Source organism: Streptomyces sp. R818 (assembly GCF_056172735.1).
On record NZ_JAOCNE010000014.1, the window covers coordinates 672,388 to 727,020 of the forward strand.

The following is a 54,633-nucleotide window of genomic DNA, read 5'->3' on the forward strand; positions in this document are numbered from 1 at the left end:
CGCGCAGCGGGTCGGGGTGGACCGGCTCGTGGATCGTCCACCGCTTGGACCCGGCGATCTGGACGACGAACACGTCATGGACGTCGTAGTGCGCGTCGAACCCGCGGTTCTGCGGAGGCGTGACATAGGCGTTGGCCTGCACCGGATGGCCCAGCTCCGTGCCGAGCCGGGAGGCGAGGTCCGCGACCGGCTCCCAGGTGCGGTGCAGCGCCTGGAGAACGAGGGTCGCTCCGTCGGCGAAGTGGCGCCACAGCGCCGTGTCGTCGAGCTGGTCCCCGATCGTCGCGCCGACGCCGGCGGACGAGGTGAACGACGCCTCGGGCAGCGTGACGCCGTCCTTGGCGACGCGGAGGAAGGGCGTCCGCAGTCCGCGCCGCGAGATCAGCTCGTCGACGGCCGCCGCGGAGAACAAGTCCGAGAAGTCGCTCGCGGCGCGGTGCAGCAGGGGCGCGCGCCCCCACACGTCGCGCGCGAACTCCGCCCGGCCCAGACCGGTCAGACGCGCTTCGAGGAGGCCGGTGCCCGTGTCGGCGCCGGCCTCCCGGAGTGCGATGGGGGGCGTGCTCAAATGGAGCCGCCCTACTTGTCGGCGCTGCCGTCGGCGCCACCGTCATGGACGCCCGGCGTACCGGCGGCGCCGCCGTCCGCAGGACCTTCGGCACCGCCGTCGGCCCCGCCGTCGTGGACGCCCGGGGTGCCCGCCGCGCCGCCGTCCGCGGGGCCCTCGGCGCCTCCGTCCGCACCGCCGTCGTGGACGCCCGGCGTACCGGCGGCGCCGCCGTCCGCGGGGCCCTCGTTCGGGTTCGGGTCCTGCTCGGGGTTGCTCATGGTTCCTCCTGGGAAGCGAACGGCTGGGAGCGAGCGGGCGACACCTGCATTCCGACCCCCTCGGTGCTTTACAAACTCGCTCACCCCGCCCGCACCGGCAACCGGAGACGATCAGGCATGACAGACATGGGATGCTGCCGGACGACCGGAAGGCGGAAAGGAGCGGCACATGGCGAACCCGGGGACGACGGCGGTCCTGGCCCTGGTGCCGGAGGCCCGGCCACTCCTCGAACTGGCCGCCGACATGGACCCGCGAGCGGTACGGCCGGGCATCCCCGCCCACGCCGCGCTGCTCTACCCGTGGCTGCCCGCCGACCGCGTCGGCGCCCAGGAGCTCGACCGGTTGCGGGCGGCGCTCCCGCCAGGACCGGTCCGGACTCGCCTGACCACGGTCGAGCGCACCGGCGGCTTCGTCGGTGTCCCCGTGCCCGGGCTACGAGGCGCGGCGACGGCCGTACGCACCGCGTTCCCGGCGCATGTGCCCTACGGGGGCCGGTTCGGTGCGGACCCGCCCGTGCACGTCACCGTGGCCCTGGACGCGGAGCCGGGCACCGCCGCGGAGATCGCCCGCCGGGCCGGTGACCGGCTGCCCCTCGACGTCGAGATCACCGCTCTGCACGTGGTCGCGCTCACGCCCGACGGCTGGCGGGCGGTGACGGAACTGCCGCTGACGCCCTGACGCGTGCTGTCCCCTTGCTCGCCACTGGAACTCGGTGGCGCTCATCGAGAAGATCGGGAAAGCTCCCGCCATGGTCACAGCACCGCAGGAACAGGCAGCCGTACGGATCGGCGCCCTGGCACCGCTCACCCGCCCCGGCTGGACCGAGGCGGGCGCCCACCTGCTGGCAGGTCTCGAACTGGGGGTGCGCGAGGCCAACGAGAGCGGCGGCATCCACGGCCGCCCGCTCGAACTGCTCGTCAGGGACACCGCCGCCGACCCCGGGAAAGCTGTGGCGGCGATCGACGAACTGGCGGCGTCGGGCGTGGCCGCCGTGGTGGGGGAGTACCACAGCGTCGTCGCACGCGCCGCTGCCACCAGGGCCGACGCGCTCGGGCTGCCGTTCCTGTGCTCCTCGGCGGTGCTCGACACCCTCACCGACCGGCCGACCCCGTGGGTCGCCCGGCTGTGCCCGCCGCAGTCACGGGGCTGGGGGCTCTACGCCGACTTCCTGCGCGGCGCGGGCCACACCCGTGTCGCCGTGGCGACGCAGCCGAGCGTCTACTGGGCCGCGGGCACCGGCATCCTGCGCGACCGTCTCGCGCCGCACGGCGCCACCGTCGTCGAGCTCGATGCGCGGGCGCTCACCCCGGCGGAGATCGGCGACGCGCTCCTCGCCCAGGGCGCGACCGCCCTCCTCCTGCTCGTCGGCCACCCGGAACCGGCGGTGCCGATCGTCCGGTCCGTCCGCCGCGACCCGCGCCTCTCCGACCTCCTGATCGGCGCGCCCGCCGGACAGCCGGAGTTCGCCGGATGGGCGTCGGCGCTGGACGAGGACGGCGCCGCGATCCCGTTCCTGCGCTATCTGCCCGAGCGCCTCGGCCCTCTCGGCACGCGCGTCGCCGCGGCCCTGCGCCACCGTTTGACCGGCCCGCCGTCGTTCGTCGCCTTCGAGGGCCACGACGCGATCACGGTCCTGGCCGAAGTGCTGCGCTCGCACGGTACGGAGCGGGAGCGGATCGCCGAGGCGTGGCCCCGCGTCGCGGTCGAGGGCACCCGGGGCCGGATCGCGTTCACCCGGACTCCGGGCGGCCATGTACGACAGTGGGACGGGGCGCCGATCCAGATAGTGGAGCGCGATCCGGCGGAGATGGAGCACTTCCGCGTCCTGCGCTCTTCCACGTGATCCGGCGGAGCCGGACCGCTTCCGGGCCCTCCGCTCTTCCACGTGATCCGGGCAGAACCGGACCGCTCCCGGATCCTGGCTCTTCCAGGTGATCCGGTGGCGCCGGATGTGGCGGGGCAGGCGGTCGCTGGACCACCGGACAGGGACCGCCCGCCCAGGCCACCGGCAGACCCGCGGACGGGGGGCGTGACGCGAGCCTGCGCCCCGGCCGAGTGCCCGGGGCCCGCACACACAAACGCCCCCGGCGCCCCGGTGGCCACACACGCACACGTGTGAGGGGGCGGCTCCCTCGCGGGAAAGCCGCCCCCTCACACGGTCGGGGTCGTGCCGACAGGCCCTCGGGCCGTCAGTGCTTGCCGATGTCCTTGGTCTTCTCCTTGGCCTGACGGGCGTCGCCCTTCATCTGCTGCGCGCGGCCCTCGGCGGTGAGGCGCTCATTGCCCACGGCCCGCCCCGCGGCGGCCTTCGCGGCGCCCGTGGCCTGCTCGGTCTTCGCCTTGGCCTTCTCGTTGGCGGTCATGTCCGCTCACGCTCCCTTGGCATCGACATCATGTGCTCGACATCCGCCTGGCCGGGAAATGGGCCGTCAAACATGTGCGCGGCTACCCATCTCGTCCACATGTCGTCCATGAGCAGGCCGAAACGCCGTCGGATGCCCGGCAAGTCGTGAAAGAAACGCGGGTTTTGTGTGTTTGTAGGGGAGGGCTAAGAGCAAACGATGGCCAGGAGGTAATAACAATGGTTCCCCTGCTTCTGGTTCTTCTTCTGGCTCTGATCCTTTTCGGCGCGGGCTTCGCCCTCAAGGCGCTGTGGTGGATCGCGATCATCGTGCTCGTGGTGTGGCTGCTCGGCTTCGTGATCCGGCCCGCGGCGAGTGGCGGCCGCAAGGGCCGCTGGTACCGATGGTGACGATGACCACGCAGGAACGAAGGAACGCATAGACGTTCCGTGGACCGGCGCGACGCCACGGGCGGTGGTGTGTGCGCGCCGAGGGGTGGGCCCGGCCTGGGACGGCCGGGCCCACCCGCTTTTGTTCGCGGGGCCGAGTGTGTGCGAGGGTGCTCCACATGACGTCCGGCAGCGGGAAAGTACGCTTTGACCAGCAAGAACGTGTGGCAGTTGTCACCGTCAGCGGAGAGATGGACCTGCATGACCTGACCGAGATCGTCGACGGTTTCGCGCAGGCACTCTCCGACCCCGCGACGGACGCGACCCTGATCGACCTCTCGCGCGTGACCTTCGCCGACAGCGTCTTCCTCAACCAGCTCCTGGTCACCTACACGGGGCATGGTGTGCGAAGACGCCCGCTGACTGTGTGCGGACCGCTGCACGCCTCGCTTCGGCGCCTGCTCGAACTCACCGGTACGGACACGGTCCTGCCGCTCGCCACGGACCGGCAGGACGCGCTGGCGCGCCTGCGCATGGCCGACCCGTCCTGACCCCCTCTCGGCCGCCTTGGCCCGACAGGCCGGCTGAAACGGTTCCTCACCGCCTCGCGCTACGCCGCCGAGGTCCAGTCCGCCGATGCGGCCGTGTCCGTGTCGCGCTCGCGCTTCAGGTGCCGCTTCTCGTTGGCCCGGGCCACGGCCCACAGGGCGGCCGAGACGGGGAGTGCGGCCCAGAAGAGGTGGAGGGCGGTGCGGTACCGGTCGGCGTCGAGCCACGCCACGGCCGCCGCGCCCGCCATGGCGAGGGCGAGATGCCCGCACAGCAGGCGGCCGAGATTGCGGGCGAGGGCGGTGGCGGTGTGCGTGGTCACCGGGTGGACTCCTGGCGAGGTGTCGGCCCTGCGCAGGGGCCGGTGCGGCTGTGCGGAGGGCGCGCCGGGGGCGTGTGATCAGAGTGCCTTCCGAGCGGCGGAAGATGACGGCGAAATGTAGCCATTCGCCGGGTCACGGTCACCCGTTTGGCCTAATACCTGTTGTCCCGGTTGTTCTGCGCCGATCTCCGGGTTACGCCCTGCGGCAGCGGCTGTCGCCCCTGCGCCGACCCCTGTCGCCCCCGCGCTACCGTACCAATTCAGGTTGCTACGTGCTCATTTCGGGTGTTTTGGTGAGGTGGTTGGGGCACTGCGACAGTGCCGACGTCAATGCAGAGGAGCAGCGATGATGCTCACTCTCCAGTCCACGAGCCTCGTGCTCGACAAGGAAGTCGTCGAAGGGTTGATGGTTCCAGCGGAAGCGCCGGTGAGTGACGCTCCGATCCCCTCGGTGGAGGATGCCGGCGGCGGCGTCGGGGCCCTTCTGCTCGGCCTGGGCCTCCTGCTCTCGCCGAAGGAGCCGAAGGAACCGAAGGGCCGGTGATCAGCGAACGCTCACGCACCGCCCACAACGGGTCGGCTGAGCAATTGGCTCGCCGTGTGCTCGACGCCCTGCGGGACGCCGGGCACACGGCGCCTGCCGCCGCCCACCTCGAGTCCGCCGTGTCGCTCCCGCCGCAGGAGCAGGGCGTGGCCGTGGCGGCGGTGCGCATGCTGGGCGCCGACGTCCTCGCCCCGTACGCCCTGACCGGCCGCACGCCGCCGCCGGAGGAGGGCGCCGCCGTCGCGCTGGCCCTCGATGCCCTGCCCCCGGCTCAGTCCGCCCCGGCGCCGCCGCCCGACGGGCCCGAGCAAGCGTGGATCAGGGCGTGGCTCGACTGGTCCATCGTCACGGTCCTCGCCCGGCTCGACCCCGCGACGGCCGCCCCGGCCGCGCCCGTCCCGCAGGCACCGCCGCGGTGCGACCCGGGCCCGGAGCGCCGGCGTCCGCCGACCGCCGCCGCGGACGGAGCCGCCTACGAGGGCTGGGTGCCGTGGTCGGTACGGATGAGCCAGCTCTCCTCCCTCGCCCTGCCCGGCCTGGACGGGCCGGTGCACGACAGCGCACGGTCCGGGGTGACGGGCCTCGCGCGCGGTGCCACCCGCGCCGTCCTGCGCCGCGACTTCCCCACAGCGGCGCGCATCACCCGCTGGCTGGCCTGGGCCCACGCCGCAGGCGTACCCCTGCCTCTCGACCCGGCGCCGCTCACCGAGCACATCGCCCTGCTCGGCGGTGGCGGACGCCTCGCCCTGGACATCGCCATCGCCCGTCGACTGCTCGGCCTGGGGCCCGTATGAGCCACCCACCCATGAGCCACCCACCCACCGAACTCGCCCACTCCGTCAGCTCGCGGGCGCTGCACTGGCTGCACGCCAACCGCGAGTACGGCTCCCTGTCCGAGCTCCCCGACGCCGACCTCAGCTCCGACCGCGGCGCCTACAAGGCGCTCGGCGAGACCGCCCTCGCGGCCTCCCTCGTCCTGCGCAGCGGCGCCGCCGGAACGGCCGAACTCGCCCTCGCACGCGACCTGTTGGCCCACTGCTGGGAGCAGACGGCCAACGGATCGCTGCTGTACGAGCGCCTGCTGCGCAACCCCTTGAAGACCGACCCGCTGGAGACCTACGCCCACTTCACCCGCGGTGGCTACCGCCTCGCGGAGCTGGACGAACTCCTCGCGCACACCGTCGGGCTCACCTCCACACACGCCGTGGAACATGTGCCGAACCGGCGCCTGGGTGTCGCCAACGCCGTCCGCGTCACCGGCCTGGACCACGGATCCGGCACACCTCGCTGGGACGCGCTCACCCGCGCCACCTGGCTCGGCGGCACACCCGAGCCGTGGCACATCGACTGGCTGACCGCGTACGCCGTCACGCACACCGTCTACCACCTCACGGACTGGGGACGCCTGCCCGCCGGGCTGCCCGACGACCTCTCCGCCTACCTGCGCGACTGGCTCCCGGTGTGGACCGACGTGTGGGCGGAGGCCGGGCACTGGGACCTCATGGCCGAGCTGATGATCGTCGAGCTGTGCCGAGCCGATCCGCGAGTCGATCTGGAGGACTGGCGGCGCCTCGCCGAGGTCCAGCACGAGGACGGCATGGTCCCCCGCGACAACCAGCCCGTCGACGACGACCCGGCCCAACGCTTCGAGGACCACCAGCACCCCACGATCGTCGCAGCGATCGCCGGCAACCTGGCCCTGGCCAAGGCCCTGGAGAACCCGGGCCGGACCTGAGGAAGCCCGGCGCCGCGGGCCGGAGCCGCCCCCGCCGGGAAGCCCCGCCTCGACCGATGGAGTTGCTCCCGCCAATGGCGACCCACCCAGCACCCCGCCCCCCGGACACCGCACCCTGGCCCGCTGCCGCCCGGCGGCTGCCCGCGCTGTTGGCCGCCGCCCCGGCGGCCAGTGCTGTCGCGGTGGGGATGCTTCATGACAGTCGTCGTACCGTCGTCGCTCAGGGGACCTCGGCGCATCACGAAGGCCGGCAGGCGGACGCGGGGACCCGGTTCGAGGTCGGTTCCGTCACCAAGACGTTCACCGCGCTGCTCCTCGCCGAGCAGGCCGCACGCGGTGCGGTGCACCCGCACGACCCCCTCATCAGCCACCTGCCGCCCGGCACCCGCCCTCCGCCCGGCGGGTCCGGCATCCGCCTGCTGCACCTCGCCACCCACACCTCCGGCCTGCCCCGCCTGCCCCCGGGCCTGTTGCGCACGGCGCTCCCGCGCCTCTTCAGCAACCCCTACGAGGCGTTCAGCGCCGCCGACACCCTGGACGCCCTGGCCCGCACGCGCCTGAGGTCCCGCCCCGGCACCCGCACGCACTACTCGAACTTCGGCGTCGGCCTCCTGGGCCACGCCCTGGCCGGCGCGGCGGGCACCCAGGACGACTACGCCTCCCTGCTGGCCGCGCGGGTCCTGCGCCCGCTCGGCCTGCACGACACCGACTGCGTGCCCACCCCGCCGGACGACTTCGCGGCGCGCGGCGCGGGCGACGACGTCACCGGCTACTGGCACGGCCGCCCGAGGCCCCCGTTCCGCATCCCCGGGATGCCCGCGGCAGGCGCCGTCCGCTCCAGCGCGCGCGATCTGCTGACGTTCACCGAAGCGCTGCTCGACCCCGAGCGGTTCGTACGGGCGACGGTCCTGCCGGACTCCCTGCGCACGGCCCTGCACGACACGACCCGGCCCCGGATCGCCGTCCGGCAAGGCGTGCGCGCCGACACCCAGCAGATCGCGCTGGTCTGGAACATCCGCCCGCGCGCCGACGGATCCCGTATCCACCACCACTCGGGCGGCACCCGCGGCTGCACCGTCTTCGCGGGCTTCGACCCGCGACGGCGTACGGCCGTCGTCGCGCTGGCCAACTGCGCCCCCGGCAGCGGCAACCACCTCATCCAGCAGGCCTACGACACCCTGCTGAGCCTGGACGCCTGAGCACGCGTCACCGGGGCCGACCGGCCTCCCAGGCCGCCTCGATCATGCGGAAGATCTCGTCCACCGCCGCCTCCGGCTCGGGCGCCTCGCGGCCCAGCGCATACGCGTCGAGCACGAACCGCGCGATCGTCCGGCAGGCCGTCGTCGGCTCGGGCAGGGAGAGGTCGGCGGCGATGGCCGCCGCCAGCGCGTCCGCGTGGCGCAGCCGCATGGCCTCCTCGTAGTCGCGCAGGGCGGGCGACGCGTCGATCATGCGCCAGACCGGTTCCGCGCCCTCCGCCGAGCAGTGGCGGACCATCGCGTGGATCTCGCGGCGCAGCGCGGGCACGAGCGGTTCCCGCGGCCCCCGGTCGGTGACCGCTCGCGCGAGGCGTTCCCTGAAGTCGTCGTCCCGCTCGAAAACCAGCGCCTCCTTGGAGGCGAAGTGGGAGAAGAGCGTGGTCACGGCCACGTCGGCCTCGGCGGCCACGTCGCGGATGCCGACGGCGTCATATCCGCGTTCGAGGAAGAGCCGCAGGGCCGCGTCGGCGATCTTCTGGCGGGTCGCGGCCTTCTTGCGTTCACGACGTCCGGTCGGCACGGTCATGCGCCCACGCTATCAGCGCCACCGACTTCAAAAACGTAACAGCCACAAAAGGCTAACCGTTAGTGCTACGGTCGGCCGCATGAAGAAAGTGAGCTTCGCCGAGTTCGGCGGTCCGGACGTCCTTCGCCTCATCGACGCCGAGGAGCCTCACGCCGGCCCCGGCCAGATACGTGTCGCCGTACGGGCGGCAGGTGTGAACCCCGTCGACTGGCGGATCCGCGAGGGCCAGATCCTGGGAGCACACCCGACCGAACTGCCCGCGGGGGTCGGCATCGACGCCGCCGGGGTCGTGGACGAGGTGGGCGCAGGTGTGGAGGGCGTCGAGATCGGTGACCACGTGTTCGGCGAAGGCGCGGACACGTATGCCGACTTCGCCGTCCTCGGCGCCTGGGCCCGGATGCCCGAGGGCCTGTCGTTCGAGGAGGCGGCCGGGTACCCGTCCGTGGTCGAGACCGCGCTGCGCGTCATCGCCGAGGTCGGGGCGGAGCCGGGGCAGACGCTGCTGGTGAGCGGCGCGGCCGGGGGAGTCGGCTCGGCGGTGCTGCAAATCGCCCGCGACCGGGGCATCAAGGTCATCGGCACCGCCTCCGCCGCCAACCAGGACTACCTGCGCGACCTCGGCGCCCTCGCCACGACCTACGGCGACGGCTGGGCCGGGCGCGTCCGGGAACTCGGCCCCGTCGACGCGGCCCTCGACCTGTCCGGCTCCGGCGTCGTTGCCGAACTGGTCGAGCTCACCGGAGACCCCCGCAAGGTCGTCACCATCGCGGATCTCGGCGCCTCCGAGTTCGGCGTCCGCTTCTCCGGCGTGGCCGGGAGCGTGCCGGACGCGCTCGCCGAGGCGGCGGCCCTCATCGCACGCGGGAGGCTGCACATCCCCGTCGCCAAGACGTACACACTCGGCGAGGCCGCGGCGGCACACATCGACAGCAAGGCGGGTCACACGCGCGGACGCCGCGTCATCGTCGTCTGAGTCCGACCCGACCCGACCCGACCCGGCCCGCTCCGGCCGCCTCCGTTTGACCTTGACACAGTGACAAGGTCTTCACTGCGGCCGAGGAGGTGGTCTCGATGACGATCACAGGTGCCGGACAGACCGAGCAGACCGGGCAGACCGAACGGACCGAGCAGACCGAACGGACCGGGCAGACCGAACGGACCGGGCAGCCCGGACAGAGCCGGCCGCTGGAGGTAGCGCTGGAGGTAGCGCTGGAGCCGGAGCAGCAGGCGTTGCTCCTGGCGCTGGCGGACGGCCGTTCCTCGGTGCGGCTGCGGGCCGCCATGGCGGCGGGCACGGAGCCCGACCCGCGCTTCGTCGCCCCGCTCGTCGAGCGGAGCGCCGTCGAGCCGGAGTTCTTCGTCCGCGACATGCTGACCTGGGCGCTCACCCGCCATCCGGTCGCCCTGACACTCCCCGAACTGCTCCGGGAGGTCCGCTCGGAGCGTGCGCAGGCGCGCAGCCAGGCGCTGCACACCCTGTCCAAGATCGGTGACCGGCGCGCCTGGCCCGCGATCACCAAGGCGCTGCTGACCGACCCCGAGGTCGAGGTGGCCCGCAGCGCCTGGCGGACCGCGGTCGTGCTCGTACCGGAGGGGGAGGGGCCCGCGTTGGCCGCGGTGCTCGCGACCCAGCTCGGGCGCGGGGAGCGGGAGACGCAGCTCAGTCTCAGCCGGGCGCTCGTCGCGCTCGGCGACGCCGCCGAGCCCGCGCTGCACGCCGCGACCACCGGCACGGACGCGCACGTCCACGCGCACGCGCTCGCCACGCGACAACTGCTCCGCGACCCGGACACCGGGTTCGGGTTCGCGATCGAGGAGGCGAAGCGTGTCGTCGCCCTCGGCGGGCCGGGCGCGGCGGAGGAGGGACGATAAGGGCGTGTTGATCGGTGAGGTGGCGCGACGGTCCGGGGTGAGCGCCCGCATGCTGCGGCATTACGAGTCGCTCGGCCTGGTGGGTCCGTCAGGCCGGACGGGCTCCGGCTACCGGGAGTACTCCGGGGACGACGTCCGGCGGATCTTCCACATCGAGAGCCTGCGCTCGCTCGGCCTGTCCCTGCGCGAGATCAAACGGGCCCTCGACGACCCCGGGTTCACGCCCTCGGCCCTCGTCGGCGACCTCATCGAGCAGACCCGCGCACGCATCGCCGCCGAGACGGAGTTGCTGGCGCGGCTGCGTCGTATCGACGCGGCGGACCCCGCCGGCTGGGAGGACGTCCTCCACGTCGTCGCGCTGCTCCAGGCGCTGGGGTCCGCGAACCCGGACGCGCGTCAGCGGGCCGCGCTCTCCTCGGGCGACGAGGTCCCGGTGCCGGTGGAGGCGCTGGTCGAGGCGGCGCTCGGCGAGGCGGACCCGGTGGTGGCGGGAGCCCTGCGGTGGGCGCTGGCGCGCGCGGGCGACGAGGGCCCCGGGCTCCTCGCGGAGGGGCTCGGCTCGCCGGTGGCCGCCGTGCGGGAACGTGCCGCCCAGTCCCTGGCGAAGCTGCCGGGCGACGCGGCGGCCGGGGAGTTGCGGCGGGCGCTCGCTCACCCGGACGGCGTGGTCCGCGGGCACGCGGCGCTCGCGCTCGGCGCCCGCGGCGCGACCGAGGCGGTGCCGACGCTCCTGGACATGATCGTGGACGGGCGGAACGACACCGACGCGGCCGACGCGCTGAGCGTGCTCGCGGGCGACGCGGCGATGGCGGACCGGATCGCGGCAGGGCTCGTCGGCCGCCTCGCCGATCCCCGTACGAGCGCGTCGGCGCGCGGGCGTCTGACCCAGGCGCTCGCCGGGATCCCGGGCCCGAGGACAACCGAGGCGCTCGTGGAGCTGTCGCGCGACGAGGACCGTGCCGTCGCCGTGACGGCGACGTACCTGCTGCGGCTGCGCGACGAAGGGCGCTGAGCCGTTCGGCCGCCGCCGAATGCCTCCGCATCCCACCCCCTCTTCCGCACGTGCGCGCTGCGCGTATCGGCCGAAGGGAACACACGGACGGGTGGCTTCGGTCCGTGCCCGTGTGAGCCGTGGACGGACCGGTTAAAGCTTCGATTGATCTTTCCACCCCCTCGAAGCAAAGGACTGCCACATGCGCTTGCGTACAGCTGTCACCGCCACCGTTCTGGCCGCCATCGCCGTCCTCGGCGGCTCGGGCCTCGCCGCCGCCGACGACGGGTTCGGCCTCGGCCCCGGCGACGGGTTCAACGACAACGAGCAGAGCATCAGCAACAGCACCCCGGCCGTCATCCAGTTCGGTGACCTCGTCTCGGACTGACCAGCACAGCTGTCTCTGACCCCCTGGCGCCGCGCCCTCGCCCCCGGGCGCTGGCGTGGCGCCAGGGGGTCTGGTGCGCCAGGGGATATGTACTGTCGTGGAAAACCCGAAGTGAGGAACACGTATGTCCAAGCCGCCCCTGCCGCCCGAGGCCGTGGAGATGCTGCGCCGGCCGAACCCCGCCGTCATGGCCACCCTGCGCTCCGACGGCACACCTGTCTCCACCCCCACCTGGTACCTGTGGGAGGACGGCCGCGTCGTCATCAGCCTCGACGAGGGCCGGGTCCGCCTGAAGCACCTCCAGCGTGACCCGCGCGTCACCCTCACCGTCCTCGACGGTGACGACTGGTACACCCACGTCACCCTCATCGGCCGCGTCGTCGAGACCCACGACGACGAGGGCCTCACCGACATCGACCGCATCTCCACCCACTACACCGGCAGCGCCTACCCCGACCAGGTCCGCCGCCGCGTCACCGCCGTCATCGAGATCGACCGCTGGCACGGCTGGGGCGCCCACCGCGACAGCGACCAGGCCAGTACCTGACCGGCCGCCGCGCGCGACGTGGGCGTGGCACAATCGCCGCATGCCGACGACCCCGCCGACCCGAGAGGGCGATGCCGCGTAGGCGCCCGAAGGATGTGCGCGCCGAACGATGGCGCCCGCGCACACATGTGAGGGTGCGGCGCATCCCAGGTGTCTCCGCACGCACGCGGGCTGCGGTACGCCGGGTGGAGGAGGAGCGGCTGGACCGGCCGGATGTCGTCGCGGACGCGCTGGCGCGCTTCCGGTCCGCGTTCCGTCAGCCGGGGCGTTATCTGGACGCGTCGCAGGTGTGGCAGCCCGGGCTCGAGATCGAGGACGCCCGCGACGACCTGGCGGAGGTCTTGCGGTTGCTTCCGCCCGCCGGCCGCCGTGACCTGGGACGCCTTGTCGCCCGGATAGACGCCGAGTTCGAACGCCGCACTCTGCCGGACCCGGGCCCGACCAGCGAGTGGGCGTCGAGTGCGGGCCGCTGGTGGTGGCGGCGGAGCCGGGAGCGGTGAGGGCCCGTCCGGCCAACGGTCAGATCACGCGGAACAGGTCGGCCGTTGCGTGGACGTCTGTGAAGTCTTCTATCGCGCGTAGGTTGTCGCTGAGGGTGTCCAGGACGGAGTCGGTCGCGGCCACGCGGGGGGCGCCGACCGCGACGCCGAAGAGACGGAAGCCGAGCCGGTGCTTGGACTGTTTCCAGCCGCGCAGCCACTCCTCGGTGACGCCGCAGTCGTCGTCGGTGAGCAGCACGATGTCGCCGCGGGAGCGGGCCGCGTCGTCAAACTCCTCCGCGAGTACCTCCGCGGCGACGGAGAGCGGCCGCTGGTAGCTGGTGCCGCCGCCGAGGAACGTCTCCGCGAACTCCAGGACGCGGGTGACGTCCGCGGCCTCGGCCGCCGGGAACCGGAACACCCGGACCTTGTCCGCCGCGGAGAACAGCACCCCGACGAAGTCGCGTCCGGCGGCGCGGGCCTGGTCGAGGAGGGCGAGCGCGCACGCCTTCGCCCAGGCCTCGCGGGTGATGCCGCCGGGCCCCTCCTCGTACATGGAGTGCGAGGTGTCGACGCACGCGACGACGGCGCCCCGGCCCGTGCGCTGCTCACCCCGGTGGTCGTAGAGCATCAGCTCCCCGGCGGCGTACCGCGCGGCGAACACGGCGCGCAGCGCGGGCAGTCCGAGGTGGGCCAGTTCGGAGGGGACGACGCGGGAGAGGTCGTCGCCCAGCGTGACGCCGACCAGTTCTCCGCTCGTGTTCTCCACCTTGTGGGCCCGCTCGCCGGCCGCCATCTGCCGGAAGCGGCCGATCAGATCGGCCCATCGGGCGAGCCGACTGCCGCGCAGTCGCTCGGCGAGGCGCAGCCGTTCGGCGAACGGCAATCGCTCCGTCTCGCCGGGCGTGACGCCCCAGGCCCGCAGCATCGCGGCCTCCTGCCGCGCGGACGTGGCCGCACGCGCCGACGCCGCGTGGGCGGCGGCGCGCAGGGTTGATCCTGCGGCCGCGAGGGCCTGCGCGGCTTGCCCCTCTGCGGCTTCGGTCGCCTCGGCGGCTGCGTCCTCCTCGTCCCGGGCCGACTTCAGCATCCGGCGCAGCGCCGGGCCCATGGCGAGGACGGCCATCGCGGCGGCGTAGGCGTCACCGGCCGTCGTGCGGCGCAACTCCGCGAAGTCCGGCGGCTCCATGAGCGCGGTGAGGAGGTCATGGTGGAGCAGCCGGGACGGATGCATCCGCGCCCGCTCGCGCAAGCGCGGCGTGGGCTGGTACGCGGCCGCGAACACGTCCGCCAGCAGGTCGGCGGCGCCGCGGTGGCGCACGGTCAGTTCGTCGGCCAGTTCGCGCAGGCCCGCCGACTGGGCGTAGGTGTCGCGCCAGGCGAAGCGGTCGAAGCGGTCGGGGACCACGCAGGTGTGCTCGGTCGCCGCGGGCCGGGCGGGAGCACTGGGTGTCTCGTTCATGTGTGTGCCTCCGGCGGGTCAGAGCTGGCCCTGCACCATGCTCGTGTCCATGCCGAGCGCCTCGGTCAGCACGCGGGCGCGGACCGCTCGCTGACGGTTCGTCACCCGGTCGATGGTGGCCGTGGACCGGCCCGCCGCGGTGGCCTGCGCGTGCAGCTGCTCCAGCCGTCGGCCCGCCGTGGCGAGCTTGTTGTGGGCGTTCTTGATGACCCAGTCGCTCAGCGCCTCGCGCGACTGACCGGCCATGGCGTCGAGCTGCGTCTCCAGCTCGTCGAGGACGTCCGCGAGGTCCAGCGTCTCCTTGGCGTCGGGGTTGACCAGGTGCAGCACCTCCCGTTCGACGGTGGGGCGCTGCGCGGGCGAGTCCCACAACACGTGGGTCAGCACGGACAGATCGGTCGCGGCGACCTCCGGACGGCCGTCGAGGTACGCGGACGCCTGCAGCAGACCCACCGCCTGCCGCCAGCGCCGGTCGGAGGCGATCAGCTCCTTGCGGCGCAGGGCGGCGCGCAGCGTGCACACCGCGTCCACGATCGCGTCCGGGACCTCCACGGCCGGCACGGCCTCGGCCACCGCGCACTGCAACGCGGACAGCTCGACGGTCGTCCGGGCGGGCGGCACCGGACGGCCGACGGCGGACCGGACGAGCGCGGCGAAGTTCGAGGGGTCGGTGAGGTAACCGACCTCGATGCGGACGAGCAGCCGGTCGTAGATGGCGGCGGTGTCCTCGCCGCTGGGCAGCTCGTTGCTGGCCGTGATGGCGCCGATCAGCGGGCAGTGGATGGGCGCCCCGCCGCTCTCGGGGTGGTAGATGCGCTCGTTGAGATAGCCGAGTGTCTCGTTCAGCGCCGCCGTGGAGCACTTGAATATCTCGTCGATGAACGCGATGTGCGCGGTCGTGGCGCGGCCGTCGTAGATCTGCCGGTACTCGCCCCGCGCCAGCGCGGCGACGTCGACCGGCCCGAACATCCGCGTCGGCGCCGTGAACTTCGACAGCAGGATCTCCCAGTACGACGCCCCCTCGACGCGGCCCGTCAGCTCCCGGGCCAGCTCCGACTTGGCGGTCCCGGGCGGCCCGAGCACCAAGGAGTGCTGCCCGGCGAGCAACGCCACCACCAGCGTCCGCACCACATCGTCCCGCTCGTAGAACCGCCCCGCCAACTCCCCGCACACGTCCCGGAGTCGAGCGGCCGTCCCCTGCGCGTCCTGCGCTGTCATGTGTCTGTACCTCCCCCGCGATGTTCTCAGGAGGGGTCACACTGAGACCCACCGCACTCGACGACAGGCATGAGAGAGGGGACCCCGCGTGGCCCAGACCGAGAGTGACTCCTCCTACTTCACCCTGGACGACGACGGCGTCTTCGTGCCCGGGGAGCGGGCACGGGGCTGGTGGGCGCCCGGGACCGTGCACGGGCGGTTGCTCGCCGGGCTCGCCGCGCGGGCGCTGGAGCGGGAGCACGGGGCCGAGGGGATGCACTTCGCCCGGCTCACCGTCGACCTGTTCCGCAGCGCACCCCTGGCCCCCGTCCGCGTAACGACCGAGCGGGTGCGGGACGGCCGGCGCATACGGGTCGCCGACGCCGTCGTGCTCGGCGCCGACGGGGAGGGGGACGGTGCGCCGCTGGCGCGGGTCAGCGCGGTCCTGCTGCGGACGAGCGCACCGCCGCCCGGGCACGTCCCCGCCACCGGCCCGTGGGACGCCCCGCCGCCCGACGCGCTGCCCGCCTCCCACACGGCGCGCACGTTCTGGCGGTTCGACGAGGATTTGCAGCCGGTGCGCGAGTGGCGCGCCGACCAGCGGCGCAGGGCTTGGCTCCGCGAGTCGCGGCCGCTGGTGGCGGGGGAGTCCGTCTCCCCGCTCGTCCGCGTCACGCTCGCCGCCGACGCGGCCAGCCCGATGGCCCACGCCAGCGACGAGGGGCTGCGCTACATCAACGCCGACTACACCCTCACCCTCAGCCGCCTCCCGCTCAGCGACGAGATCGGCCTGGAGGCCACCGCCCACACGGCCGAGGACGGCATCGCCGTCGGCCACTGCGCCCTGTACGACGCGGCGGGCCCGATCGGCTACTGCGTCACCACCGCCGTCGCCAACGACGTCCGGTGACGGGCCGCGGCGGAGGTGGGGGGCGGGACGTCACGAGAGGGCGGGGGAGGAGGTGTCCCGTCCACGGGCCTGACGTCCGGAGTGCGACGAACCCGGACCAGCGCGGCGGACGCGGGCTCCCGCTGGTGAACGTGGTGGCCGCCCTCGTACGGACGCACGGCACGCCGGAGCACGGGACGGCCACCCACGTCTACTTCGCCGCCTGAACGCCCCCACCGTCCCCGACGGTCGGCGGGACAGGCGCCCCCGGACGCACACAGTGCCACCGGTGCCCCTCCCCGCCCGTCTCCGGCGCCGGGAACGCGGTGGCGCACGCGTCGTCCGCCTTCCAGCACCGCGTACGGAACGGACAGCCGGACGGCGGATGCGTCGCGGACGGCACCGGGCCGTGCAGCACGATGCGTTCGGGCCGCTCCAGGAGGCTCGGCGTCGCCGACAGCAGGGCCTCGGTGTACGGGTGCCGGGGACGGCCCGTGACCGCGTCGGCCGGGCCCTCCTCCACCACGCGCCCGAGGTACAGGACGGCGATGCGGTCCGCGAGGTAGCGCACGGTCTGCACGTCGTGCGAGATGAACACCATGCCGAGGCCGAGCCGCGCCCGCAGATCCGTGAGCAGATTGAGGATCTGGGCGCGCACCGACACGTCCAGGGCGCTGGTGGGCTCGTCCGCGACGATGAGTTCGGGCTCCAGGGCAAGGGCGCGGGCGATCGCCACGCGCTGCCGCTGCCCGCCGGAGAGTTGGCCCGGCAGCGCGTCGAGGGTGTGTCCGGGCAGGCCGACCAGGTCGAGGAGTTCCGCGACGCGCCGTTCGCGGTCGGCGCGACTGCCCCGGCGGTGCACGTCGAGCGGGTCGCGCAGGATGCGGCGGACCGGGAGGCGCGGGTTGAGCGCCGTGGACGGGTCCTGGAACACGACGCCGACCGAGGGCCCGAACTCCGTACGCCGTTCGGCGGCGGACATCCGCCACAGGTCGCGGCCGTGGAAGAGGACCTGGCCCTCGGTCGGGCGCTGCAGGCCCGTGACCACGCGGGCCAGCGTCGACTTGCCGCAGCCGGACTCGCCGACCAGGCCCACGATCTCGCCGCGCCGCACCTCCAGGGACGCGTCGGTGAGGGCGTGCACGGAGTCCCGGCGCAGTACGCCGCCGCTGCGGGCCTTGTGGCGTACGTGGATGCCGTCGAGGCGGATCAGCGGAGCGTCGTCCTCGGCGGTGTCCGGGGAGGGGCTGCGCAGAGGGGCGGGTGCGGTCATCGGGCGCTCTCCAGGTGCTGGGCCGTGCGGTCCGCCGGGGCCGGGTGGTGGCAGGCGAAGGCGTGGTCGCCGGCCGGGCCCCGTTCGGTGGCGGGAGGTGGCGTGGTGGCGCACAGGTCGGTCGCGGCGGCGCAGCGCGAGGCGAAGCGGCAGCCCGCGCCGAACGACCGGGGCGCGGGCACCACACCCCGGATCTGGTGCAGCCGCTCGGCGCCCGCCTCCAGGGAGACGACGGAGCCGAGCAGTCCGCGGCTGTAGTGGTGCGCCGGGTCGGTCAGCAGGGAGCGGGTCGTCCCGGCCTCGGCGACCTGGCCCGCGTACATGACGGCCACGCGGTGGGCGAGGTCGCCGACGAGCGCGAGGTCGTGCGAGACGAGGACGATCGCGAAGCCGAGCTCGTCCCGCAACTTCACCAGCAGCTCGACGACTTGGGCCTGCACGGTGACGTCGAGCGCGGTCGTCGGCTCGTCCGCGATGAGCAGGCGCGGGCTGCGGGAGAGCGCCATGGCGATGAGGACGCGCTGGCGCTGGCCGCCGGAGAGCTCGTGCGGGTAGCTGCGCAGGGTGCGTTCGGGGGAGAGGCCGACGAGGTCGAGGAGTTCGGCCGGGGTGCGGGTGCCGCCGCGCGAGGTGAGCCGCTTGAGCTGGGTGCCGATCAGGACGGACGGGTTCAGGGACGACATGGCGTCCTGGTAGACCATCGCGATTTCCGGGCCCATCAGGGCGCGGCGCTCCTTCGGCGTCAGCGTCAGCAGGTCGCGGCCCCGGTAGCGGATCACGCCCTCGACCTCGGCGTTGCGGGCGAGGAGCCCCATGATGGCGAGGCTGGTGATGGACTTGCCGCAGCCGGACTCGCCGACCAGGCCCAGCGTCTCGCCCTCGCGGACGGTGAAGGAGATGCCGTCGACGACCCGGGTGTCGCCGTAGCGGTCGGGGAAGCGGATGGTCAGGTCGCGTACGGCGAGGAGCTCGGGCGCGTCGGCGGGCAGCGGCGGCACCGAGGGCTCGGTCGCGGCGAGGCGCGTGGCGAGTGCGCCGAGGGACGCCCGCACCTCCGCCTCGTCCGCGACGGCCGCCGCGGGTGTCTCCACGGGGTCGCCGCCGCCCGTGCGGGAGGTGTCGGGGGCGGCCGAGGCGTCGGTCATGCCCTCCGACAGGACGTTCAGGGCGAGCACCGTGACGAGGAGGCACAGGCCGGGGAAGAACGTCGCCCACCAGCCGCCGGACAGCAGGATCTGCCGGCCGTACGCGAGGACGCTGCCCCAGCTCGGGTCCGGGTCCTGCACACCGGCTCCGATGAACGACAGGCTCGCCTCGAAGATGATCGAGTCGGCGACCATCACGGTGGCGAACACCAGGACAGGCGCCGCACAGTTGACGGCGACATGGCGGGCGACGACGTAGCCGCGCCGCGCGCCGATGACCTGCTCGGCGGCCACGTAGTCCTCGCCGTACTGCTCGAGGACGTTGGCGCGCACGACCCGGGCCAGCGACGGCGCGTAGACGAACGCGATGGTGAAGATGATGACCGGGACGCTCGGCCCGAACACGGCGACGAGGACGGCGGCGAGCGCGATCGGCGGGAACGACATGACGACGTCGAGCGTGCGCATCACCGACTCGTCCGCGAGCTTGCGCGAGGTCGCGGCGAGCGCGCCGAGCACGGAGCCGAGCGCGAGGGCGAGCAGGGTCGCGCCGAAGCCGATGGTCAGTGAGTAGCGGGCGCCGTGCACGACGCGGGCGAAGATGTCGCGTCCCGCGCGGTCGGTGCCGAACCAGTGGTCGCCGCTCGGTCCTTGCGCGGGTGTGCCGGTGGCGAGCGGGTCCTGGGTGAGCAGCGGCGCGAGCACCGCGCCGAGGACGACGACCAGGAGCACGCCGAGGGCGATCCGGGAGGCGGGCGGCAGGCGGCGAAGGCGGGCGCCGGGCCGGGCGAGACGCCCGGCGAGGGAACGTGGGGCGAGCATCACACCGTCCTGATACGCGGGTTGACGAGCAGGTAGAGCAGGTCGACGACGACGTTGACCACGAGGAACGCGATGGCGATGGTGAGCACGGTGCCCTGCACGAGCGCGACGTCGCCGCCGGTGACGCCTTCGAGGATCAGCTTGCCCATGCCGGGCAGGTCGAAGATCGCCTCGATGACGACGGCGCCGCTGAGCAGATAGCCCACCTTGACACCGAGCACGGTGAGCGGTGTGACGAGCGCGTTGCGCAGCACCGAGCGGATGATGAGGAACGGCGGCAGGCCGCTGCCGCGCGCGGTGCGCACGTAGTCGCGGTCGAGTTCCGCCACCATCGACGTGCGGACGAGGCGGGCGAGGGACGCGGCGACGGGCAGCGCGAGCGAGATCGCGGGCAGGGCGAGGGAGCGCAGCCAGCCGGTGAAGGACTCCGCCGGGTTGACGTACCCGCCCGTCGGGAAGAGCGGCGTGTTCAGCGCGAACTGCTGGATGAGCAGTACCCCGAGCCAGAACGACGGCAGGGCGATCCCGGCCATGGACAGGACGCGGAAGACCTGGTCGGGCCAGCGGTCGCGGTACACGGCGCTGGTGACACCGACGGCCAGCGCGAGCACGATCGCAAGGGCGAGGCCGAGCAGCGTCAGTTGCAGGGTCAGCGGGAACGCGGTCGTGATGCGGTCGATCACGGGCTGGCTGGGCGGCACGGTGACCCCGAGATCGCCCTGGACCAGCTGGCCCAGGAAGGCGAAGTACCGTACCGGCAACGGGTCGTCGAGGCCGTGCGCCTCGGCGAACGCGGCGCGCGCCTCGGGGCTCGCGCTGTCGCCGAGCGCGTTGTACGCGGGGTCGGCGGGCGAGAACTGCAGGACCACGAAGACAAGCAGTGCGATGCCGAGGATCATCACCGGCATCATCGCGACGCGGCGCAGCGCGAGCCGGAGGAAAGCAACCATCGTGTAGTTCCTAGGAGTTGGGGCTCACAGCGGCTCAGGCGCGGCCGACGTCGACGAAGGACAGGCCCGTGGTGGGCAGCGGCTTGAAGCCGGTGAGCGCGTCGGAGGTCCAGGCGGTGGGCAGCTTGCGGTGGAGCACCGGGTAGAGCGCGGCCTCCTCGGCGACGAGGTCGGTGACCTGGCCCCACAGTTCCTTGCGTTTGTTCTCGTCGGTGGCTCCGGCCGCCCGGTCCAGCAGCGACCTGGTCTTCTTGTACGCGGCCGAACCGGCCCACGCGTACCGCTTCTCGGGCCAGAACCCGTAGTAGAACCAGCGCAGGAGCAGGTCGGCGTCGTTGCCGAAGACCGACGGGTCGCCCGGCGCGGCCATCACGTCGAACGCGCCCTTGTCGACCTTGGCGTACTGCGCGGGGGACTGGGCGATGTCGAGCTTGGCGTCGATCCCGGCCGCCGCCCAGCTCTCCTTGATCAGCGGGGCGATGTCCTTGACCCAGCCGGTGTCGGTGAGCAGGAGGGTGAAGGACAGCTTCGAGACCCCGGCGTCGGCGAGGAGCCGCTTCGCCTCGGCGAGGTCGTGGCCGTAGACGGTGGCGGCCTTGCGGTAGTCGGGGTGGGTCGCCGGGACGTACCCGGTGGCCGGTTCGGCGTTGCCGAGCAGCGCGGTCCTGATGAGCTTCTCGGTGTCCAGGGCGTAGTGCAGCGCCTGGCGCACCCGCTTGTCCGCGAACCGCTTGTCGGCGCAGTTGAACATGAGGAACAGCAGCCCGAAGGACTGCACGGACTCGACCTGGTTCTTGCCGGTGAAGCCCTTCATGTCGATGTAGGGCACGTCCTCGATGGCCTGGACGCGGCCCGACTGCAGGGCGCTGACCCGGGCGGACGGGTCCGAGATGAGGTGCCAGGTGATCTTCTCGGCCTTGGCCGGGCGGGGTCCGTTGTACTCGTCGTACTTCGCCATCACGATCTTGTCCTCGCGGACCGCGGAGACGAAGCGATAGGGCCCGGAGCCGACCGGCTTCGCGTCGAACGCCTTCGCGTCGGCGCCCGCGATCTTCTTCGGCACGATGCGCACGACGGAGATCCTGGAGGGGAAGAGCGCGAAGGGGTGCTTCAGCTTGAACTCGACCGTGCCCGCGTCCACGGCGCGCACGGTGTCGATGAACGGCACGAACTGCGCCATCAGCGACGCGTTCGCCGGGTCGAGGACCCGCTCGAAGCTGAACACCACGTCCTCGGCGGTCACGGGCGAGCCGTCGTGGAAGGTGGCGCCCTTGCGCAGAGTGGCGCGGTACGTTGTCGCGTTGATCTTCTGCGGCATCCCGGTGGCGAGGGCGGGCCGGGCGACGAGCGTGGCCGGATCGAGATCGACGAGGCCCTCGAAGATGTGCATGTTGGCGGCGTACGGGGTCGCGCCGGACGTGATCATCGGGTCGAACCCGGTGGACAGCGGGTACGACAGGCCGGCCTCGATCGTCCTCGCACCGGCGCCGGACGTCTCCGCGCCGTCGCCGGTGGAGGCGGGGCCGCCGCAGGCCGAGAGCCCGGCGGTGACCGCGGTCGTCACACCGATGGCGCTCGTGTATCTGATGAAGGTGCGGCGGTCGACGCCGGTTGCGCTGCGCGAGAGCACGAAATCCTCCGGAAGGCGGATGAGGGGGACCACGGAGAGGCAGAGGGGGTCAGACGTCTGATGTCTGATGCCTTGATAGTGTGGGAACGTAGCCCGGCGAACCGAAAGGGGTCAAGAGGTGGCGGTGGAACAGGGGGCGGCCCGGGCGGTCATGCCCGAGCCCAAGTCGGCACGACAGCCGTTGCGACAGGAGGTCGTCGACGGCATCAAGGCGTACATCCTGCACAACAAGCTCCGCCCCGGTGACCCGCTGCCGACCGAGCCCGCGCTGTGCGAGGCGCTCGGCGCGAGCCGCTCCAGCGTGCGCGAGGCCATCAGGATCCTCACCGCGCTGGACATCGTCGAGGTCCGGCACGGGCACGGCACCTATGTCGGCAGGCTGAGCCTGTCCGCGCTCGTCGAGAGCCTGACCTTCCGCGGACTGCTCAGCCCCGACGACGACTTCCAGGTGATGTCGGACCTCATCGAGGTGCGCGAACTCTTCGAGCGCGGCATGGCCGAACGGCTCGTCGACGCGCTGGAGGACGAGCAGATCGACCGCCTCCAGGGGCTCGTCGACACGATGCGCGAGGCCGGCGCGGGGAAGGGGAACGGGTTCGTCGACGCGGACCGGTCCTTCCACACCCTGCTCGTGGCGCCGCTCGGCAACAATCTCATCGGCCAGCTCTCCGCCGCGTTTTGGGACGTGTACGTCATCGTCGCCCCGCACCTCGACGTGTTCACCCACGAGCACGAGGTGTCGACCATCACCAACCACCAGCGCATCGTGGACGCCGTGCGCGCCCGGGACGCGGCCGGGTTCGCCGCCGCGCTCACCGACCACTACGCGCCCGTTCGGCAGCGGATCGCCGAGGCGCGCGCCCGCCGCTGACCTGCGGTTCCATCCATCGGCGCAGCCCGTCGCGCAGAGGGCTGCGCCGCTTCGGCACGCCCGCCCGAGGTGAACGGGGCGGCGCACACCCGCACTTGACGCCTGTCGCGGGGATCCCTAAGGTCCCAGGACAGCAGACATCAGACGTCTGCCGTCAGCTGCGCCGACTGGCTGCTCGCACGTGCGTCGACCACGCACACCCGCACTCACACGTACCCCGGGGCCCCTTCATGCCACAGACGGACCTCACCCTCGCCCAGTGCCTCGCACTCCGGCCCGACCTCGACGAACCGGCCGACCTCGACCGGTTCTGGTCCCGCACCCTCGACCGGGCCCGCGCCACCGGCACACGTCCGCGCTTCACACGTGTCGACACCGGCCTGACCCAGGTCGACACCTACGACGCCACCGTGCCCGGCTTCGACGGCGAACCCGTACGCGGCTGGCTGCACCTGCCCGCCGGGGCGCGGGAACCGCTCGGCTGCGTCGTCGAGTTCCTCGGCTACGGCCGCGGGCGCGGCCTCGCCCACGAGCAACTGCTGTGGGCCAACGCCGGATACGCGCACTTCCTGATGGACACCCGGGGCCAGGGCTGGTCCACCGCGGGCGGCGACACCCCCGACCCCGCCGCCCTCGCGCCCGGCACGGTCCCCGGCTTCCTGACCCGCGGCGTCGAGAGCCCGCAACAGCACTACTACCGCCGGGTGTTCACCGACGCGGTGCGCTGTGTCGACGCCGTCCGCGCGCACCCCGCCGTCGACCCCGGCCGGATCGTGGTGACCGGCATCAGCCAGGGCGGCGGCATCGCCCTCGCGGTGGCCGCGCTCGTCCCGGGACTCGCCGGTGCCATGCCCGACGTCCCGTTCCTGTGCGACATCCGCCGTGCCGCACGTATCTCGGCAACCAGCCCGTACACCGAGGTCGCCGAGTACCTGCGCCTGCACCGCGACCGCGCAGACTCGGTCTTCACCACACTCTCCTACGTCGACGCCGCCGTCCTCGCCTCCCGCGCCACCGCCCCGGCCCTGTTCTCCATCGCCATGATGGACGACGTCTGCCCGCCCTCCACCTGCTTCGCCGCCTACCACCGGTACGCGGGCCCGAAGGACGTCCGCGTCTACGAGTTCAACGGACACGAGGGCGGCGGCGGCCACCATCGGCGGGAGCAACTCGACTGGCTGCGGGCCCTGTTCGCCCCCGGCACCGACCCGACCGCCCGCCCCCTGCACGACCCGCACCTCGTCTGAGGCCCACCCATCCGGAGAAGAGGTCCGTCCATGCAGCGCAGAACCACCCTGGCCACCCTCGCCGCGGCGCTCACCGTCGTCGCCGCCACCACGACCGGCGCCCACGGCGCCGCCACCGCCACCCTCGCCTCCCAGGACCTGGCGACCGCCGGCACCGGATCGCCGTACTACCGCATCCCCGCCCTGACCAGGACCGTCAAGGGCACGGTCCTCGCCGCGTACGACGCCCGTCCGACCCTCGCCGACCTGCCGGGCAACATCGGCGTCGTCGTGCGCCGCAGCACCGACGGAGGCGCCACCTGGCAGGCCCAGCAGGTGGTCCGCAAGGACGCGGCCCCGAAGGGGTACGGCGACCCGAGCCTCCTCGTGGACCGCGACACCGGCCGGATCTTCCTCTTCTACGCGGCCTCCGTGAACCAGGGCTTCCTCGGCTCCGCCACCGGCACCGACGAGAGCGACCCGAACGTCCTCCAGGCCGACTACAGCTACTCCGACGACGACGGCCTGACCTGGAAGCACCAGCGCATCACCGCCGCCGTCAAGAACCCGGCGTGGGGCGGCATGTTCGCCGCGTCCGGCGAAGGCGTACAACTGCGCCGGGGCGCGTACAAAGGCCGCCTCATCCAGCAGTACGCGATCCGCAGCAACGGCGCCAACTACGCGGTCAGCGCGTACAGCGACGACCATGGCGCCACCTGGAGGACGGGAACTCCGGTCGGCCCGGGCGGCGACGAGAACAAGACCGTCGAGCTGTCCGACGGCCGGGTCATGCTCAACAACCGCTCGGCGCCCTACCGCTCGGTCGCGTACTCCACCGACGGGGGCGTGACCTACACCCCGTTCCAGCAGGACACCGAGCTGCCCGACCCCGGCAACAACGGCTCGATCGCCCGCTTCGCGCCCGTCGTCGACCCCTCGCACCCGCGCGCTTCCTGGCTGCTGTTCTCCAACACCGCGACGACCAGCGGCCGCAGCAACCTCACCGTCCGCCTCTCCTGCGACAACGGGCAGAACTGGCCGGTCCGCAAAGTCGTCGAGGCGGGCTCCGCCGCGTACTCCACGCTGACCCCGCTCAGCGACGGCACCGCGGCCAACCCGGGCGTCGGCCTGCTCTGGGAACGCGACAACTACCGGCACATCACCTACTCCTCCTTCGACCTCCAGTGGCTCGGCGGTGTCTGCGCGCCGGTCACCGTCACCCCGCCCGCGAGCCTGAAGGCGGGCGCCACCACCGAGGTCGCCGTCCGCGTCGTCAGCCAGAACGACGTGGCCCTGCCCGCCGGCGCGGTCTCGCTCACCCTCCCGCAGGGCTACAGCGCGCCCGCCGTGACCATGCCCGCGCTCGATCCCGGCCAGGGCGCCACGGTGAAGATCCCGGTCACGGTCCCGGCGACCGCGCCTGCCGGAACCGTCAAGGCGACCGCCGACTATCAGGTCCGCGGACGCCAGCACGCCTACGGCGACGCCCAGTTGACCGTCGTCGCCCCCTAGCTCCCTCCTGCTCGTCCCTCTCCGCACCCACGTACCACCTGGAGTCCTCCATGTCCTGGTCCCAGCCCCTCCGCGGCGTCGTCCCGCCCGTCTGCACCCCGCTGGACGCGCGCGGCGAGGTCGACACGGCCTCGCTCACCCGCCTCGTCGGCCACCTCATCGACGGGGGAGTGCACGGCCTGTTCGCCCTGGGCTCCAGCAGCGAGGTCGCCTTCCTCACGGACCGCCAACGCGCCACCGCACTGGAGACGGTCGTCGAGGCAACCGGCGGGCGCGTGCCCGTGCTCGCCGGTGTCATCGACATGACCACGCCCCGCGTCGTGGAGCACGGCCGCGCCGCCCTCGCGGCGGGCGCCGACGCGCTGGTGGCGACCGCCCCCTTCTACACCCGTACGCACCCGGTCGAGATCGCCCGCCACTTCCGCACCCTGCGCGACCGCGTCGACCTGCCCCTGTTCGCCTACGACCTGCCCGTCTGCGTGCACAGCAAGCTCTCCACCGCCCTGGTGCGCGACCTCGCGCTGGACGGCACCCTCGCCGGGCTCAAGGACAGCAGCGGCGACGAGGGTTCCCTGCGGCGGCTGATCGTCGGACTCGGCGGCCGGCACGGGCGCGCCGACGGACCCGCCCCCTCCTTCAGCATCCTCACCGGCTCCGAACTGACGGTGGACGCGGCCCTGCTGGCGGGCGCCGACGGCGTGGTCCCCGGCCTCGGCAACGTGGACCCGGCCGGTTACGTCCGCCTCTACGACGCCGTGCGCGGCGGCGACCTGGACACCGCCGTCAAGGAGCAGGAGCGCCTCGTCGAACTGTTCGGCCTCGTCGACACGGGTCCGGAGAGCGAGATGGGCCGCAACTCCTCGGCCCTGGGGGGCTTCAAGCACGCCCTGCGGCTGCTCGGCGTGTTCACCGAGGGCACGACGGCCGCGCCGCAGATACCGCTCGGCGCGACCTCGATCGCGTCGGTCGAGGAGCACCTGCGCGCCGCCGGTCTGCTGCCCGTCCGATGACGGTTCGGACGCGCCCGGTGATCGGGCTCGACCTGGGCGGCACGAAGATCGACGCCGCCCTCGTCGCGGGCGACGGAAGCATCCTCGCCCGGCACACCAAACCCACCCCGGCGGCGGAGGGCCCCGAGGCCGTGCTCAACGCCCTGGCGGAAGCCGCCCGCGCGGTGTCCGCACCGGCGGCCGGGGCGATCGGGGTGGCCGCCGCCGGGGTCATCGACCCGGTCACCGGCACCGTCACCAGCGCCACCGACACCCTGCGCGGCTGGGCGGGCACGGCCCTCGCCGCCGGTCTCGCCGCCCGTACGGGGCTGCCGGTCGCCTGCGACAACGACGTACGGGCCGCCGCGGCCACCGAACTCGGCGCCCTCGCCGGAGCGGACGGCTCGCTCCTCTACCTGGCCGTCGGCACCGGCGTCGGCGGCGCGGTCGCCGCCCGGGGACGGATCCTGCACGGCGCCTCGGGCGTCGCGGGACACCTCGGGCACCTGCCGAGCCCCGAAGCCGCCGGCCTGCCCTGCACCTGCGGGGCGACGGGCCACCTCGAAGCCATCGCGGCCGGGCCCGCCATCGCCGCGCACTACGCGCGGATGACGGGGAAGGCGGTCGTCCCTCTGCAACGGGTCGCCGAGCACGCCCGCCACGGAGACCCGCACGCCGCGTCCGCCATCGCCCTCGGAGCGCGCGCGGCGGGCCGGGCGCTCGGCGGCCTCGCCAACGCGCTCGGCTCCGAACGCGTCGTCGTCGCGGGCGGCGTCCCGCGCATCGGCCCCCTCTACTGGGACGCGCTGCGCGAGGCGTTCGCCGCCGAACTCATGCCGCCGCTCCGGGGGTTGGAGCCGTCACCGCCCCGTGTCGGTGCCGCCGCCGCGGTGCTCGGCGCCGCCGCCCTCACCCGCACCCTCCCCCTGCACACACCCAGCACGACCGGAGTGACCCCGTGACCCCAGACGCCCTCACCGCGGCCCTCGCCGGACGCCTCGTCGTCTCCTGCCAGGCGCCGCCCGGAGATCCGATGCGCCACACCGACACGCTCGTACGGATGGCCGTGGCGGCCCGGGACGGTGGCGCCGCCGCCGTCCGTGTCAACGAGCCGGAGGTCGTCGCCGCCACCGTCGCGGCGGTCGGCCTGCCGGTGATCGGCCTGTGGAAGGACGGCGACACCGGGGTCTACATCACCCCGACCGTGCGCCACGCCCTCGCCCTGGTCGAGGCGGGCGCGGCCGTCGTCGCCGCCGACGCCACGGCCCGCCCGCGCCCCGACGGCGGCACCTTCGCTGACCTCGTGGCGGCCGTGCACGCGGCGGGCGCCCTGGTGATGGCCGACGTCTCGAACCTCACCGAAGGGTGCGAGGCCGCGCGCCGGGGCGCCGACCTCGTCTCGACGACCCTCTCCGGCTACGTGCCGGGCTCCCCGCGCCGAGACGGCCCTGACCTGCGGCTTGTCGCGGAACTCGCCGCCGCCGTCGGCGTCCCGGTCGTCGCCGAGGGCCGCATCGCGACCCCCGCGCAGGCCGCGGAGGCGCTGGCGGCGGGTGCGACCAGCGTCGTCGTCGGCACGGCGATCACCGCGCCGACGGCGTTGACGCGCCTGTTCGTGGCGGGGCTCACGGACGATGGTGGTCAGCGGGCATAGACGGCGACGAAGTCGCGGGTGGCCTGGTGGTAATAGCGGGTGGCCGGGTTCTCGAAGTCGAGGATGTTGGCCGGCGTCGGGTTGTGCGGGGTGCGGCGGCCGTCGTAGCTCATGAACGACGGCCAGGCGCGGTTCATGTCGAGCGGCATCGCCCGCACCGCCCCCGCCCGCTGCATGAGGTGGGCGAGCGTGGGCGCGGAGAGCGCCTGGCCGACGACCATGACGACGTCGCCCTCGGCGGTGACGCCGACGCCCGAGCGCTCCACGAACATGCGGGACTGGTCGGATGCGCCCCACTTGCTGTCGTCGTCGATGTCGCGCACCACCTTCCCGTCGTCCACCATCAGCTCCAGACACTGGCGCACCCCGACCACGTCGGGTGTCATCCGTACGTCCCGTCCCCACACCCCGATGTCCATGGAGCCGTCGCGGTGGAAGACCTCGGAGGCCGCGCCGTCGCGCAGGGCGCCGACGGTCTTGCCGTCGAGGTGGAAGCCGCCGCGCGACCCACCATCGGTGATCTTGAAGCCGCCGTTCCAGGTGGCGAGCAGCCCGGTGCGGGAACCGGCCGGGATGGTCGGAGGTGTGCGGAAGGTGGCTCCGGGTTCGCGCAGGCCGGGGTGGAGCTGGAAGCGGGTGTGTTTCGCGCTGATCCAGGCGATGGCGGCCTGGTAGGAGGTGTGCTCGCCGTCGGGGCGCACGTAGGTGCCCTGGACCAGCGGCCGGCCCTTGTCACTGGCCAGGGTCCGCCACACGCCTTCGCCCTTCAGTGCGGGGGTGACCAGCGGCTTCATGGGCGGGCGCACCTGCACGTCACCGGCCGCGGGGGCGGCAGCGGCGGGCACGTCCTTCATCCGGTCCGCGGCGGCCCGCGGCAGCTCGCCGCCGACCTCGGGCGGGTCCAGCCGGTACTTCGCGTTCTCCAACTGGTCGACGACCGCGCCCATGCGGTGCTCGCGGGCCCACCCGGCGAGGCGCGCCGCGGTGCTGTCGTCACCGGGGTAGGTGAGCGCCTTGGACACCGACCAGCCGAGCGTGCCGGTGGCGAGGACGATGGTCGCGAGCACGGCGCGGCCGGCCCGCGGGTGCCGCCTCAGCACCCCGGGCTTCTTCCGCGCGGCCTCGGAGGCTGCCTCCGGCGCGGCCTCCTCCGGTGAGCCCTTGCGCCGCCCGCGCAGGAGGACGAGGGGGAGGGTGAGCCCGGCGAGGACGACCAGGGCGATCCCGGCGGGCCGGTCGAAGTCGTGCGCGCTCAGGGGTGCGGCCGTGAATCCCGTACACGTCAGGGTGGCCGCGGCGACACACGTGTGGGTGAGGTGACGTCGGGTCAGGCAGCGGCGGAACACACGCTTTTCGGGCATGGCGGAAACTTATGAGCGGCGCTGACACCTTGCCATCGGAGCTGAGCCACACGTGTGAGACACCGGCCTGGCACCCGGCCGCGGGGCACACTCGTGGTGTGCAGAAGAAACGCAGTGTCGAGCCGACCGACGACGGCCACCACGTCATCATCGACGGCCGGAAGTGGCGGGCCACGGACCCGTCGCTGCCGGAGGAGACCGCGGCGGAGCTCCGCAAGCATCTGATGGCGGCCCGCCGCGCGGTGCGTGACGCCCTCCGCCAGGAGGACCCCGAGGCCGAGCGCCGGGCCCGCGCCCGGGTCCAGCTCGCGAAGACCGCTCTCGGCGAACGGGGGCCCGCCTGGTGGGAGCAGTCGGAGGCGGAGCGCAGGGAGAGATGGGAGGCGGGGCTCGACCGGCTCAGGACGGAGTGACCGGTGCACCACTCCCCAGGGCGAACCACCCGACAGTGACCGGTGCACCACTCCCGAGGGCGAACCACCGAACAACGAGGCCGGGCCCCGGAGTGACGGCGGTCACTCCGGGGCCCGGCAGCTGCCGTGCGGTACTACGTGGTTCAGTACTGCTCGGTCTCGATGAACCCGGCGTCCGAGTCATCGGTGGCCGCGAACGTGTCGGCCGCGGTGGTCGGGTCGAACCCGGGCGGGCTGTCACGGAGCGCGAGGCCCATACCGGCCAGCTTCGCCTTGATCTCGTCGATCGACTTCGCACCGAAGTTGCGGATGTCGAGCAGGTCCGCCTCCGAGCGGGCGACGAGCTCACCCACGGAGTGGATGCCCTCGCGCTTGAGGCAGTTGTAGGACCGGACCGTGAGGTCGAGGTCCTCGATCGGCAGCACGAGGTCGGCGGCGAGCGCGGCGTCCGTCGGGGACGGACCCATGTCGATGCCCTCGGCGTCGACGTTCAGCTCGCGGGCCAGACCGAACAGCTCGACCAGGGTCTTGCCGGCCGACGCCATGGCGTCACGGGGACGCATGGCCTGCTTGGTCTCGACGTCGACGATCAGCTTGTCGAAGTCGGTGCGCTGCTCGACACGCGTGGCCTCGACCTTGTACGTGACCTTGAGAACGGGCGAGTAGATCGAGTCGACCGGGATGCGCCCGATCTCCTGACCGACCTGCTTGTTCTGCACGGCGGAGACGTAGCCGCGACCGCGCTCGACGGTCAGCTCCATCTCCAGCTTGCCCTTGCCGTTGAGCGTGGCGAGGACGAGGTCGGGGTTGTGCACCTCGACACCGGCCGGGGGCGCGATGTCGGCGCCGGTGACCAGACCCGGACCCTGCTTGCGCAGGTACATCACGACCGGCTCGTCGTGCTCCGAGGAGACGACGAGCTGCTTGATGTTGAGGATGAGGTCGGTGACGTCTTCCTTGACGCCCGGCACGGTGGTGAACTCGTGCAGGACCCCGTCGATACGGATGCTGGTGACAGCAGCGCCCGGGATGGACGAGAGAAGGGTCCGGCGAAGTGAGTTGCCGAGGGTGTAGCCGAAGCCCGGCTCCAGCGGCTCGATCACGAACCGGGAGCGGAATTCGTCGACGACCTCTTCGGTCAACGAAGGACGCTGAGCGATCAGCATGAAGTGTTGCCTCCAGTGTTCGGCGCCCGCTATCTGGCGCCCTAGACACTGCGAGGGTAACGGGCGAAACGGCCCCGCAAGATCCGGCCCGCCCGAAAGTGGCGCCCGCGCGGGCTATGCGTGTGGCCCCACGGACACCGGTCCCACCGTCAACTGGGCTTTTCCTTCGGCGACTTCACCGACGCGCTCGGCCTGGCGTGCCAAATCTTTCCGTTGTCCGACTGTGAGGTGGCTCAAAGATTCGACCGTGACGGTGACGCGCCGGCCCGAGCGCCGCTGGTGCCAGACGCCCGCCACGACGCCGCCGACGAGGAGCAGCGGATAGTTCCCCGCCTGGCCGCGGGCGAGCGCGCGCTCGAAGGCCCGGCCCGGGAAGAGCAGCTCGCGGGGGTGCGAGGCGATCCCGAACGCATCGAAGTAGGGCAGAAGCCGCACTTCCCCTTTTTCCGTCTCCGGCCCCGGTTCCGGGAAGTCGCCGTCACCGGCCGCCACCCACGCCGGTCCGGCGCCCTCGAACTCCACCGGTTCGATCCGCCCGTCACCGGCCAGCTCCGCGAAGAGCGCGGTGGCCCAGCCCTGGGGAGCCGCCAGCCACCTGGCGAAGTGGCGCGGGGTGGCCGGACCGTAGGCGTACAGACAGCGGCGGACGAGCGCGGCGAGCGCGGCGTCCCGCTCCATCGGCGTCACACCCGGGTTCGTGTAGGTGACCTGCCGACCCCGGTTCGGGCCGAACGCCAGCACGCCGCGGTGCGCCACCGTGTGCGTCGCCTGCCGCCACCGCGGCCACATGCCCTGGAAGGCGGGCATCACGAGATCACCGGCCCACGGACCCGTCCGCGCCACGATCGCCTCCGTCAGCTCGTCGGCGGTCAGCTCCGCGCCGGACAGCGCGTCCCCGGCGGCCGCGACGACGGCGTCCGTCTGCTCCGCCGTGAGCCTGATGTCCTTCGCCATCCGCCCGGCGCCGGGGACCGCGGAGAGCGCGCCGGTCCACATCGGCATGTCGGCGGCAGCGAGCAGGTGAACGGTGCCGCGCGGCCCGTACGTCTTCACCAGTGACCGCTCCCGCCACAGCGCCTCGCGTACGTGGGTGCGCGTCGCCCTCTCGATACGCAGCCCCAGTGACAGCTCGGCCGCGGACAACACCTGGGCGTGCGCGCCGAGCATGGCGGCGGCCAGGTCGGGTACCGCGGTGGGGGAGCCGGGGACCGGCGTGAGCAGGCCCTGGCGCCGCATGCGACGGGCGTTCGCGGCGGACCAGGGCACGAAAGGTGGCGTCGTCGGCATGGTGCGACGCTAATTCGCATCTAGGTCAGGGGCTGTCCGCGTTGCACCGCAAGACCAGGAAGGCCGACGCAGGCGGGCCGCCCGCCTGTCGGCGTGTTCGTACGTACCTATACCATTTCAAAGAGGTATCAATCGGATACTTCGCACTTGGCCAGCACGGGAGCACCGCCGCATGAGCGATCTGAAACTGACCACCGACGCGTCGCAGAGCCCCCGCGTCGTGGTGCACGCCGAGGGCGAACTCGACCTGCACTCGGCGACCGACCTCTACACCCTGCTCGGCGACCTGCTCGACCGGCACCCCGCGGTCTTCCTCGACCTGTCCCAGGTCACCTTCTGCGACTCCTCCGGGTACAACGCGCTGCTGCGCCTGCACCGCCGCGCCTCGGAGTCCGGCAGCCGCTTCGTCCTCGTGTCACCGCACCCCACGATCAGCCGGCTGCTCGCCCTGACCGCCTCCGAGGGCATCTTCGACGTCTACGAGAGCCAGGACGAGGCCTTCGCCGCGCACCCCGTCGCCGACGGCGGCTGAGCCGGGGCGGGCGCTGTCCGCCGCGGGACGGCGCCGCAGCGTGCGGCTCGCCTCTATCAGGTCCCGGCTCTGCCTCCGGAGTTCGGCGGCGACGGCCCGCGCCGCCGACACGCGTTCCTGCGTGTGCCACATCCGTCTCTGATCCACCCCGCGCACCGCGCCCTTCCCGGGACCCTCACTCCGTCACCCGAGCGTCGGCCGGGTCCTCGGCGGACCGCAGCACAGGGAACGAACCGTCGCGGCCGTCCCCTGTCCGCCGAACGAAGCGGCCGGGGCCGCCTCCGAATGGTGCGGATCGACGGTTGCTGCAACCGTTCAGGGAGGTGGGCGGGAATGGATGAGAGGGGGTACGGCGCGGAAGACGACCAGAGAGGCGCCCGCATCATGGAGCTCAAAGACGAACTTCCCCTTGATCACAGACTGGCACGGGTCTACCGGTGGGGCGCCGCGTTCTGCGGTGTCGTCCTGCTGGTCTTCGGCTGTCTCGGGTTCGCCGACAGCCTCACGCCCTTCGACACGGCGGGTCAGCACCTGGCGGGAATGAGCACCAACGGCGTCCTGAGCCTCGTCTCGGTCGTCGTGGGGCTCGTCCTCATCGCCGGAGCCGTCGTCGGCGGCAATGTCGCCTCCACCGTCAACATGACCGTCGGCATCCTGTTCCTGGTGAGCGGCTTCGTCCACATCTTCCTCCTGGACAAGCCCGGGAACGTGCTCGACTTCGGCATGACCAACGTCGTCTTCAGCTTCGTGATGGGCCTGGTCATCCTCACGTTCGGGATGTACGGGCGGGTGTCGAGCCGGCTGTCCCACGACAACCCGTACTGGCAGCGCCGCCACCCGGAGGAGGCGGCGAAGGAGGCGGAGGCGCGCCGCGCCGCTCCGGAGCCCGCGCCGCTGCCGATCGCGTCGCACGCGCCGACGGGCAGGCGTTAACCGTGGTCGGCGGCGACGAGGCGGTGGCGGAGGCGGGTCAGGCCGCGCCGGGAGTGGCTCTTGACCGTGCCCAGGGGCCAGCCCGTCACCTGCACGATCTGGCTGTGCGTGAGATCCCCGAAAAAGGCCAGCTCCAGGACGCGCCGCTGCGGCGCGGGCAGCAGCGCCAGCTCGTGGCGGACCACGACGCGGTCGAGCGCGAGGTGCGCGGCGTCCTCCACGACCGGCGACGCGACGCTCAGCATCGCCTCCGCGGCGGACGCGAGGACGGCCCGGCGGGTCCGCGCGCTCAGCGCGTCGGCGATCTTGCGGCGCGCGATCCCGACGATCCACCCCGCGACGGCGCCCCGGTCGGGGTTGTACCCCGCGCGGCCCCGCCACACCGCGAGGAAGACCTGCTGCGTCACGTCCTCGGCCTCGAGCGGGTCGCCCAGCGACCGGTAGGCCAGGGTGTGGACGAGGGTCCCCCAGCGGCGGTAGGCCGCCTCCAGACACGCCTCCCGGCCGTGTCTGAGGCCCGCGGCGAGCTCGTCATCGGGCAGTGACTCCTCGGCCGCCGTCCAGCGACCGCCCCGAAGAGTCCGCGTGATGCCTTGAGCGCGCATGGGCCCGTGCCCTCCCGTCGCCGAACCTGTGATCTTCACAATGGCCAGCGCGCCCGCTCACTTCGACTCGCATCGAATGTGCATCGCTTTCCGAAGGGCCCCGCAGTGTCTTCTTCTCCAGCCTCTTCGCAGGCCGCATCGGTTCTGCAGCGTTCGACCGGCGACGGCGCCGGGATCACCTCCGGCGCGCTCGCGCGCCGCCTGGGCGTCTCACCCACGACGCTGCGCTCGTGGGACCAGCGCTACGACCTCGGCCCCGCCGGCCGCGACCAGGGCCGCCACCGCCGCTGGTCGCCCCGCGACGTCGCCATGCTCGAGGACATGTGCCGCCTGACAGCCGCCGGAATCCCGCCGGCGGAAGCGGCCCGGGTGGCGAAGGAGCGCGCACGAGCGGCCCGAGAGGGCGAAACCTTCTTGCGGGCGGAGGAGGGTACCCGGGGCGGCGCGGGGCGCGCCGGGGCGGGCGGTGCGGGGGATGGTGGCGCGGGTCGCGCCGCGCCGGGCGGTGGCGGTGCCGAGGTCGACGCCGTGCCGGGCGGCGAGCGGGGCAGGGGCGCTGTGCGCGCGGCGCCGGGCGGTGAGGGTGATGGTGGCGGCGTCCACGCTGTGCCGGGTGGCGCGGGGGACGGTGTCGCTGCGCGTGCCGTGCCGGGCGGTGATGGTGCCGACGTCGCCGTGCACGCCGCGCTGCACGGCGATAGTCCCGGTGTCCGCGCTGCGCCGGGCGGTGATCGCGCCGTACCGGCCGGCGCGGCCAGCGGGTCCGAGGTCCCAGCCGGGACCCCGGAAGCGTCCGTCGGCGTGGCGCCTCTGCCGCCGCTCGGTACCGTCCGGGCCGAATGCCGGGGCCTCGCGCGGGCAGCCTTCCGGCTCGACTCCGCCGCGCTTCAGGAGCAGCTGGACGCCTTCGTGCGGCGGCACGGCGTGATCACCGCCTGGGAGGAGCTCATGATGCCCGCGCTGCATGCGATCGGACGCACCTGGGCCTCGTCCGGCGACCGCTACATCGAGGTCGAACACCTCCTGGCCTGGCACGTCTCCACGGCTTTGCGCAACGCCCAGTTCCTGCTCGGGCCCGCGCCGACCCCCAGGGACGACGCCTCGGTGCTCCTGGCCTGCGTCCCCGGCGAACAGCACACCTTGCCGCTCGAAGCCGCCGCCGCGGCCCTCGCGCGCGTCGGGCGGCCGGTGCGGATGCTGGGCGCGGCCGTCCCGGCCGAGGCGCTGATCACCGCCGTGCGCCGCACAGGCCCCGCCGCCGTCATGCTCTGGGCGCAGACCCGCTCCCAGGCGGACACCCCGCTCGCGACGCACCTGCTGCGGACGACGTGGGGCTCCAAGGGCGCGCGCCAGAAGCCCACGCTGTACCTGGCGGGCCCGGGCTGGCGCGGCACCACGCTGGAGGGAGCGGTGCACCCACAGGGGCTGCGGGAGGCCGTCACTCTGCTGGCATCGGCGCCTCACCGCTGACGGGGCTACGGGAGCCGTGACCAAGCTGGCACCCGCGCTCCACCGCTGACGGGGCTACGGAAGTCGTGACCAAGCTGGCACCTGCGCCCTATCGCTGACGGGGCTGTGGGAGGCCGTCACCCTGCTGGCACCGGCGCCTCACCGCCGACGGGGCTACGGAAGTCGTGACCAAGCTGGCACCTGCGCCCTATCGCTGACGGGGCTGTGGGAGGCCGTCACCCTGCTGGCACCGGCGCCTCACCGCTGACGGGGCTACTGGGAGCCGTGACCAAGCTGGCCCCCGCGCCCCATCGCTGACGGGGCTGCGGAAGCCGTAACCAAGCTGGCCCCCGCGCCCCCTCACCGACGGGGCCACTCGAGCCGTCACCGAACCAGCCCCGCGCCCCACCGCTGACGGCGACAGCGCCTCAGCGGGCCAGGTGTCGCAGCACGGCGCTGCGTCCGCGCGTCGGGACCGTCCAGACCTCGTGCCCCCGCAGCCGCCACTGCCGCAGCAGCGCGTCGGCAGCGAGCAGGCCGCTGGTCGCGGCCCGCTCCATCAGCGCCACCGGCAGCTCCGTACGCACCAGGTCCCCGGCGACCATCAGGCACGGGTGGGAGGTGCGCACCGTCGGCCGGTCCGGGTAGCCGCCGACCTCGAACAGCGGGCAGTCGTCCCGCCACTCGTGCCGCGCGTCGACGACCATGGCGTCCCGTGTCTCGGGGTAGACGCGGTGCAACTGCTCGACCAAGTCGTCCTGTTCGGCCTTCCGGTCGGCGCCGTCCTCGACCGCGTACGCGTGCAGCTCGACGACCGAACCACCCGACCGGCGCGACCAGTTCTGCGCCTCGTGCTCCCAGCGTTCGAGCACGCTCACATTGTCGAGGCCGCCGTAGCCGCTGGTGCCGAGGAAGCCCGCGCGGTCGGCGGCGACCGGCCGGTCCAGCCACAGCCGGGAGACGAGGAAGGCGGGCGCCGTCCGCAGCCGGGCGATCCGGGCGCGCCAGCCCTCGTCGGCGAGCGCGGGGCTGCGCTCGGCCAGTTGCTGGAGGCCGCGGGTGTCGAGCGCGAGTACGCACGCGTCGTAGGTCTCGCTCCGGGCCCCCGCCTCCAGGAGGAAGCCGCCGCCGGACACGGGCGTGACGCGGTCGACCGGTGCCGAGACCCGGATGTCGACGCCCAGCGCCTCCAGATAGCGGCTCAGCGGGTCCCACAGGGCCGACGGGAACGGCTCGTTGGGCACGTCGAACAGGAGCCCTTCGGCGGAGCCCAGGAAGTAGATGTGGAACATGAGCGCCATCTCGGCCGCCGACAGCTCGCGCGGATCGGCGAAGAAGCTCCGCGAGAACACCTCGAAGGCCAGGTGGTGGGCGGCCTCGGGGAAGCGGATGGTGGCCAGGAGGTCGTGGGCGCTGACCGCGTCCAGGCGCTCGTAGACCTCCGGCACGCGTACGTCCATCAGCGGCAGGGCCGCCCGCGCGTTGATCCGGGGCAGATCGCGCAGTGTGAACGTGGGGCTGGTCAGGGCGAAGCCCATGGCGCTCCACGGCGGGGTCCGCGGCACGTGCTGAAAGCTGTCCCGCGCGCCGCCCGCGTGCCACAGCGGGTAGTCCGGCAGCCGGGTCAGGCGCTCCAGGTGCGGGTCCGTGCGCCGCAGCAGGGCCCGCAGGTTGTAGTACTGCCGGAAGAAGGCGTGGAAGCCGCGGCTCATGGTGGCCGTCGAGCCGTCCGCTAGGCGGGTGCTCCAGCCCGCGAGACGGCCGCCGAGCGTGGCCTCGCGCTCGAACAGGGTGACCCGCACGCCGCGTTCGGCGAGGGCGGCCGCGGTCGCGAGTCCGGCGATGCCGCCTCCCACGACGGCGGTCGACGGAGGCGTGCCGGTCGCGGACGGCGCGCCGGGAGCGGCCGGGAGACGGACGGCCAGGCGGTCGCGTGCCCCGGGCGGCAGATCGGTCCCTCGCCTCACGCGCGGGCCCCTTCCCGCGGCACCTGGCCGACGCCGGGGCGCGTCTGTTCGTGCGGGTCGTGCGGCACCTGGCCGACGATGGTGTGCGTGATGCCGGTCTGCCAGCCGGGCAGCGGCAGGACGCGGACCCGTTCGAACCCCGCGCCCGTGAGCCGCCCGGCGAACCGCTCGGCGGTGTCGAACTCGACGACGCTGCGCCACAGATGCCGGTACAGCGCCCCGTCGCCCAGGGCGGCGGTCACGGGCAGCAGCCCCGCGCAGACCGCCGACCACACGGCGCGGTGGCGCAGCGTGCCGCTCAGCGTGTAGTCGTGCACCGCCAGCCGGCCGCCGGGGCGCAGCACGTCGCGCACGGCGGACAGGACCTGGCCGGGCTCCACCGTGTTGCGGAACAGGTAGGCGGCGAAGACCGCGTCGAACGGGCCGTCGACCCCGGCGTCGGCCAGCCGCTCCGCCGGGGAGTGGACGAAGGCGACGCGGCTCGGCCAGCGCTTGGCCGCGGCCCGCTCCAGCATCCCGGCCGAGGCGTCCACGGCGGTGATCTCCGCGTCCGGCAGCGCGGACAGCAGGGCGGCGGTCGACGCGCCCGTGCCGCACCCCAGGTCGAGGACGCGCGGAGTGTGCCCCCGCGCGGGAAGACCGAGGCGGCGCGCCGAGCGCCGCAGGTGGGCGTGGTAGCCGGGGTTGGCCCGTACGAGCGCGTCGTAGCTTCGGGCGGCGTGGTCGAACGCCCCGGCGAGGGAGGCGTCGTGCAGCGTCGGCATGGTTCTCCTTGACAGGGCCCGGCGGGGTCTCAGGGGCCGGGAAAGGGGCGCAGGGGCTGGGCGGGGAGCGTCGCCGCGCTGCGCAGCAGGGGCAGCACGGGGCTGTTCAGGCCGATGGCGAGGTCCTCGTAGACGGTGGTGGCGCCGTCGAGGAAGCGCAGCAGGCGCGGGGCGGGGACGCGTGAGAACAGGCGGGTGAAGAAGGCCGCCCCGTCGAGGCGGCCGCTCGCCAGGGCGTGCAGCAGGATCGCGTCCATGGCGCGCGAGCGCAGCGAGTGCGGGGCGGGCGGCACCGGCCGCCGTCCCGCGTGCAGGGCGGCGGCGATGGCCGCCGTCTGGCGCTGGATGGCGGCGAACGTGTAGCCCGTGGAGGGACGGGTGGCGCCGCCCGCCGCGCCGATCCGGAAGACGGACTGGCCGCTCTGGCGCGCGAACCGGGCGTCCGTCATGGGGATGACGCCCTCCTCCCGCGCCTCCACGTCGAAGTCGCCGACCGCGAGGACCGTGTCCAGATAAGCGCGCAGGGCACGGTCGTACTCCTCGGACGGCAGCACCGACGACGAGAACTGCGTGTACTCCACCAGCGCGGTGTGCGGGCTCGTGGGCAGGACGTAGCTGAAGGCCAGGCCGCGCTCCGGCTGCGGCGTGCGGAAGTCCATCAGCTCGACGGAACCGGCGTCGAACACGGGCCGCGGGGTGCGCACGAACCAGCCGCGGAAGTGCTGCAGCAGCGTCGTACGCGCCGGGGGCAGGCTGCCGAGCGGCCGTGAGTCGAAGACCCAGCGGGCCGACAGGGTCTCCTGGCGCCCTTGGGCCGTACGCAGCAGTACCTGCGCCCCGCGCGCGGTGCCCTCGATCCCCTCGACGACGCCCTCCGTGCGGGTCAGCGCGGAGCGGGACGCGAGGCGCCGCTCGACGGCCGCCTCGAAGTCGGGGGAGCGGATCATCTTGTACCGCAGGGCGCCGGTACGGGTGTCCACCAGGCGCCCGTCGGTCCCGCGCACCCGCATCCGGTTCCAGGCGGCGGTGACGGCCTCGTCGTAGCGTCCGACGCCGCTCTCCCAGAAACACCAGGTCCGCGGCGGTGGGCGCAGCGGACCAGGCGGCGGCTGCACGAGGGACACCGTCAGCGCCGACCGGCCCGTGGCGGTGCACAGCCGCTCCGCCAGGGAGAGCCCGGCGGCTCCCGCGCCGATGATCACCACGTCCGACCGCACGCACACCTCCTGCCCTCGGGATCGCTGCTCCGGACATCTTTTCCGCCGCAGTCCCCATCATGGATGCGCGATTCCGTGGATCCGGCGGTACGGGATGCGGGCGGCGGGCGAAGTTGCTCCGGTTGCCGCAGCACGGCGCATCCGATCACGTGGGTGACAAGGAATGCCCTGCAACACCTTTTGATCACTTGCCCATGCGAAGCCACCACGAAGGAGCCGACATGCCTCCCGACGAGGCGACAGGCGCCACCACGACTGTCGCACCCCACCGGGCGGGCCGGGCTGACCACGGTCCTTCCCCGCACGGCGGACGCCCGCCCGTGCCCGCGCGCGTGCGGCAGATCGACGCCGAGGTAGCGCGGACGGTCGAACGACGCCTCGGCCAGTTGCTCGCGCCGCGCGTCGCGCAGGCCACCGCCGCCGACGCGACGTTCGGCACCGACGTCGCCGGACGCGTCGCCCGCTTCACGCTCGACGGCGGACGGCGCCTTCGTCCGCAGTTCCTGTGGTGGGGCCTGCGCGTGTGCGGCCCTCCCGACGAGGAGCAGACCGAGGCCGCCGTACGGCTCGGCGCCGCGCTCGAACTCATCCAGACCTGCGCCCTGGTCCACGACGACGTCATGGACCGCGCGGAGACGCGCCGCGACGGGCCCGCCCTCCATGTCGACCTGGCCGCGGACCACGAGCCCGCCGCGCACCCGGGCCGCGACCGGTTCGGCGAGTCCGCCGCCATCCTCGCCGGGGACCTCGCCCTCGCCTGGGCCGACGACGAGGCCGCCGCCGTCCGGCTGCCCGAGCGGCGCGCGGCCCGCGTCCGCGACACCTGGTCCCGGATGCGGACGGAGATGGTCGCCGGGCAGTACCTGGACCTGCGGGGCGAGCTGACCCGCAGCAGGTCCCTGCGGCGTGCCCTGAGCGCCGCCTGCCTCAAGACCGCCCTGTACACGGTGGAGCGGCCCCTCCAGCTCGGCGCGCTCCTGGCCGACGCCGACGAAACGACCCTGCACGCACTCGGCGCGGCGGGCCGCGGCGCCGGTCTCGCCTTCCAGCTCCGCAACGACCTGGACGACGTCTTCGCCGACGACACCGGGCGAAGCAAACCCGCGGGCGGCGATCTTTGCGCCGGAAAACCCACCTACCTGGTCGCCCTCGCCCACGCGCGCGCCGAGGCGGACGGCGACCGGCACGCGCTGCGCGTCCTGGACCACTGCCTCGGCCGCCCGGATCTCGACGACAGCGACCTGGACGAGATCCGCCGCGTCCTCGAACGCACCGGCGCCCGGCACAACGTCGAGGACAAGATCCGCAGCCTGATCGCCCGCAGCACCCGCCATCTGGACACGGCGCCGCTGGACCCGGTGGCCCGCACGCGGCTGCGGACCCTGATGCACCGGGCGGCGGGCGCCCGCACCACGGCGGCCGCCGCCGCCCAGGGGGCGGCCGAATGAGGACCGTCCGAGGAAAGACCGACCACGTCGTCGTCGTGGGCGCCGGCCTGTCCGGGCTCGCGGCCGCGCTGCACCTGCTCGGCGCGGGGCGCCGGGTCACCGTCGTCGAGCGCGAGGAGCTGCCCGGCGGCCGGGCCGGGCGGCTGACGCGCGGCGGCTACTCGATCGACACGGGGCCGACCGTGCTCACCATGCCGGAGCTGGCCGACGAGGCCTTCGCCGCCGTGGGGGAGCGGCTGCGCGACCGCGTCGAGCTCATCCCCCTCCACCCCGCCTACCGGGCCTCCTTCGCCGACGGCAGCACCCTCGACGTGCACACCGACGCCGCCGCCATGCGACAGGCCGTCGAGGAGTTCGCGGGACCGGCGGAGGCGGCCGGGTACGCGCGCCTGCGCGCGTGGCTGCACCGCCTCTACCGGGCGCAGATGCGGCACTTCATCGACACCAACTTCGACTCGCCCCTGCAACTGCTCACCCCCGACCTGGCCCGCCTCGCCGCACTCGGCGGTTTCGGCCGCATGGACGCCCGGATCAGCCGGTTCATCAAGGACGAACGGCTGCGCCGCGTCTTCTCCTTCCAGGCGCTGTACGCCGGGGTCCCGCCGGCCCGCGCCCTGGCCGCCTACGCGGTCATCGCCTACATGGACACCGTCGCGGGCGTGTACTTCCCGCGCGGCGGCATGCACGCGCTGCCGCAGGCCATGGCGGACGCCGCGGCGGCGGCAGGCGCCGAGCTGCGCTACGGGCGCCGGGTGGAGCGCCTGGAACGCAGCGGCGACCGCGTCACCGCCGTCGTCACCGACACCGAGCGGATCCCCTGCGACGCCGTCGTCCTCACCCCCGACCTGCCCGTCACCTACCGCCTGCTCGGCCGCGCCCCACGCCGCACCGTGCCGCTGCGCCACGCCCCGTCGGCCGTCATCCTGCACGCCGGGACCGACCGCACCTGGCCCCAGCTGGCGCACCACACACTGTCGTTCGGGGCCGCCTGGCACGGCACCTTCGACGAACTCACCAAGCACGGCCGCCTCATGAGCGACCCTTCCCTGCTCATCACCCGGCCCACCGCCACCGACCCCGGCCTGGCCCCTCCGGGCAAGCACCTGCACTACATCCTGGCGCCCTGCCCCAACACCGACATCGGGCCGAGCGCCGCGCACTGGGGCGACCTCGCGCCCCGCTACCGCGCCGAACTCCTCACCGAACTGGAGCGGCGCGGCCTGGAGGGCATCGGCGACGCCATCGACGAGCAGTGCCTCGTCACCCCCGCCGACTGGCACGCCCAGGACCACGCGGCGGGCACCCCGTTCTCCGCCGCCCACACCTTCGCCCAGACCGGCCCCTTCCGCCCCCGCAACCTCGTGCGCGGCACGGCGAACGCGGTCCTCGCGGGCTGCGGCACCACCCCGGGCGTCGGCGTGCCCACGGTGCTGCTGTCCGGGAAGCTCGCCGCCGCCAGGATCACCGGCCTGCGCACGACCCCGAAGTCCCGCGCCCCGTACCGGCTCACGACCTCAGAAGGAGCGCCCTCGTGACCGCCCGAGAACTCGACGCCGCAGGCATCACCGACCCGGCGCTGCGGCGCGCGTACGCCCACTGCCGCGCCCTCAACGCCCGCCACGGCAAGACGTACTTCCTCGCCACCCGCCTCCTCCCGGCCCACCGCCGCCCGGCCGTGCACGCCCTGTACGGCTTCGCCCGCTGGGCCGACGACATCGTCGACACGGGCCCGTCCGACCCGCTGGAGCGCACCGCCGCGCTGGAACGCCTTTCGATGAGCCTGCGCCACGGCCTGAGCGCCGGGCGCAGCACCGAGCCCGTCGTGCTCGCGCTCGCCGACACCGCGCGGCGCTATGCGATCGACGCCCGCCACTTCCACGACTTCATGGCGGCGATGCGCGCCGACCTGACCGTCACGGATTACCCCGCCTACGCGGACCTGCGCCGCTACATGCACGGTTCGGCCGCCGTGATCGGGCTCCAGATGGTCCCCGTCCTCGGCACCACCGTGCCGCGCGAGGAGGCGGAGCCGTACGCGGCCGACCTCGGCGTCGCCTTCCAGCTCACCAACTTCCTGCGGGACGTGGGCGAGGACCTCGACCGGGGCCGGATCTACGTCCCCGGTGACCTGCTCGGCGCGCACGGCGTCGACCGTGAACTGCTGCGGTGGAGCCGGGACACCGGCCGCCGCGACCCCCGCATCACCCGGGCGCTCAAGGCTTTCGAGGAGCTGACGCGCGGCGTCTACCGGCAGGCGCTGCCCGGCATCGCCCTGCTCGACCCGGTCTCCCGCCCCTGCATCCGCAGCGCCTTCGTGCTCTACTCCGGCATCCTCGACGCCGTCGCCGACGACGGCTACAGCGTGCTGCACCGGCGCGCGGTCGTCCCGCGCCGCCGCCGCACGGTCGTCGCCCTCGACGGCCTCGCCCGCATCGCGCACGCCCGGATCAGCCACCGCTCGGCGCCACCGGCCCCGCCCGTCGCCCCGGTCGCCGTGCACGAGGAAGCGACCGCCGAAACCGTGTGCCGGGGGGCCGCATGAGCGGCGACCGGCCGACGCGCTCCCGCTTCCCGCTGACCCTGCGCAGGAACCCGCCCGCCTGGCACCGCCAGGAGCCCACCTGGCGCGCGGCCCGCCCCGCGCTGATCGAGGCGGCGCTGAAACGCTCCCAGACCCGCCCCTCCGGCAACTGGTACGTGGTCGGGGCCTCCCGCGACGTACCCCGCGACAAGCCGCTCGGCCGCACCGTGGCGGGCCGGGAACTCGTCGTCTGGCGTGACGCGGAGGGCAACCTCGCCGCCGGTCCCGGCGCCTGCCCGCACCTGGGCGCGCCGCTGAAGGACAGCCCCGTACGGTGCGGCGAGGTCGTCTGCCACTGGCACGGTCTTGCCCTGGGCGCGCACGGCAAGGCGGGCTGGCGCACGCTGCCCGTCCACGACGACGGGGTGCTCATGTGGGTGCGCCTGAACGGCGCGGGCGACGAGCAGCCGCTGGACCAGCCCGTCATCCCGCCGCGCCCGGAGCCGGCCGAGTCCCTCCACGCCGTCTACACGGGCGTCGGCCGCTGCGAACCGGAGGACATCGTCGCCAACCGGCTCGACCCCTGGCACGGCGCCTGGTTCCACCCGTACTCGTTCGTGGACCTGCGCGTCGTCGACAGCCCGGCGGGTGACGCGGGCGACGGCGAGGACGACGCGTTCGTCGTGGAGGTCTCCTTCCGGCTCACCTCCCGGCTCGTCGTCCCGGTCCGCGCCGTCTTCACCGCGCCGGAGCCCCGTACGGTCGTCATGCACATCACCGACGGCGAGGGCCGCGACTCCGTGGTGGAGACCCACGCGACGCCCCTGACGCCCGACGGCCACCCCAGACCCCGTACGGCCGTCGTGGAAGCGGTGATCGCCACGTCCGGGCGGCCGGGCTTCGCCCTCGCCCGGCACGCCTCCGCGGTCATGCGGCCTCTGATGCGCGCGGCGGCGGGACGGCTGTGGCGCGACGACCTGGCCTACGCGGAGCGCCGCTTCGCGCTGCGCACCCGCGAGAGCCTGCCGTACTGACGCGGGGGCGCCGCCGTCACAGCCCGGAGATGCGGGCCGCGAAGAAGGCGGCGACCAGCACGGAGCCGATCACGATGAGCCACACCCACCAGGCGGGGTGCTCCCACACCCCGCCGTCGGCACGCTCCTGATGCGCCTCGGCGGTCGAGCCCTCGACCGGGGGCGTCTCTGTCGGGGGGACGCGTATGTCTGTCATCCCTCCACGGTCCCTCGCGCCGGGCATGCCCGCATGTCGGGCGCGAGGGCGGGAGCCGCGGGCCGGTTCACGTGCGGCCCGGCCCGCTCATGAGCCGGCCACGACACCGTTCAGCGCCTCGGCGATGCCCGCGTCCAGGTCGGTCCGGTAGCCGGTGTCGAAGGCGCGGTCGTAGGCGGCCTCACCGAGCGCCGTACGGGTGCGGGCGACGCAGTCCTCGTGGGCCGCGACCCAGGACGGGATGCCGACCTGGGGCCGGCCGAGGGTGTCCCACAGCTGGTGGGCGAGGCCGAGCAGCCGGGCCGCCCGCTCCGCCTGCCCGTCGGCGATCGCGCACTGGGCGATGGCCTCCAGGCACATGCCGGAGCCGAAGCTGTCGTGCATGCGGTGCTTGACGGTCAGCGAGGCGCGGGCGGACAGTTCGGCGTCGGCGACGCGGCCCAGGGCGAGCTCGGCCTGGGCGCGGATGGAGTCGCCCCAGGCGCGCATCCACGTCTCGCCCGCGCTGTCGCACACCTGCCGCATCTCGTCCAGGCCGGGCAGGGCTTCCTCGGCCATCCCCATGGCCACGCGCGCGTGGCTGCCGACGGAGAGCGACCCGAGGCCGGGGACGCTGAGCATGGCCTCGGGGGAGCGGCTGTGCCGGGCGCGCAGTTCGTCGGTCAGCTTCAGCACGGTCACCGCGTCACCGCGCAGCGCCGCCGTCACCACCGCGATCGACTTGGCGAGGCTGTCCTCCTCCTCGCCGAACCGTGCCGCCAGGGCGGTGCACTCGGCGTCGATCTCCTCCAGGGCGGGCAGGTCCCCGAGTTCGGTCAGGACGAGGCCCTGGGCGTAGAGCGCCTTCAGGCGGAGCGGGCTGGGGCCCGAGAACGCGGCCAGGGCCCGGTCGAGGTAGTGCCGTCCTTCCCGGGCGAGGCCGCACGCGTACCACAGGAACCACAGGTCACCGGCCATGCCGAGGCCGATGCGGCTGTCGGCGGAGCCGAGGCAGGACTCCAGGGCGAGGCGGAGGTTGTCGAACTCGGCGTGCATGCGCTCGTACCAGAAGAACTGGTCGGGCCCCATCCAGGCCGCGTCGCCCTCGCGGGCGAGCCGCAGGTACCAGGTGCGGTGGCGGCGGCGGAACTCGCGGCCCTCGCCCAGGCTGCGCAGCCAGTCCTCGCCGTACTCGCGGATCGTGTCGAGCATCCGGTAGCGCTCGCCGGCCGCCGTCGGCTCCCACGTGATGATGGACTTCTCGGCGAGCCCGGACAGGAGGCGCGGGATGTCCGCGCGGTCCAGGCGGTCGTCGCCGCAGACCTGTACGGCGCCCTCCGCGTCGAAGCTGCCGACGAAGACCGACAGGCGCGCCCAGAGCAACCGCTCGGCGGGGGTGCAGAGTTGGTGGCTCCAGCCGATCGCGGTGCGCAGCGCCTGGTGCCACAGCGGGTCCGCGGTCTCGGCGCCCTCGGCGTCTTCGCTGGCTACGGCGTCTTCGGTGTTTCCGGTGTCTGCGGCGCCCTCGCGCTCTGTCCCCGTAGCGCCGCCGGTTGTCCGGCCGTCGTCGTCGAGCACCGCGAAGCGGTCGGAGATACGGTCCGCGAGACGGTCCGCCAGTTCGCCCGGGGACAGCTCCCGCAGCCGGGCCGCCGCCAGCTCGATCGCCAGCGGCAAACCCTCCAACTGACGGCACAGACGCTCCAGATCGGGACGCCCCGCCTCGGTGACCGTGAACCCGGGGACGACCCGCGCCGCCCGGTCGGCGAGGAGCACCAGGGCGTCCGCGTCCGGCCCGCTCACCCGGGCCGCCGGCCGCACGGGGCCGGGGACCGGCAGCGGCTCCACGGCCAGCAGCTCCTCCGCCGCGACGCCGAGCGGGCGCCGGCTCGTCGCGAGGATCCGCAGGCCCGGCGACGCGCCGATCAGCCGCTCCACCACGGGCCGCAGTTCGGCCGTCAGGTGCTCACACGTGTCGAGGACGAGGAGCAGGCTGCGCTCGGCGAGGTAGTGCGCCAGGGCGTCGATCACCGGAACGGCCGTCTGGTGCGCCATCGGCAGCGCCTCGGCGATGGTGTGCGGCAGCAACGCGCCGTCGCGCAGCCCCGACAGGGACACCCACCACGCCCCGTCCCGCAGCTCCGGGCGCGGTCGCGCGGCGACGCTCTGCGCCACCCGGGTCTTGCCCACGCCCCCGACACCGACGAGCGTCACCACCTGGCGGTCCTCGAGCGCCTGTACGACCTGTGCCAGCTCCGTCCGGCGGCCGACCAGATCACCGGTGGTCCGGGGCGGCTCACCCGCCCGCCGCTCGCGCTGCTTGTCCGCCGCCATGATGTCCACTCCTGCGTGATGTGACGTGTCTCACCGTCAGTGCTATCAACTCGGCAGGGTGCGGCGGGGCGTTATGGCAACTTCGGCAGCGCTGCTTGGATGGCGCCGCTTCGGCGGAGCTACCTCGGCAGCGTGAGGATCTCGGCCCCGTCCTCGGTGATGGCGATGGTGTGCTCCGTGTGCGCGGTACGGCAGCCGGTCGCGCTGCGCAGCGTCCAGCCGTCGTCGTCGGTGACGAGCTCGGCGGTGTCCGCCATGACCCACGGCTCCAGGGCGAGCAGGAGACCGGGGCGCAGGGTGTAACCGCGCCCGGGGCGGCCGGTGTTGGGGACGTGCGGGTCCTGGTGCATCGTCGAGCCGATGCCGTGGCCGCCGAACTCGGTGTTGATCGGGTAGCCCGCGTCGCCGAGGACCGTGCCGATGGCATGGGAGAGGTCGCCGATACGGGCGCCGGGTCCTGCGGCGGCGATGCCCGCGGCGAGGGCGCGCTCGGTCACCTCGATCAGCGCGAGGCTCTGCGGGTCCTTTGTCCGGCCGACGACGAAGCTGATGGCGGCGTCCGCGGCGACGCCGTTCAGGGAGACGGCGAGGTCCAGCGTCAGGAGGTCGCCGTCGGCCAGCGTGTAGTCGTGCGGCAGCCCGTGCAGGACGGCGTCGTTGACCGCCGTGCAGATGTAGTGGCCGAACGGGCCGCGGCCGAAGGAGGGCGCGTAGTCCACGTAGCAGGACTGCGCGCCCGCCTCGGCGATCATCTTCTGGGTCCACCGGTCGATGTCGAGCAGGTTCGTCCCGACGGTGCTGCGGCCGCGCAGGTCCTGGAGGATGGAGCCGACCAGGGCGCCGGTGTCCCTGGCCCGGCTCACGAGGGTGGGGTTCAGAATCTCGATCACGTCATGCTCTTCTCACGCAGGCAACCAATAACAATACCGGCCTTACTATACCGGTATTAAAATCGAAGGCGTGATCGACCGGGGCCCTCGCCCGGGACGTGCGGTTCCTCGCCCGGGTCGTGCGGTTCCACACCCGGGACGTGCGGTCAGGAGATCTTCTGGTGACGGGCCGAACGCCGCTTCAGCAGCATCGGCAGCGCGTACCAGCACAGCGCGAACCACACGAGGATCAGGGCGGCCAGGATCTCGGCGAGCAGATTCGGCAGCACCACGTGCAGGATCAGGAGGACCGTGCCGCTGATCGTGAGCGCCAGGAGGACGAGCCCCGTGACCATCAGCCGCCCCGCCGTGCGCACCAGGTCGTCCTTCAGCCGCTGGCCCGTCAGCAGCCGGTGCAGGGAGACCGGCGCGATGAGCACGCCGGTCGCGGCGGCGCCGAGCAGCACGGTCGCCACGTAGACGGTGGTGTCGAAGGCGCCGAGGTCGCGAAAGGTCGGGGTGAAGGCGACGCTCAGCAGGAACCCGAAGAGGATCTGCACGCCGGTCTGCGCGACCCGTGTCTCCTGCAGGATCTCGGCCCACCGCCGATTGGCCCTCTCATGTGCCTCTTCCCGCGCGACCTCCTCGCTGTCACGCTGCCCGACACCCGTTCTCGATATCTCACCAATGCTCACGGACACTCCCTTCGTACGGACCCGGATGCCCAGGGAGGCGACAAATACGTGACGCTTCTATGAACCCGTCGGGGGAGCGCGGCACCCTGCATCGGGTCGCGGCGCGCCACCGCATGTGGACCCAGGCGTGGACCGCCCTGTGCGTCCTCCTCGTCGTGTGGTCCGTGGCCTGGGGCATCGGCTGGGCCACGGGAACCGCGAACGCCTGGGCATACGGCCTGGCCGGTCTCGCCCTGCTGGGCTGCGCCCTCTGGGCCCGCCGCTCCACGATCCGCAACACCCCGCCCCGCCATCTCTGACCGGGTGCCGCCTGCGGGCCCGGCCCTCGCCGGAGACTCCGTGCCCGATCACCGGATCATCGCGCTCCGGCGGTGGAGCCGACGGAGGGATGGGGCGGCGGCACCCGGGTGACCGTCGCGCCGCGCGGCGTCCTGGTCCTGTCAGGTCGCACCGTAACGTGGCGATATGAGTACAGAACAGAACATTTACAACCCTGTGCGCCGCCGCGTGAGCGTGTCGCGCGGCCTCGGTCTGGTGTGTGCCGTCGCGGCGGCGGGCGCCCTGCTCGCGGGGTGCGGCGACGACAGCGATCCGGCGCAGACCGGCTCGGCCCCCGACAACGCCCGCGCCTCGACGTCCCCCTCGGGCGCGGACTCCGCCTCGGGCTCGACGTCGCCCTCGGCCTCGGCGAGCGGCCTCACCGAGGACCAGTCCGAGCGCAAGGCTCTCGTGCCGCAGGCCAAGGTCGGCTACGACAAGGCGATGGACACCGCCGTCAAGGCCGTGAACGGCTCGAAGCCGGTCTCCATCGAGCTCAAGGGCCCGGCGGACAAGCCGACTTGGGAGGCCGAGGTCGCGACGGGCGACGGCACGAAGAGCGCCGTCCGCGTCGACGCGGCCACGGGCAAGGCCGGCGAGGCCCGCACCGACTCGGACCAGGACAGCGACGACAAGAAGGAACTCGCCGGCCGGCTGTCCAAAGCCAAGGTGACGCCGAAGCAGGCCGCCGACACCGCGACCGGCAGGACCAAGGGCACGGTCACCTCCGTCGAACTCGACGACACCGACCAGGGCGGGGCCATGTGGTCCGTCGACGTCGTGGACACCGCCGACTGGAACAAGACGACGTACGACATCGACGCGGCCGACCGCAAGGTGCTCCGCACACACGTCGACCGGGACTGAACCGTCACCTGGGTGTGATGGCGATGCCCTCGGGCTGGTGACCCGTGGGCAGGGTCGCCCGTACCTTCGGGACCGTCGGGTCGACGACCGAGACGGTGTCGGAACCCTCGTTGGTGACCCACACGCGGGTGCCGCCCGGGGCGACGGCGAGCCCCTGCGGGACTTTGCCGACGGGCACCCGCGACAGCACGCGCCCGCTCTTCGTGTCGATGACGAGGAGACTGTCGGCCCCGGAGTCCGCGGCGTACAGCCGCAGCCCGTCGGGGCTGACACCCAGGCTCAGCGGCGCCTTGCCGACCGGCCAGGTCGCCGTCACCTTACGCGTGGCGGCGTCGATCACCGAGATGGTCCCGGCGCCCGTGTTGGCGACGAAGACCCGGTCCCCTTTCGCGGTGGCGCTGATTCCGCTGGGGAAATCGCCGACCGGAATACGGGCCACGGGTTTGTTCGCCGTGGACAGGACCGTGACGTTGTTGCTGCCACTGTTGGTGACGTAAGCGGTGCCGTCGGGCAAAGTGGCCACGCTGTGCGGCAGACCGCCGGCCCGCGGCGTCGCGACGACCTTCCGGCTGCGCGTGTCGACGACCGAGACATCGTCCCCGCCCCAGTTCGCCGCGAATACCCGGCGCCCGTCGCGACTGGGATAAGCGGAATAGGGAAAGGCGCCGACGCGAACGGTCGCGACCACCTTCTGGCCGGTGGTCTCGATGAAGGAGACCGTCCCGGACCGGCCGTTCGCCACGTACGCCCGCGACCCGTCGGGGGCCGCGCCGACCCCGGTCGGCTCCTTGCCCACGGGGACGGTCCTGAGCGGCTGTTCGCGGCGGACATCGAAGGCAGAGACGCTTCCGGAGCCGCTGTTGGCGACGAAGGCGACAATGCGCATCGGGAAGTCCCCGGCCGCGCGGCCGTCCTTCGGCGAGGGGCGGACCGGTGACGGCGGCGGGGCGGACAGCGCGGGAGACGTGCACGCCAGGACGGCGAGCAGGCACCCGAGCGTCAGACGGACGGGAAAGCGGCGGCAGCCCATGAATGCACCTTTGCGGCTGGTGTGTGGGAGGCCCTGAACGGACACATCTGGCAAAACGCACGCATTGCGCATTCCGCACGGGTGGAGATGCGAGCGGAAAGCGAATTCGTTCTTTCGGAGGCCCCGCTCGTGGCAATCCGACCATTACGCATATGTGCGTGCGTCATATGAGCGGTGTTCACCCCACTCCCATGGCCCCGGGTGCGGGGTAAGGTGCGAATCTTCCGGAGAGCGGGTTCCAGGGGAGGGGCATCATGACGCGTCGGACGCGCACGGTCGGAGCGACGGCAAAGCGATGGACGACGGTGATGCTCGCCGCGCTGAGCAGTTGCGCGCTCACCGCGGGAATGACCGGCACGGCCGGGGCCGCCACCCCGGGCGAGCAGTCGAGAGGCCACCGCACGGCCTACGTGGCGCTCGGCGACTCCTACACCTCTGGGCCCGGCATCCCCGTCCAGGTCGACGCGGACTGCGCCCGCTCCGACCACAACTACCCCTCCCTCACCGCCCGCACCCGCCTCGTCACATCGTTCACGGACGTCAGCTGCGGCGGCGCGACGACCGCCGAGATGTGGCAGGCGCAAGGGAGCAACAAGCCCCAACTGGACGCCGTACGACGCGACACCGACCTCGTGACCCTGCAGATCGGCGGCAACGACATCGGCTTCGGCTCCATCATCAGCACGTGCGCGGGGCTCAGCGCGCAGGACCTGTCCGGCGACCCGTGCCGACGGCACTACAACGCGGCGGGCCACGACGCGTTGACGCTGAAGATCAACCAGACCGCACCGAAGGTCACCCGAATCCTGCGGGCTGTGCACGCCAAGGCGCCGCACGCGCGCGTGGTCGTCGTCGGCTACCCCGCCCTCCTCCCCGACGACGGCACCGGCTGCTACCCGACCGTCCCCTTCGCCGCCCAGGACTTCCCCTACCTGCGGGACACCCAGAAACGCCTCAATCTCATGCTGCGCGCCGTGGCACACCTGAACCGTGCCGACTACGTCGACACGTATCGCCCGACCGTGGGCCACGACATGTGCAAGGCGCCCGCCGACCGCTGGATCGAACCGCTCGTCCCGGCGTCCCCGGCCGCCCCGGCCCACCCCAACGCCAAGGGCCAGGAGGCGATGGCGCGGGCGCTCCTCAAGACCCTCACGCGAGGAAAGGCGTGAGGAGCCGCAGCAGCGCGGCGGGCCGGTGCAGCGGCACGATGTGACCGCAGTCGTCGAGCAAGTGCCCCGTCAAGTCGTCCGTCAATGAACGCAGTTGGCGTTCAAGTGCCGGGCCCACCGGGTGCGCGCCGATGGTCAGTACGGGCATGGTGAGCCGCGCCCGCTCCGCCGCCCGCCGGATCTGCCGTGCGCTCTCCGGCAGGGCGCGGTAGTACGCGAAGGCGCGGCGCAGGGCGTCGTGCCCCGTGTACGCGGCGACGAACGCGTCCCGCACGGCGGGCGGCACGCCTTCGCCGAGGGTGCCGCTGTCGAGGAAGAAGTCCACGTACCGCGCCTCGTTGCCGACCAGCACGGATTCGGCGAGGCCCGGCACGGAGTGGAACCCGAACCACCACGGGGGCCCGCCGGCCAGGAAGTCCTCCGCGCCCGGCAGGCCGCCCGCCACCGCTTCCATGACGGCCAGCCGCCGTACGAGGCCGGGGTGGCGCAACGCGAGGGAGAGGGCCGGGGTCACACCCGCGTCGATGGCGACCACCGCGGCGGACGTGATCCCCAGTGAGGTGAGCAGGGCGCGGGCGTCGTCGGCGAGCGTGTCGGCGTCGTAGCCCGTGGCGGCGTGTTCGCTGGCCCCGAACCCGCGCAGGTCGGGTGCGATCACCCGGTGCCGGGCGGACAGCGGGCCGAGCACGCGCTCCCAGACCCGCCAGGTGTGCGGGAAGCCGTGGAGCAGGAGGACGGCGGGGCCGCGCCCGGCGAGCGCGACGTTCAGATGCACGCCGTTGGCCCGGACGCGGCGGAGTTCGACCGGGGGAGGGGAGGGAGGGGGAGCGGAAGAGGGCACGGCGCGCCTTTCGCAGGACCAGGACCGGTGGCCGGGTTGGTGCCCACCACCGAGCCAGGTCGGTAACCATCGGATACCACGGCACGCTAAGTGACTAGGCTGAGCGCCGGAAGACGGCACTTCGACGACAGGTGGTGAGGTCCAGGTGACCGACTCGACGGCGCACGGCACGGCCGGCCCGCGCGGTGATCTCTTCACCCCCGGGTGCCCGACCCGCAAGCTCCTCGACCGCATTGGCACCAAGTGGGTCTCCATGGCCGTCAAGGTGCTGGCCGAGGAGGCGGGCGAGGTGCGGTTCTCGGAGCTGCGGCGCCGGATGCCGGGGATCTCGCAGAAGATGCTCTCGGTCACCTTGCAGGGGATGGTGCGCGACGGCCTGGTCGCCAGGCGCGTCGAACCGGCCGTGCCGCCGCGGGTGTTCTACCGCCTCACGCCGCTCGGCCTCTCGCTGGACGAACCGCTCGCCGTGCTCCGGGAGTGGGCCGAGACGCACATGCCGGAGATCGACCGGGCCAACGAACGGTTCGCCCGGGAGGAGACGCCCGCGTAGGGGGTCCGGGAGCCTGCCTCGGCGCGGCGGCAGAGGGCAGAGAGAGCTCACCTCGGCGCGGCGGCAGGGGTCCGAGGGGGCTCACCTCGGCGCGGTGGCAGGGGTCCGAGGGAGCTCACCTCGACACGGTGGCAGGGGTCCGAGGGGGCTCACCTCGGCACGGTGGAGCCGGAGGGCCCACTGCCTCGGCGAAGGCCCGCGAGTGCGTCACCGCCCCGCGGGCCCCCGTCAGGCCGCCAACACAGCGCTCACCACGACGACTTGGTGACCCCGGGCAGGAACCCGGCATGGGCCTGCTCCCGCACCCGTACGCGCGAGAGCCCGAACTTGCGCAGGTGGCCGCGCGGGCGGCCGTCCACGCTGTCGCGGTTGCGGACCCGGGTCGCGCTGGCGTCACGCGGCTGGCGGCGCAGCTCGGCCAGCGCGGCCTCCCGTTCGGCGGGCGGGGTGTCCGGGCGCCCGATGACCCGCTTCAGCTCGGCGCGCCGGGCGGCGTACCGCGCGACGATCACCTTGCGCTTCTCGTTCTGCGCGATCTTGCTCTTCTTGGCCATCAGACCTTTCCTCCCCGGGCGCGGATGCGGGCGACCGCGGCCTCGATGCCGATGCGGTCGACGGCCTTGATGCCGCGCGCGCTGAGCGTGAGGCGGACGTGCCGGCCCTCGCTCGGCAGCCAGTACCGCTTGCGCTGGA

General features: G+C 73.3%; 59 protein-coding genes (2 of these 59 cut by a window edge). 33 read left to right on the forward strand and 26 right to left on the reverse strand.

The features are described from left to right. Both N5I75_RS34810 and N5I75_RS34815 read right to left on the reverse strand, forming a co-directional pair. A protein-coding gene (locus N5I75_RS34810; protein WP_476684144.1) for a cupin domain-containing protein crosses the window boundary here: on the reverse strand, nucleotides 1-568 show its 5' end (the start). It extends 638 nt beyond the left edge of the window; the window shows 568 of its 1,206 coding nt (coding positions 1-568); its start codon is at nucleotides 566-568; its stop codon lies beyond the left edge, outside the window. 11 nt (nucleotides 569-579) lie between these two features. Beyond that, nucleotides 580-828, reverse strand: coding sequence for a BatC protein (locus tag N5I75_RS34815; RefSeq protein ID WP_476684145.1), 249 nt, complete (start codon nucleotides 826-828; stop codon nucleotides 580-582). A gap of 169 nt (nucleotides 829-997) precedes the next feature. Here N5I75_RS34815 and N5I75_RS34820 point away from each other — a divergent pair, with 169 nt between their 5' ends. After that, complete coding sequence (locus tag N5I75_RS34820) at nucleotides 998-1,507, forward strand: 2'-5' RNA ligase family protein (RefSeq protein ID WP_476684146.1); 510 nt, start codon at nucleotides 998-1,000, stop codon at nucleotides 1,505-1,507. 70 nt (nucleotides 1,508-1,577) lie between these two features. Next, nucleotides 1,578-2,672, forward strand: coding sequence for an ABC transporter substrate-binding protein (locus N5I75_RS34825; protein ID WP_476684147.1), 1,095 nt, complete (start codon nucleotides 1,578-1,580; stop codon nucleotides 2,670-2,672). Nucleotides 2,673-3,018: 346 nt separating this feature from the next. Here the strand turns inward: N5I75_RS34825 and N5I75_RS34830 are convergent, their stop codons facing one another. Then, the gene (locus N5I75_RS34830; RefSeq protein WP_394436517.1) at nucleotides 3,019-3,192 is read right to left on the reverse strand and encodes a CsbD family protein; all 174 of its coding nucleotides are present in this window, start codon (nucleotides 3,190-3,192) and stop codon (nucleotides 3,019-3,021) included. Nucleotides 3,193-3,410: 218 nt separating this feature from the next. On the opposite strand from N5I75_RS34830, the gene N5I75_RS34835 reads away from it, so the two are divergent. Both N5I75_RS34835 and N5I75_RS34840 read left to right on the forward strand, forming a co-directional pair. Next, the gene (locus N5I75_RS34835; RefSeq protein WP_361062354.1) at nucleotides 3,411-3,581 is read left to right on the forward strand and encodes a hydrophobic protein; all 171 of its coding nucleotides are present in this window, start codon (nucleotides 3,411-3,413) and stop codon (nucleotides 3,579-3,581) included. A gap of 158 nt (nucleotides 3,582-3,739) precedes the next feature. Further along, nucleotides 3,740-4,111: an STAS domain-containing protein gene (locus tag N5I75_RS34840; protein WP_476684148.1), complete on the forward strand. Its 372-nt coding sequence runs from the start codon at nucleotides 3,740-3,742 to the stop codon at nucleotides 4,109-4,111. A 59-nt stretch (nucleotides 4,112-4,170) separates the two neighbouring features. On the opposite strand, the gene N5I75_RS34845 is transcribed toward N5I75_RS34840, so the two are convergent. Further along, a complete protein-coding gene (locus tag N5I75_RS34845) occupies nucleotides 4,171-4,431 on the reverse strand; it encodes a hypothetical protein (protein WP_476684149.1) in 261 nt (86 codons plus the stop codon). 346 nt (nucleotides 4,432-4,777) lie between these two features. On the opposite strand from N5I75_RS34845, the gene N5I75_RS34850 reads away from it, so the two are divergent. From N5I75_RS34850 to N5I75_RS34865, 4 genes are all read left to right on the forward strand, one after another. After that, nucleotides 4,778-4,975, forward strand: coding sequence for a hypothetical protein (locus N5I75_RS34850; RefSeq protein ID WP_476684150.1), 198 nt, complete (start codon nucleotides 4,778-4,780; stop codon nucleotides 4,973-4,975). 44 nt (nucleotides 4,976-5,019) lie between these two features. Then, nucleotides 5,020-5,769 carry a hypothetical protein gene (locus N5I75_RS34855; protein WP_476684151.1) on the forward strand — a complete coding sequence of 250 codons (750 nt, stop codon included), beginning with the start codon at nucleotides 5,020-5,022 and terminating at the stop codon, nucleotides 5,767-5,769. Between the two features lie 11 nt (nucleotides 5,770-5,780). After that, complete coding sequence (locus N5I75_RS34860; RefSeq protein ID WP_476684152.1) at nucleotides 5,781-6,710, forward strand: DUF6895 family protein; 930 nt, start codon at nucleotides 5,781-5,783, stop codon at nucleotides 6,708-6,710. Nucleotides 6,711-6,784: 74 nt separating this feature from the next. Then, nucleotides 6,785-7,909 carry a serine hydrolase domain-containing protein gene (locus N5I75_RS34865; protein ID WP_476684153.1) on the forward strand — a complete coding sequence of 375 codons (1,125 nt, stop codon included), beginning with the start codon at nucleotides 6,785-6,787 and terminating at the stop codon, nucleotides 7,907-7,909. Nucleotides 7,910-7,916: 7 nt separating this feature from the next. On the opposite strand, the gene N5I75_RS34870 is transcribed toward N5I75_RS34865, so the two are convergent. Beyond that, nucleotides 7,917-8,495, reverse strand: coding sequence for a TetR/AcrR family transcriptional regulator (locus N5I75_RS34870; RefSeq protein ID WP_476684154.1), 579 nt, complete (start codon nucleotides 8,493-8,495; stop codon nucleotides 7,917-7,919). Between the two features lie 79 nt (nucleotides 8,496-8,574). Between N5I75_RS34870 and N5I75_RS34875 the strand changes: the two genes are divergently transcribed. The 6 genes from N5I75_RS34875 (at nucleotide 8,575) to N5I75_RS34900 (ending at nucleotide 12,793) form a co-directional block, all read left to right on the forward strand. Next, nucleotides 8,575-9,468, forward strand: coding sequence for an NADP-dependent oxidoreductase (locus tag N5I75_RS34875; RefSeq protein ID WP_476684155.1), 894 nt, complete (start codon nucleotides 8,575-8,577; stop codon nucleotides 9,466-9,468). A 98-nt stretch (nucleotides 9,469-9,566) separates the two neighbouring features. Then, nucleotides 9,567-10,367, forward strand: a complete 801-nt coding sequence (locus tag N5I75_RS34880) for a HEAT repeat domain-containing protein (protein ID WP_476684156.1) — start codon at nucleotides 9,567-9,569, stop codon at nucleotides 10,365-10,367. A gap of 4 nt (nucleotides 10,368-10,371) precedes the next feature. After that, the gene (locus tag N5I75_RS34885) at nucleotides 10,372-11,379 is read left to right on the forward strand and encodes a MerR family transcriptional regulator (protein ID WP_476684157.1); all 1,008 of its coding nucleotides are present in this window, start codon (nucleotides 10,372-10,374) and stop codon (nucleotides 11,377-11,379) included. A 181-nt stretch (nucleotides 11,380-11,560) separates the two neighbouring features. Continuing rightward, a complete protein-coding gene (locus tag N5I75_RS34890) occupies nucleotides 11,561-11,746 on the forward strand; it encodes a hypothetical protein (RefSeq protein ID WP_476684158.1) in 186 nt (61 codons plus the stop codon). Between the two features lie 124 nt (nucleotides 11,747-11,870). Beyond that, a complete protein-coding gene (locus N5I75_RS34895; RefSeq protein ID WP_476684159.1) occupies nucleotides 11,871-12,293 on the forward strand; it encodes a PPOX class F420-dependent oxidoreductase in 423 nt (140 codons plus the stop codon). Nucleotides 12,294-12,427: 134 nt separating this feature from the next. Then, complete coding sequence (locus N5I75_RS34900; RefSeq protein WP_476684160.1) at nucleotides 12,428-12,793, forward strand: hypothetical protein; 366 nt, start codon at nucleotides 12,428-12,430, stop codon at nucleotides 12,791-12,793. A 19-nt stretch (nucleotides 12,794-12,812) separates the two neighbouring features. On the opposite strand, the gene N5I75_RS34905 is transcribed toward N5I75_RS34900, so the two are convergent. Continuing rightward, on the reverse strand, nucleotides 12,813-14,234 hold the full coding sequence (locus N5I75_RS34905; protein ID WP_476684161.1) for a VWA domain-containing protein: 1,422 nt from the start codon (nucleotides 14,232-14,234) through the stop codon (nucleotides 12,813-12,815). 18 nt (nucleotides 14,235-14,252) lie between these two features. Then, nucleotides 14,253-15,452 (reverse strand): AAA family ATPase, encoded by a 1,200-nt coding sequence (locus N5I75_RS34910; RefSeq protein WP_476684162.1) that lies wholly within the window; start codon nucleotides 15,450-15,452, stop codon nucleotides 14,253-14,255. 88 nt (nucleotides 15,453-15,540) lie between these two features. Here N5I75_RS34910 and N5I75_RS34915 point away from each other — a divergent pair, with 88 nt between their 5' ends. Beyond that, nucleotides 15,541-16,341: an acyl-CoA thioesterase domain-containing protein gene (locus N5I75_RS34915; RefSeq protein WP_476684163.1), complete on the forward strand. Its 801-nt coding sequence runs from the start codon at nucleotides 15,541-15,543 to the stop codon at nucleotides 16,339-16,341. A 190-nt stretch (nucleotides 16,342-16,531) separates the two neighbouring features. Here the strand turns inward: N5I75_RS34915 and N5I75_RS34920 are convergent, their stop codons facing one another. The 4 genes from N5I75_RS34920 to N5I75_RS34935 are packed head-to-tail and all read right to left on the reverse strand — an operon-like array spanning nucleotide 16,532 to nucleotide 22,140. Beyond that, entirely contained in the window at nucleotides 16,532-17,533 is a 1,002-nt protein-coding gene (locus N5I75_RS34920; RefSeq protein WP_476684889.1) for an ABC transporter ATP-binding protein, read from the reverse strand. A gap of 56 nt (nucleotides 17,534-17,589) precedes the next feature. Further along, nucleotides 17,590-19,560, reverse strand: coding sequence for a dipeptide/oligopeptide/nickel ABC transporter permease/ATP-binding protein (locus tag N5I75_RS34925; RefSeq protein ID WP_476684164.1), 1,971 nt, complete (start codon nucleotides 19,558-19,560; stop codon nucleotides 17,590-17,592). Next, nucleotides 19,560-20,510 (reverse strand): ABC transporter permease, encoded by a 951-nt coding sequence (locus tag N5I75_RS34930; RefSeq protein ID WP_476684165.1) that lies wholly within the window; start codon nucleotides 20,508-20,510, stop codon nucleotides 19,560-19,562. Before N5I75_RS34930 ends, N5I75_RS34925 begins: the two co-directional genes overlap by 1 nt. Before the next feature lie 34 nt (nucleotides 20,511-20,544). Further along, the gene (locus tag N5I75_RS34935) at nucleotides 20,545-22,140 is read right to left on the reverse strand and encodes an ABC transporter substrate-binding protein (protein ID WP_476684166.1); all 1,596 of its coding nucleotides are present in this window, start codon (nucleotides 22,138-22,140) and stop codon (nucleotides 20,545-20,547) included. Between the two features lie 151 nt (nucleotides 22,141-22,291). Between N5I75_RS34935 and N5I75_RS34940 the strand changes: the two genes are divergently transcribed. The 6 genes from N5I75_RS34940 to N5I75_RS34965 all read left to right on the forward strand — a co-directional run bounded on the left by N5I75_RS34940 (nucleotide 22,292) and on the right by N5I75_RS34965 (nucleotide 28,392). Continuing rightward, the gene (locus tag N5I75_RS34940) at nucleotides 22,292-23,011 is read left to right on the forward strand and encodes a FadR/GntR family transcriptional regulator (protein WP_476684891.1); all 720 of its coding nucleotides are present in this window, start codon (nucleotides 22,292-22,294) and stop codon (nucleotides 23,009-23,011) included. 230 nt (nucleotides 23,012-23,241) lie between these two features. Next, the gene (locus N5I75_RS34945; protein ID WP_476684167.1) at nucleotides 23,242-24,258 is read left to right on the forward strand and encodes an acetylxylan esterase; all 1,017 of its coding nucleotides are present in this window, start codon (nucleotides 23,242-23,244) and stop codon (nucleotides 24,256-24,258) included. 30 nt (nucleotides 24,259-24,288) lie between these two features. Next, nucleotides 24,289-25,749: an exo-alpha-sialidase gene (locus tag N5I75_RS34950; protein WP_476684168.1), complete on the forward strand. Its 1,461-nt coding sequence runs from the start codon at nucleotides 24,289-24,291 to the stop codon at nucleotides 25,747-25,749. 50 nt (nucleotides 25,750-25,799) lie between these two features. After that, complete coding sequence (locus tag N5I75_RS34955; protein ID WP_476684169.1) at nucleotides 25,800-26,759, forward strand: dihydrodipicolinate synthase family protein; 960 nt, start codon at nucleotides 25,800-25,802, stop codon at nucleotides 26,757-26,759. Beyond that, nucleotides 26,756-27,700, forward strand: coding sequence for an ROK family protein (locus N5I75_RS34960; RefSeq protein WP_476684170.1), 945 nt, complete (start codon nucleotides 26,756-26,758; stop codon nucleotides 27,698-27,700). The genes N5I75_RS34955 and N5I75_RS34960 overlap by 4 nt, the downstream gene beginning before the upstream one ends. Beyond that, nucleotides 27,697-28,392, forward strand: coding sequence for an N-acetylmannosamine-6-phosphate 2-epimerase (locus N5I75_RS34965; RefSeq protein WP_476684171.1), 696 nt, complete (start codon nucleotides 27,697-27,699; stop codon nucleotides 28,390-28,392). Before N5I75_RS34960 ends, N5I75_RS34965 begins: the two co-directional genes overlap by 4 nt. On the opposite strand, the gene N5I75_RS34970 is transcribed toward N5I75_RS34965, so the two are convergent. Further along, nucleotides 28,380-29,753 carry a phosphodiester glycosidase family protein gene (locus tag N5I75_RS34970; RefSeq protein ID WP_476684172.1) on the reverse strand — a complete coding sequence of 458 codons (1,374 nt, stop codon included), beginning with the start codon at nucleotides 29,751-29,753 and terminating at the stop codon, nucleotides 28,380-28,382. The two genes, N5I75_RS34965 and N5I75_RS34970, sit on opposite strands and share 13 nt — an antisense overlap. Nucleotides 29,754-29,851: 98 nt before the next feature. On the opposite strand from N5I75_RS34970, the gene N5I75_RS34975 reads away from it, so the two are divergent. Continuing rightward, nucleotides 29,852-30,166 (forward strand): hypothetical protein, encoded by a 315-nt coding sequence (locus N5I75_RS34975; protein ID WP_476684173.1) that lies wholly within the window; start codon nucleotides 29,852-29,854, stop codon nucleotides 30,164-30,166. A gap of 143 nt (nucleotides 30,167-30,309) precedes the next feature. Here the strand turns inward: N5I75_RS34975 and N5I75_RS34980 are convergent, their stop codons facing one another. Both N5I75_RS34980 and N5I75_RS34985 read right to left on the reverse strand, forming a co-directional pair. Further along, nucleotides 30,310-31,332, reverse strand: coding sequence for a DNA-directed RNA polymerase subunit alpha (locus N5I75_RS34980; protein WP_394436534.1), 1,023 nt, complete (start codon nucleotides 31,330-31,332; stop codon nucleotides 30,310-30,312). A 114-nt stretch (nucleotides 31,333-31,446) separates the two neighbouring features. Further along, complete coding sequence (locus tag N5I75_RS34985; protein WP_476684174.1) at nucleotides 31,447-32,619, reverse strand: winged helix DNA-binding domain-containing protein; 1,173 nt, start codon at nucleotides 32,617-32,619, stop codon at nucleotides 31,447-31,449. Between the two features lie 172 nt (nucleotides 32,620-32,791). On the opposite strand from N5I75_RS34985, the gene N5I75_RS34990 reads away from it, so the two are divergent. Continuing rightward, nucleotides 32,792-33,151: an STAS domain-containing protein gene (locus N5I75_RS34990; RefSeq protein WP_476684175.1), complete on the forward strand. Its 360-nt coding sequence runs from the start codon at nucleotides 32,792-32,794 to the stop codon at nucleotides 33,149-33,151. Between the two features lie 384 nt (nucleotides 33,152-33,535). Beyond that, nucleotides 33,536-34,084: a DUF4383 domain-containing protein gene (locus tag N5I75_RS34995; RefSeq protein ID WP_476684176.1), complete on the forward strand. Its 549-nt coding sequence runs from the start codon at nucleotides 33,536-33,538 to the stop codon at nucleotides 34,082-34,084. Here the strand turns inward: N5I75_RS34995 and N5I75_RS35000 are convergent. Further along, nucleotides 34,081-34,689: a sigma-70 family RNA polymerase sigma factor gene (locus tag N5I75_RS35000; protein WP_476684177.1), complete on the reverse strand. Its 609-nt coding sequence runs from the start codon at nucleotides 34,687-34,689 to the stop codon at nucleotides 34,081-34,083. The two genes, N5I75_RS34995 and N5I75_RS35000, sit on opposite strands and share 4 nt — an antisense overlap. A gap of 105 nt (nucleotides 34,690-34,794) precedes the next feature. On the opposite strand from N5I75_RS35000, the gene N5I75_RS35005 reads away from it, so the two are divergent. Then, entirely contained in the window at nucleotides 34,795-36,159 is a 1,365-nt protein-coding gene (locus N5I75_RS35005) for a MerR family transcriptional regulator (protein ID WP_476684178.1), read from the forward strand. A 407-nt stretch (nucleotides 36,160-36,566) separates the two neighbouring features. On the opposite strand, the gene N5I75_RS35010 is transcribed toward N5I75_RS35005, so the two are convergent. The 3 genes from N5I75_RS35010 to N5I75_RS35020 are packed head-to-tail and all read right to left on the reverse strand — an operon-like array spanning nucleotide 36,567 to nucleotide 40,086. Then, nucleotides 36,567-38,105: an FAD-dependent oxidoreductase gene (locus tag N5I75_RS35010; protein WP_476684179.1), complete on the reverse strand. Its 1,539-nt coding sequence runs from the start codon at nucleotides 38,103-38,105 to the stop codon at nucleotides 36,567-36,569. Further along, nucleotides 38,102-38,869 (reverse strand): methyltransferase domain-containing protein, encoded by a 768-nt coding sequence (locus N5I75_RS35015; protein ID WP_476684180.1) that lies wholly within the window; start codon nucleotides 38,867-38,869, stop codon nucleotides 38,102-38,104. Before N5I75_RS35015 ends, N5I75_RS35010 begins: the two co-directional genes overlap by 4 nt. 29 nt (nucleotides 38,870-38,898) lie before the next feature. Then, nucleotides 38,899-40,086: a lycopene cyclase family protein gene (locus N5I75_RS35020; RefSeq protein WP_476684181.1), complete on the reverse strand. Its 1,188-nt coding sequence runs from the start codon at nucleotides 40,084-40,086 to the stop codon at nucleotides 38,899-38,901. A 221-nt stretch (nucleotides 40,087-40,307) separates the two neighbouring features. On the opposite strand from N5I75_RS35020, the gene N5I75_RS35025 reads away from it, so the two are divergent. The 4 genes from N5I75_RS35025 to N5I75_RS35040 are packed head-to-tail and all read left to right on the forward strand — an operon-like array spanning nucleotide 40,308 to nucleotide 45,089. After that, nucleotides 40,308-41,534, forward strand: a complete 1,227-nt coding sequence (locus N5I75_RS35025; protein WP_476684182.1) for a polyprenyl synthetase family protein — start codon at nucleotides 40,308-40,310, stop codon at nucleotides 41,532-41,534. Next, nucleotides 41,531-43,069 carry a phytoene desaturase family protein gene (crtI, locus tag N5I75_RS35030; protein WP_476684183.1) on the forward strand — a complete coding sequence of 513 codons (1,539 nt, stop codon included), beginning with the start codon at nucleotides 41,531-41,533 and terminating at the stop codon, nucleotides 43,067-43,069. Before N5I75_RS35025 ends, crtI begins: the two co-directional genes overlap by 4 nt. Next, entirely contained in the window at nucleotides 43,066-44,076 is a 1,011-nt protein-coding gene (locus N5I75_RS35035) for a phytoene/squalene synthase family protein (protein WP_476684184.1), read from the forward strand. The genes crtI and N5I75_RS35035 overlap by 4 nt, the downstream gene beginning before the upstream one ends. Next, nucleotides 44,073-45,089: a DUF5914 domain-containing protein gene (locus N5I75_RS35040; RefSeq protein ID WP_476684185.1), complete on the forward strand. Its 1,017-nt coding sequence runs from the start codon at nucleotides 44,073-44,075 to the stop codon at nucleotides 45,087-45,089. The genes N5I75_RS35035 and N5I75_RS35040 overlap by 4 nt, the downstream gene beginning before the upstream one ends. A 16-nt stretch (nucleotides 45,090-45,105) precedes the next feature. On the opposite strand, the gene N5I75_RS35045 is transcribed toward N5I75_RS35040, so the two are convergent. From N5I75_RS35045 to N5I75_RS35060, 4 genes are all read right to left on the reverse strand, one after another. After that, nucleotides 45,106-45,285 (reverse strand): DUF6480 family protein, encoded by a 180-nt coding sequence (locus N5I75_RS35045; RefSeq protein ID WP_476684186.1) that lies wholly within the window; start codon nucleotides 45,283-45,285, stop codon nucleotides 45,106-45,108. Nucleotides 45,286-45,372: 87 nt separating this feature from the next. After that, a complete protein-coding gene (locus tag N5I75_RS35050; protein WP_476684187.1) occupies nucleotides 45,373-47,598 on the reverse strand; it encodes an ATP-binding protein in 2,226 nt (741 codons plus the stop codon). 119 nt (nucleotides 47,599-47,717) lie between these two features. After that, on the reverse strand, nucleotides 47,718-48,488 hold the full coding sequence (gene map, locus N5I75_RS35055; protein ID WP_476684188.1) for a type I methionyl aminopeptidase: 771 nt from the start codon (nucleotides 48,486-48,488) through the stop codon (nucleotides 47,718-47,720). Between the two features lie 146 nt (nucleotides 48,489-48,634). Beyond that, complete coding sequence (locus N5I75_RS35060; RefSeq protein ID WP_476684893.1) at nucleotides 48,635-49,156, reverse strand: DUF6328 family protein; 522 nt, start codon at nucleotides 49,154-49,156, stop codon at nucleotides 48,635-48,637. A 65-nt stretch (nucleotides 49,157-49,221) separates the two neighbouring features. Between N5I75_RS35060 and N5I75_RS35065 the strand changes: the two genes are divergently transcribed. Then, nucleotides 49,222-49,461, forward strand: a complete 240-nt coding sequence (locus N5I75_RS35065) for a hypothetical protein (protein ID WP_476684189.1) — start codon at nucleotides 49,222-49,224, stop codon at nucleotides 49,459-49,461. A 166-nt stretch (nucleotides 49,462-49,627) separates the two neighbouring features. Then, nucleotides 49,628-50,347 carry a PepSY domain-containing protein gene (locus N5I75_RS35070; RefSeq protein WP_476684190.1) on the forward strand — a complete coding sequence of 240 codons (720 nt, stop codon included), beginning with the start codon at nucleotides 49,628-49,630 and terminating at the stop codon, nucleotides 50,345-50,347. A gap of 4 nt (nucleotides 50,348-50,351) precedes the next feature. Here the strand turns inward: N5I75_RS35070 and N5I75_RS35075 are convergent, their stop codons facing one another. After that, a complete protein-coding gene (locus tag N5I75_RS35075) occupies nucleotides 50,352-51,377 on the reverse strand; it encodes a YVTN family beta-propeller repeat protein (RefSeq protein WP_476684191.1) in 1,026 nt (341 codons plus the stop codon). Nucleotides 51,378-51,631: 254 nt separating this feature from the next. Between N5I75_RS35075 and N5I75_RS35080 the strand changes: the two genes are divergently transcribed. Beyond that, a complete protein-coding gene (locus N5I75_RS35080; protein WP_476684192.1) occupies nucleotides 51,632-52,549 on the forward strand; it encodes an SGNH/GDSL hydrolase family protein in 918 nt (305 codons plus the stop codon). On the opposite strand, the gene N5I75_RS35085 is transcribed toward N5I75_RS35080, so the two are convergent. Then, nucleotides 52,530-53,390, reverse strand: a complete 861-nt coding sequence (locus N5I75_RS35085; protein ID WP_476684193.1) for an alpha/beta fold hydrolase — start codon at nucleotides 53,388-53,390, stop codon at nucleotides 52,530-52,532. The two genes, N5I75_RS35080 and N5I75_RS35085, sit on opposite strands and share 20 nt — an antisense overlap. A 145-nt stretch (nucleotides 53,391-53,535) precedes the next feature. Between N5I75_RS35085 and N5I75_RS35090 the strand changes: the two genes are divergently transcribed. Further along, nucleotides 53,536-53,940, forward strand: coding sequence for a winged helix-turn-helix transcriptional regulator (locus N5I75_RS35090; protein WP_476684194.1), 405 nt, complete (start codon nucleotides 53,536-53,538; stop codon nucleotides 53,938-53,940). 248 nt (nucleotides 53,941-54,188) lie between these two features. On the opposite strand, the gene rpsN is transcribed toward N5I75_RS35090, so the two are convergent. Then, nucleotides 54,189-54,494, reverse strand: coding sequence for a 30S ribosomal protein S14 (rpsN, locus tag N5I75_RS35095; protein ID WP_476684195.1), 306 nt, complete (start codon nucleotides 54,492-54,494; stop codon nucleotides 54,189-54,191). Then, on the reverse strand, nucleotides 54,494-54,633 hold the 3' portion of the coding sequence (gene rpmB / locus N5I75_RS35100; protein ID WP_476684196.1) for a 50S ribosomal protein L28. Its footprint extends 97 nt past the window's final position; only the last 140 of its 237 coding nucleotides appear in the window; its start codon lies off the right edge, out of view; the stop codon is at nucleotides 54,494-54,496. The genes rpsN and rpmB overlap by 1 nt, the downstream gene beginning before the upstream one ends.

Coding starts and splice junctions, on each gene's coding strand:
- N5I75_RS34815 (WP_476684145.1), bottom strand. CDS start 828: ATGAGCAACCCCGAGCAGGACCCGAACCCGAACGAGGGCCCCGCGGAC.
- N5I75_RS35065 (WP_476684189.1), top strand. CDS start 49,222: ATGAACCCGTCGGGGGAGCGCGGCACCCTGCATCGGGTCGCGGCGCGC.
- N5I75_RS34995 (WP_476684176.1), top strand. CDS start 33,536: ATGGAGCTCAAAGACGAACTTCCCCTTGATCACAGACTGGCACGGGTC.
- rpsN (WP_476684195.1), bottom strand. CDS start 54,494: ATGGCCAAGAAGAGCAAGATCGCGCAGAACGAGAAGCGCAAGGTGATC.
- N5I75_RS34950 (WP_476684168.1), top strand. CDS start 24,289: ATGCAGCGCAGAACCACCCTGGCCACCCTCGCCGCGGCGCTCACCGTC.
- N5I75_RS34930 (WP_476684165.1), bottom strand. CDS start 20,510: ATGGTTGCTTTCCTCCGGCTCGCGCTGCGCCGCGTCGCGATGATGCCG.
- N5I75_RS34835 (WP_361062354.1), top strand. CDS start 3,411: ATGGTTCCCCTGCTTCTGGTTCTTCTTCTGGCTCTGATCCTTTTCGGC.
- N5I75_RS34925 (WP_476684164.1), bottom strand. CDS start 19,560: ATGCTCGCCCCACGTTCCCTCGCCGGGCGTCTCGCCCGGCCCGGCGCC.
- N5I75_RS34970 (WP_476684172.1), bottom strand. CDS start 29,753: ATGCCCGAAAAGCGTGTGTTCCGCCGCTGCCTGACCCGACGTCACCTC.
- N5I75_RS35015 (WP_476684180.1), bottom strand. CDS start 38,869: ATGCCGACGCTGCACGACGCCTCCCTCGCCGGGGCGTTCGACCACGCC.
- N5I75_RS34840 (WP_476684148.1), top strand. CDS start 3,740: ATGACGTCCGGCAGCGGGAAAGTACGCTTTGACCAGCAAGAACGTGTG.
- N5I75_RS35075 (WP_476684191.1), bottom strand. CDS start 51,377: ATGGGCTGCCGCCGCTTTCCCGTCCGTCTGACGCTCGGGTGCCTGCTC.
- N5I75_RS34955 (WP_476684169.1), top strand. CDS start 25,800: ATGTCCTGGTCCCAGCCCCTCCGCGGCGTCGTCCCGCCCGTCTGCACC.
- N5I75_RS34985 (WP_476684174.1), bottom strand. CDS start 32,619: ATGCCGACGACGCCACCTTTCGTGCCCTGGTCCGCCGCGAACGCCCGT.
- N5I75_RS34940 (WP_476684891.1), top strand. CDS start 22,292: ATGCCCGAGCCCAAGTCGGCACGACAGCCGTTGCGACAGGAGGTCGTC.
- N5I75_RS35080 (WP_476684192.1), top strand. CDS start 51,632: ATGACGCGTCGGACGCGCACGGTCGGAGCGACGGCAAAGCGATGGACG.
- crtI (WP_476684183.1), top strand. CDS start 41,531: ATGAGGACCGTCCGAGGAAAGACCGACCACGTCGTCGTCGTGGGCGCC.
- N5I75_RS34945 (WP_476684167.1), top strand. CDS start 23,242: ATGCCACAGACGGACCTCACCCTCGCCCAGTGCCTCGCACTCCGGCCC.
- N5I75_RS34865 (WP_476684153.1), top strand. CDS start 6,785: ATGGCGACCCACCCAGCACCCCGCCCCCCGGACACCGCACCCTGGCCC.
- N5I75_RS35040 (WP_476684185.1), top strand. CDS start 44,073: ATGAGCGGCGACCGGCCGACGCGCTCCCGCTTCCCGCTGACCCTGCGC.
- N5I75_RS34825 (WP_476684147.1), top strand. CDS start 1,578: ATGGTCACAGCACCGCAGGAACAGGCAGCCGTACGGATCGGCGCCCTG.
- N5I75_RS34860 (WP_476684152.1), top strand. CDS start 5,781: ATGAGCCACCCACCCACCGAACTCGCCCACTCCGTCAGCTCGCGGGCG.
- N5I75_RS34870 (WP_476684154.1), bottom strand. CDS start 8,495: ATGACCGTGCCGACCGGACGTCGTGAACGCAAGAAGGCCGCGACCCGC.
- N5I75_RS34875 (WP_476684155.1), top strand. CDS start 8,575: ATGAAGAAAGTGAGCTTCGCCGAGTTCGGCGGTCCGGACGTCCTTCGC.
- N5I75_RS34830 (WP_394436517.1), bottom strand. CDS start 3,192: ATGACCGCCAACGAGAAGGCCAAGGCGAAGACCGAGCAGGCCACGGGC.
- N5I75_RS34910 (WP_476684162.1), bottom strand. CDS start 15,452: ATGACAGCGCAGGACGCGCAGGGGACGGCCGCTCGACTCCGGGACGTG.
- N5I75_RS35050 (WP_476684187.1), bottom strand. CDS start 47,598: ATGGCGGCGGACAAGCAGCGCGAGCGGCGGGCGGGTGAGCCGCCCCGG.
- N5I75_RS34960 (WP_476684170.1), top strand. CDS start 26,756: ATGACGGTTCGGACGCGCCCGGTGATCGGGCTCGACCTGGGCGGCACG.
- N5I75_RS34820 (WP_476684146.1), top strand. CDS start 998: ATGGCGAACCCGGGGACGACGGCGGTCCTGGCCCTGGTGCCGGAGGCC.
- N5I75_RS35070 (WP_476684190.1), top strand. CDS start 49,628: ATGAGTACAGAACAGAACATTTACAACCCTGTGCGCCGCCGCGTGAGC.
- N5I75_RS34850 (WP_476684150.1), top strand. CDS start 4,778: ATGATGCTCACTCTCCAGTCCACGAGCCTCGTGCTCGACAAGGAAGTC.
- N5I75_RS34980 (WP_394436534.1), bottom strand. CDS start 31,332: ATGCTGATCGCTCAGCGTCCTTCGTTGACCGAAGAGGTCGTCGACGAA.
- N5I75_RS34895 (WP_476684159.1), top strand. CDS start 11,871: ATGTCCAAGCCGCCCCTGCCGCCCGAGGCCGTGGAGATGCTGCGCCGG.
- N5I75_RS34905 (WP_476684161.1), bottom strand. CDS start 14,234: ATGAACGAGACACCCAGTGCTCCCGCCCGGCCCGCGGCGACCGAGCAC.
- N5I75_RS35045 (WP_476684186.1), bottom strand. CDS start 45,285: ATGACAGACATACGCGTCCCCCCGACAGAGACGCCCCCGGTCGAGGGC.
- N5I75_RS35025 (WP_476684182.1), top strand. CDS start 40,308: ATGCCTCCCGACGAGGCGACAGGCGCCACCACGACTGTCGCACCCCAC.
- N5I75_RS34990 (WP_476684175.1), top strand. CDS start 32,792: ATGAGCGATCTGAAACTGACCACCGACGCGTCGCAGAGCCCCCGCGTC.
- N5I75_RS34880 (WP_476684156.1), top strand. CDS start 9,567: ATGACGATCACAGGTGCCGGACAGACCGAGCAGACCGGGCAGACCGAA.
- N5I75_RS35000 (WP_476684177.1), bottom strand. CDS start 34,689: ATGCGCGCTCAAGGCATCACGCGGACTCTTCGGGGCGGTCGCTGGACG.
- N5I75_RS34890 (WP_476684158.1), top strand. CDS start 11,561: ATGCGCTTGCGTACAGCTGTCACCGCCACCGTTCTGGCCGCCATCGCC.